Origin of the sequence: Desulfatitalea alkaliphila, from assembly GCF_022968795.1 — a bacterium.
GTDB lineage: Bacteria > Desulfobacterota > Desulfobacteria > Desulfobacterales > Desulfosarcinaceae > Desulfatitalea > Desulfatitalea alkaliphila.
Map to the genome: position 1 here is coordinate 57672 of NZ_JALJRB010000008.1, position 57671 is coordinate 115342.

The window sequence follows — 57671 nt, forward strand, 5'->3', positions numbered from 1 at the left end:
TGAAACACCAGCATGCGCCGATAGAGCGGGGCCCCCATTTCGGCGCTGTAGTAGTCGGTATAGGGGAAGTCCAACCATAAGCCGGCCAGCTCCAGGGCACCGAAACGTTCCTGAAGCGCCTGGGACACTTCCGGCAGCAACCGTTTATCGTTGAGCAACATGCCGATCACCAGCTTGGCAGGCTGGGGCGGTTTGGGACAACTCATAATATCAAACCATGCCGCGCATCGCGGCCGTTGGGTGTTCCTCTGTCGGCGGAACTGCGTTTAAGCGCCGATATCTGCCCATCGGCTTATCACCCCTCGTCCGCCAGCGGCTTGGCCTCTTCGACCAGCATAATGGGAATATCGTCCTCGATGGCATACACCAGTCGGCACGCTTCGCAAATCAGTCCGTCCCGGTTGGGGTTGAGGTGAATATTGCCCTTGCACTGGGGGCACACCAGCAGATCCAGCAATTCCTGATCAATGGCCATGACCGTCTCCTTGGATAGGTTTTTGCCACCGTTCATTCCCATAATCCGTGAAAAAGTGCAATGGACTTCAAAACCGGATTGGGCTAAAAGGACGGTCAAACAGGACAACGGACAAGGAGGTTCGGCAATGCACCTGTACAAACGCATCATGGTCACCGGCGGTTGCGGCTTTCTGGGATCCCACTTGTGCGACCGCCTGGTGGCCGCCGGCCACGACGTGTTGTGCGTGGACAATTGCTTCACCGGCACCAAGCGCAACGTGCGCCACTTGCTGGACCATGCCAACTTCGAATTCGTGCGCCACGACATCACCTTTCCCCTCTACCTGGAGGTGGACGAAATTTACAACATGGCCTGTCCGGCCTCGCCCATCCACTATCAGTTCGACCCGGTGCAAACCACCAAGACCAGCGTCCACGGTGCCATCAACATGTTGGGACTGGCCAAAAGGGTCAAGGCCAAGATCCTGCAAGCCTCCACCAGCGAGGTGTACGGCGATCCGGAAATCCATCCCCAAACCGAAGGCTACTGGGGGCGCGTCAACCCCATCGGCCCCCGCTCCTGCTACGACGAAGGCAAGCGCTGTGCCGAGACCCTCTTCTTCGATTACCATCGACAGAACCGATTGCGGATCAAAGTGGCCCGGATTTTCAACACCTACGGCCCGCGCATGCACCCCAACGACGGGCGGGTGATTTCCAACTTCATCGTCCAAGCCCTCAAGGGAGAGCCGATCACCATTTACGGCGACGGCAGCCAGACCCGCTCCTTTTGTTACGTGGACGATCTGGTGGAGGGCCTGCTGCGCCTGATGGACACCCCGGACACCGTCACCGGCCCCATCAACCTGGGCAACCCGGTGGAGTTCACCATCCTGGAGCTGGCCCAACGGGTGATCGACATGACCGGCGCCAAATCCCGACTGATTCACCAACCCCTGCCCGCGGACGATCCGCGCCAACGCAAACCGGACATCGGACTGGCCCGTGAAACCCTCCAGTGGGAACCCGGCGTGCCCTTGGAACAAGGCCTCCAACAAACCATCGCCTATTTCGAGAAGCTGCTGTCGGAAACACCCCGTTGATACCAATGACGGAAAAGAACAAGGAGTCAAAAGAGCGTTTGATACGGATTCCCGAATTCAGATTGAAACCGCGCCACCGGCGCATCCTGACGATGATCAAGGAAAACAAGGGACGGCTCATCGCCGCCGGTGTGTGCAGCCTGATGATCGCCGCCGCCACGACGGCCATGGGGTATCTGATCAAGCCGGTGATCGACGACATCTTCGTCAACAAGGACACCACCGGCTTGATGCTGTTTCCCCTGCTGGTCATCGCGGTGTTCCTGGTCAAGGGCCTCGGGCGCTACGGCCAGGAATATTTCATGAACTACGTGGGCGAGGATATCATCCGCCGCCTGCGCAACCAGCTCTACGACCGCATCCAGGATCTCTCCCTGGCCTTTTTCCAAAAGGCCCAGACCGGTGTGTTGATGTCCCGCATCACCAACGACGTCAACATCCTCAAGGCCATGGTCTCCACGGCGGTCACCTCCACCCTGCGGGACGCCTCCTCCATTCTGGGTTTGACGGCGGTGATCTTCTATTTGAATTGGCGCATGGCCATTTTGGCCTTCATCGTGCTGCCGGTGGCCTTTTTCCCGGTGTTCGCGCTGGGCCGTCGGGTGCGCCGGGTAAGCACCGGCTGCCAGGAGGCCATGGGCGAATTGAGCGCCTTTTTGCATGAAACCTTGTCCGGCAACAAAATCGTCAAAGCCTTCGGCATGGAGAGCCACGAAAAGGCGCGGTTCTTCGCCAAGACCCGGCAATTGTTCCAACTGGAGATCAAGGGGGTGATCGTGCGGGCCCTGTCGTCGCCCATCATGGAATTTTTCGGCGGCTTGGGCATCGCTTTCGTGATCTGGTACGGCGGCTGGGAGGTGATCCACGAACGCACCACCCCCGGCACTTTCATCAGCTTTCTGACCTGCGTGATGCTGCTCTACGATCCGGTCAAAAAGTTGAGCCAGTTGAACAATGCGGTGCAACAGGGACTGGCCGCCGCGGACCGGGTCTATGACGTGATCGAAACCCCCACCGAAATCCGGGAGCCGACCCATCCGGTCCCCATGGGCCACGCGCCCCACACGGTGGCCTTCGAGCAGGTCTGTTTCAGCTATGACCAGGAGCCGGTGCTCCAGGACATCGACTTGACGGTGCATCACGGTCAAGTGCTGGCCCTGGTGGGCATGAGCGGTGGCGGCAAGACCACCCTGGTCAACCTGCTGCCCCGTTTTTTCGATGTCACGGCGGGCCGGGTGACCATCGACGGCGTGGACATCCGCGACTACCGCCTGGCCGACTTGCGCGGCCGCATCGCCGTGGTCACCCAGGAGCCGATCCTGTTCAACGAGAGCGTGCGCTACAACATCGCCTACGGCAACCCCGGCGCCTCGGACGAAGCCATCGTCGCGGCCGCCGTGGCGGCTTACGCCCACGACTTCATCCAGCGCTTTCCCAACGGCTACGACACCCCCATCGGCGAGTTGGGCGGCCGTTTGTCGGGAGGGGAAAAACAGCGCATCTGCATCGCCCGGGCGCTGCTCAAGGATGCCCCCATCCTGGTGCTGGACGAGGCCACGTCATCCCTGGACACCGAGGCCGAAGCCGTGGTGCAGAAAGCGCTGGACAACCTGATGGCCGGCCGCACCACTTTCGTCATCGCTCATCGGCTCTCGACGGTGGCCAAGGCGGACCGGATCGTGGTGCTGGTGGGCGGTCGCATCGTGGAACAGGGCACCCACGAAACCCTATTGGCCCGGAAGGGGGAATACGCCAAATTGTACCAGATGCAATATGTCGCCAACGAGCCGGAGGCCCAGCCATGAGGACCATCGATGACCGTCCGGAACGGCTTTTCCTGTTGTTCGTCCTGGTGCACACTTTCTGCTGGACGGTGGTGCCCGCACTGGTCAACCCCAACCTGCCCTACGACGTGATCGAGGGCCTGGCCTGGGGACACGAATGGCAATGGGGCTACTACAAGCACCCGCCCATCAAGCCGTGGTTCCTGGAAGCCATGGCGGTGGTCTCGGGGCGGGCCGACTGGGCCATGTACCTGTTGAGCCAGCTGTGCGTGGTGGGGGCCTTCTGGGCGGTCTGGCGCCTGGCCAGGGAGTTTTTCAGCCCGGCCATGGCCCTGGTGGCCGTGCTGCTGCTTGAAGGCGTCTATTACCACAACTTCACCAGCCCCGAATTCAATGTCAACGTGGCCCAGCTGCCCTTCTGGGCGTTGACCATCCTGTTCACCTGGTGGGGGCTGACGCGACGCACGACGCTGCCCTGGGTGCTGGCCGGGGCGTGCATCGGCCTGGGGTTCCTGTCCAAGTATGTCTTCCTGTTTTTGGTGATGGCCATCGTGGTGATGCTGTTTGCCGTGCGCGAATTTCGGCCGGTGCTCAAGTCGCCGGGCCCCTGGATCGGCGCCCTGGTCTCCCTGGCGGTAGCCGCCCCCCACCTGTACTGGTTCGTGGCCAACGATTTCCCCACCATCGCCTACGCCGTGGAGATGGCCGACCCGGGCAAGCCGAGCCTGTTCAACCACATCTTCTACCCGCTGCGTTTGCTGGTGGGCCAGTCGCTGATCCTGATCCCGGTGCTGCTCATGCTCCTGACCCTGCGGCGCAAGGAGGGTGAACTGCCGGAGCCGGTGCAAACCAGCACCGCCGCCGGGCCTTTTCTGCTGTTCACCGCGCTGGGGCCGCCGCTGCTGATGGCCCTGATGTCGGCGCTGTTCGGCTGGAAGATCCGCTCCATGTGGGCCACCCCTCTGTTTCTGACCGCCAGTGTCACCTTGATCTACTTTTTACGGGAGCGGCTCACCACCGTGCGCCTGCGCGGCTTCACCATCGCCTTGGGCCTGTTGTTCAGCCTCTCCCTGCTCGCCTATGCCGGTCACGCCTTCATCGGTCCCGCTTTTACCGAACGGCCCAAGCGGGTGCACTTCCCCGGACTGGCCCTGGCGGATGAGGTGACCCGGCGCTGGCACGACCATTTCGAGAAACCGCCGGAAATCATCATCGGCTCGTACTGGGTGGCCGGCAACGTGGCCTATTACGCACCGCACCGGGCGACGGTCTTCATCGACGCCGATCCCGGCAAAGCCCCATGGGTCACGCCGGAGCAGATGCGCCGCCACGGTGCGGTCATCATCGGTTTCAGCCGCCGCGAGGCGCTCCAGATGGTGCCCTTCGATCCGGAGCGGGTGATCGATACCGGCCCCGTCACGCTGGCGCCCGAGTATTGGAAAGATCTGAAACCATTTGAATTTTGGATGCTCATTCTGCCGCCCTCAGATAAAGCCGGCGCAGATTTAGGGCGCATTGCAGTGGATGGCGCAACCGACAGGGCCGCAATGGCCGAGGATGCCGTGACCAGCGCATTGCAGAGGTGGTGATGGATCGCGTGTGTATTTTGATGCCGTTGTTCAACGATTGGGCCTCGGCGCAGATTTTAATTCCCCGCATTGATAAGGCGGTGACGGCCTGGCAGAGCCGGATCACCCTGGTGATGGTGGACGATGGTTCAAAGGATCCCATGCCCGAAGCGGACCAGCTGATCGGCGACAGCACGCATATCGCCGAAGTGCGGGTCATCCATCTGACCCGCAACCGGGGGCACCAGCGCGCCATCGCCGTGGGCCTGGCCTACGCCCACGGCCGGGGCGACTTTTCGGCGGTCTATGTGATGGACAGCGACGGGGAGGATCCCCCGGAAGAGCTGGAGGACCTGCGGCGCGCCGGTTTGCAGCACCCGGAGGCCATCGTCACCGCGGACCGCGCCAGCCGCTCCGAAGGGCCCCTGTTTCGGCTCGGCTATCGCTGCTACCGGCTGCTGTTTCGGCTGCTGACCGGCGTCGCCATCCGCTTCGGCAATTTCTGCCGCATCCCGGCCGTGCAGCTGGAACGCCTGGTGCACTATGCCGATCTGTGGAACAGCCTGTCGGGCTGCATTAAAAAGTCGCACCTGCCCACCACGGGCATTCCTTCCCATCGGGCGGTGCGCTACATCGGGCCGTCCAAAATGAATTTGATGGCCCTGGTGCTCCACGGTCTGAATGCCGTGGCGGTGTTTCATGAAACGGCCCTGGTGCGGATGTTGCTGATCATCGCCCTGGCGGCGGGGGTTGCCGCCGCGGGCTGGCTGGCGAGTCTTTTCGGGTCGGCCGCGGCCGGCGTCGCCGCCTGGGGGCTGTTGCTGGCCATGGTCCTGCTGACCGGCATGGTCCTGCTGGCCGTTACTTTGGCCCAATTGCAGGGGCGCAGCCGTTTCAAGGAAGGCCCCGCCGCCTTTTGGCAAAGCCAGGTGCGGCAAATCGCGGCGTTGCGCGAACCGCGATCCGAATCATGATCAAGGAAGAAAAGAGGTTTTTTACCCATGCCGACCCGCAATCTCTCCTACCGCCTGATTAAAGGCGTCATCACCCTGCTGGCGCGAGTGCCCCGACCGCTGATGGCCCGCTTGGCAGTGCCGGTGGGCCGGCTCTGGTATTCGCTGGATCGCCGCCACCGCACCATTGCCGCCGACAACATGGCCCGCGCCATGGGCGACACTTTCTCCGAACGACAACGGGAGCGGCTGCTACGCGCCAACTTCATCCAGCTGGCCACCACGGCGCTGGAGATGCCCTCCCTGCTGCATTTGAGCCGCGATAATCTGGATCAATATGCACTTTTCGAGGGTGTCGAACACGTTATCCGTGCAAGGGACCAAGGCAAGGGGGTGCTGCTGCTCACTGGCCATTTCGGTAACTGGGAACTGTTCAACCTGGTGACCGCCCTGAAATTCGGTCCGGGATACGCCCTGGCGCGGCCGCTGGACTACGCCCCCATGGACCGCGTACTCAACGAAATCCGCACCCGCACCGGCAACACCATGGTGGACAAGCAGGACAGCGCCAACCGGGTGCGCCAATTGTTGCGCGACAAGCAGATGGTGGGAATTCTGCTGGACCAGAACGCCTCCTGGTATGAAGGAGTCTACGTGCGCTTTTTCGGACAGCCGGCATGCACCAACAAGGGGATGGCCATGTTTGCCCTGCGATACGGCACTCCGGTAGTGCCGGCCTACAACATCCGCGGCCGGGACGGCCGCTACAATATCATTTTCGAGCCGCCGTTGCCCATGATCAAGACCGGCGACACCCGCCGTGATATCCTGGACAACACGCTCCAGTACAACCGGGCCATCGAAAACTTCATCCGGAAGGCCCCCGACCACTGGTTCTGGGTCCACCGGCGCTGGCGCATTATCGGCGTGCCGGAAAAGGCTAGGGACAAGATAGTCGTCGACGATGGAATTGAATTGGACCTGAGCCAATGACCGAACGAGCCGGCACGCAGAAGACGAAACAACGCCTGACTGTCTTACAGATGCTACCTGAACTCAAGGAGGGTGGCGTAGAGTGCGAAACCGTTGAAATGGCGGCACATCTGGTCCAAAGGGGTCACAACTCCATAGTCGCCACTCAGGGCGGACGCATGGTAGCCACCTTAGAGGCCGAGGGGAGCACCCATATTCTTTACCGTCATTTGGGTGAAAAGAGTCCACGATGTTTAGGACATATCCCAGCACTGCGCAGGCTGTTGCTCGAAAGGCGGGTGAACGTGCTTCACCTGCGTTCGCGCGTGCCTGCCTGGGTGGGCTATCTCACCTGGCTCAGCCTTCCCAAACCCTTGCGTCCCTGCATAGTGACAACCTTCCACGGCTTCTATTCGGTTAACGCCTTCAGCGCAATAATGACCAAGGGACAAAAAACGATTGCCGTATCCGAAACTATAAAAGATCACATCCTCGAGAACTACCAAATTCCTGAAAGACGCGTCGAGGTGATCTACAGCGGATTTGATGACCATCTGTTCAATCCGGATTTGGTAAGTACAGAGCGAATCGAGGCCATCCTGTCCGGATGGCAGTTGCCCCTCCCGGACGTTCCGATCATTTTTTTTCCGGGGCGCATCACGCGTCTTAAAGGACATATTCTTTTTATCCGGAGCCTGGCGATGATCAAAGACCATGGTTGGATAGCGGTATGTGCTGGCGATGTGAATGAAAATCCGAACCTTGCCGCCGAACTCAAGGAGATGATAACAACTTTTGGCCTTGGCGATCGCATTCTCTTTCCGGGCTACTGCACGGACATGCCGGCCGCCCTGATGACAGCGCACCTTGTGGTGGTGCCCTCCATCAAACCGGAATCGTTCGGCCGCACGGCAGTGGAAGCACAGGCCATGGGCAAGCCGGTGATTGCCTCAGCGCATGGCGGCAGCCTGGAAACGGTAGTGGACCGAAGAACCGGACTGCTGGTGAAACCCAACGATGCGAACGAAATGGCGAAAGCTTTAAAATTGCTGCTTTCAGATCCGAAGCTTGCCGTCCGGTTGGGCCAAGCCGGCCAACTGCGTGTGCGAGAGAAATTTGTTGCCAGGCAGATGTTCGATAAAACGCTTCGGCTTTACACCGATCTGAAAGCAGAAACACATCCATATTTACTCAGGGAAACGAGGCACTCATGAAGCGAATAGCTGGAATCCCACCGCTCTGTTTTGCCGTCTTTATCGCTCTGGCGCTGGTGTTCATCCTCCTGCCCCAAATCGATCTTTGGATGTCGGGCCTTTTCTGGGATCCGGAGCACCGTTTTTTCCGATACCATACGCCTGCCGTGCTCTTGGTCTATCACAGCGTCGAAGTGCTCAGCATCGCCCTTGTGATAGGGTTGCTCATCCTGATCGCCATTATTATGAAAAAAGGTCGCGCCGTCTGGGGAGTGACCCGAAAAGAGTGCTTCTATCTACTGGTGGTACTGGCCCTTGGTCCCGGATTGGTTGTGAATGTGATCAGCAAAAATATCTCTGGCCGAGCACGACCCAACTATGTCGAGCCGTTCGGTGGCGAACAGCAATTTACGCCCGCCTTTGTATTGTCCGATCAATGCAGCAGGAATTGCTCGTTTGTGAGCGGTCATGCCTCAATTGGCTTCTATTTCGTAGCATTGGCACTGGTTTTGCGGCAGCACCGCAAAAAGACCTTTGTCGCTGCGATTGCGTATGGTACACTTGTAGGATTTGGTCGAATTGCTCAAGGCGGTCACTATCTGAGTGATGTGGTTTTTGCATTCTTTTTTGTCTACTTCACCGCCCGTGCAACCTATTACATCATGTTCGAACGGTCCGCCGAACGCTCCCCGTAAACACCGTTAAATAGACAAACAAAGCATGGTACCAATTGGCATAAATACTCCAACCGGTCAGACCAATGACCAGAAAGATCGGCGGCCAAAGTACCAGACCATACCTGAAAGTTTCCTCGGATTGACAATAAACGACCTTCGCGATCCGGAAGGACAGCCAGCAGAACAGCACCAGGCCGACAATACCGGTGCAGGAGAGTACCATTAGCGGCAAGTTGTGGGCATGCATCATCTCAGCCGCGAGCCACTTTTTACCGTCCGGGGCTATAAAGGGCGCCACTTTACCTGAAGCCGCCATCTCCCTGGTGGCATCTTGAAATGAAGAGATCCCCACCCCGAAAATGGGATTTTCCTGGAACACGGCCCAGGCAATTTTATAAAAACCAAACCTGTCGTACACGCTATCCAGCGGTTGATTGAGCACATACATGGTCCCAACCCCGCCGACCAAAAGTACTATGGGAATTATGACGAGCAGGGATTTAACCGCCAAGCGCCGATATAAAAGGTAGATTACCCAAAAACTGAGACCGGTCCCGGTTGCCAGGATGGCGGTTCGCACGCGCATATCGACCACAACTACCAATGCAGCCACTCCCAAGGCCAGCAGTACACATTTAATTTTTCCAGAAACAGGTGCAAGGGAGAAGGCCCAGGCGATAAACATGGGGCCAAGGTATGCAAAAAGCCCTGCGATTCGGGAAGCCTCCTTTAATTTGCTGGTATAGCGGGCCAGGGGCTTTCCCATGAGATCCCATCCGAAGGCGTTCGCCGATAGGATATTGGCTATCGCCAGCAGTATGCCGCCGGCCATGCCTATGAGAAAATATCGCACCACAGGCAACCGCCGGGATACATCCAGCATGGCTGCCAAAAAGAGCAGATGGCGAAAAAAAACAATGTCGTGGGCAGCCCCTTTACTTCCCGGCCCATTGACCGCCAGACTGATCAGGATGGATGCAAACATCAACAGCCAAGGAACAACAATTGGGTGCTTGAACAGGATCGGCAAGGGATTTTCCCGCACAAGGAACAACCGAACGATCCAGCTGAGCCCCACGATCGACAGGATCGACTCATAACCGGCATTGCCGATCACAATACCCATGGGCAGAAATCCCCCGGCGACTGCGCAAAGACGATCCAGGCGATCCGCCCATGCTGGGTGTCGGGTTGCTTCCGTCCTGCTTTCTCCAAAAATTTTTCTCATCATGAATCCAAACGCCGGATACCGCTGACCCGGGAAAAAAACAGGTTCGCCCGTTCCAGGGCTTGAGGTGTCGCTGTTTTTCGAATCTTGGAAATCAGATAGTCCGTGAAATAAGTTGTGAAATAGGGGTGTCGATACACTATCCGCGCCGACTTCCATGTCACTGAGACCATCTTCATCATCAGCCGATTCTTGATCGATTTCGGCATCGGCCTGATTTCATCTACGGCATGACGGTAGGCCAAAAAGCCGTCATGGTGCAATTGTACTTCGTTGGCAGAGGCTTTACCCTCTCCTTGAGCAATCCAATAAAGCACTATCCCCGAGTAATCTATCAACATATTTGCTTTTGCGCATAACCGGATGGGCAGGGATTCGTCCTGGATAAAAATACGTTCATCGCACCCGCCCGACGCCGCATAAAGGGATTTGGTAGTCATCAGGCCCATCCGCACAAAGCCCCCCTTTAGAATGTACTCAAGGGGCCGGTCCGACACCGTGTACGGCGGGTCGTCCTGGATGGTTGCACCTAAGAGGTGCTCTCCTCTTCCGTGGCACTTTTTGCATTGTCCGTATATAATATCGGCCCGTTCTTTTTTAAGCAGGGCCAGCATCTTTTCAGCGGCATTGGTAGGAATGATATCGTCTGCATCGAGCAAGTAGAGATAGTCGCCCCGGGCGTGGCGCGCCCCCTGATTCAATCGTACCGACGGCCCCATATTATCCGTATTGCGGATTATCGTCACATTGGCCATCCCCTGAGTCTGTTTTTCGATGACGGTAATGGAGTCATCCGTGGAGCAATCGTCTACAAACAAATACTCCCGGGTGAAATCACCCCTCTGATCTCGAAGTGAGGCGATCGTGTCCGCCAAATAGGCCTGCTTGTTATATACGGTCAATACAAAGCTCAGATCAACTGGCATTATCGATTCCCTGTCGTTCCTGTCACCACCGCCCAAATCCGCGCGGCCTTCTTGTGTTTGCTGGCGCAGGGCACCGCCGATTGCCCAAAAATCACAATCCTGTTTCCGGTGTCGCCTCAAGTGTTCAGATTTTAATCCCTACTGATTCTTGAAATCACAGTATCAGGGTCAAGCCGATTCGGCCACCAATGACGCAGGATCTCCTCCGCGCAACGGTGGGCCTCATCCAGTTGCGGTCCGGTACCCGGGCGCCGGCCCCGGCGCCACATATCGAAGGTCACCACCCCCTGGTGCCGGATCAGGTATTCGATGCCGGTCTGGAACTTGTTTTGCGGCCGTTTCCAGCGCACCGGCAGCACCCCCACGCGGCAGCCGGCGGTGAGGGCTTCATAGACCATGGAGACGCTGTCGGCGGTGACCCAGACGGTCCGGTGGGCATCGTAGGCCGCTTCGATCCACCCCGGCGGCGTCTCACGGGCGTCAAAAAAGGCGGTGCGCTCATCGCCGGCGGCAAAGGCGGCCAATTGGGTCACCATCTCAGCCGGGGTGCGGGGCGATGAAGAGATGGTCCAGCGCAGACCGGTTTCCCCTCCCACCAGGGCCGCCACCTGTTCCATGAGGGCCGCCGAATCCCAGACATGGCTTTTGGGATCCACCCCGCCGATGAGCAACAACCCCCGGCCGGGATCGTGGGCGCGCCGGTTGCAGCCGGTGCCCGGCGGGCCGATGGTCCGCAACACATTGGCGGCGGGCCGCACCTTGTCGTGCATGGGCACCAAGCAAAGATCGATCCAGGGACGGCGCAACGGATCGGGCGCCATACAGGTGATGACCCGACCGCCGTGGCGCCGTTTGTAAGCCAACATGGGCAAATGGGTGCGCGCTCCGGTGCCGATGATCAGGTCCGTGCCATGGCGCTGTTGCGCCGCGGGTCGCAGCAGTCGCAGCAGGGCGGCGCCGTCGGCGGCCAAGGCGCGCAGGCCGTCAGCGGGCGGCTGCGACAGGCGCAGCTCCTTGACCGACACGGGCGTCAAGCGTTCCAGGACCTGGATGATGCCCCGGGTTTGTTTCTCGTGTCCCAAGCGGCCGTCCAAAAAAGCCGCGATGGATAGCGGGTTCATTGAGATCCGCCTTTCTGCGTGCGATCCGCGCGGGCGGCAAGGCGTTGTTGCAGGAAATTGTCGAAGGCGCCGCCGCCGTCCGGGAAGGCCATCCGCACCCCGACCACCACCAGGTCCAGAGGCCATTCGTGCCGCCGGACGAGCCGCGCGTAATCCTTTTCGGTGGTGACCAGCAGCTCCGCCCCCTTTGCCGCCGCCCGGTCAAAGATCAGCGCCAGTTCCGCTTCGGTGTAAGGGTGGTGGTCGGGATAGTCGAGATGCCCCACGACCTTGCAGCCGGCGGATTGCACTCCTTGGCGAAAGTCATCGTTGCGAGCGATACCGGAGAAGGCGAAGGCCCGTCGGCCACGGATCAGCCCCAAGCCATCCGAACCGAGGCCCACCGGGGCCGGGGGCAGCACGCCCCTTCGGCCGCCGACCACCCGGCAGATGAAAGGAGCGTGGCGGGTGGCGAACAGGGGTTTGTCCGCGGGCACGCCCACCGGCCGCTTGACCGACCCGCCCGCCATATCGTCCCGGCAGCGCGTCAACACCAGGGCATGGGCCCGCGCCAGGGCGGAGGGCGGTTCGCGCAGCATGCCCCGGGGCAGCAACCACCCGTTGCCGAAGGGGCGGTCCTGGTCCAGCAGCACCAGATCGATGTCCCGCACCAAGCGCAGATGCTGGAAAGCGTCGTCACAGACGATCACATCGGGCCGGAAACGCTCTATGGCCAGCCGGCCGGCGGCCAGGCGATCCCCGCCCACCAGCACCGGCACCCCCGGCAACCGCAACGCCATCATGACCGGTTCGTCTCCCGCCGCGGCGGCATCGCACAACACTTGCCGACCGTCGCCGACCACGGCGGCGCTGCCGGACAGCGTCCCTTTGTAACCGCGGCTGATGACCGCGACACCATATCCCCAACCGCGCACCCGTTGCGCCACGTGGATGGTCATGGGGCTCTTGCCGGTGCCGCCGGCGGTCAGGTTGCCGACGGCGATGACCGTGCAGGGCAATCGGCCCCGGCTCAGCCGATTGCCTGCGTAAAGCCGGGCGCGGATCGCCATGATGCGGCCGTAACCCAATGCCAAAGGGGTCAGCAATGCCCGCGTTGCGGGCCAGCGACCGTTGTCGCGCCCTTCGATGATGGCCCGCAGCCGTGTTTCGACCGATCGGCGCATGCGCGTCATGACTTCCGTTCCTCCCCTGGCGGTAGTGCCTGTTGGACCATCGCAAGGGTGCGTTGCACCGCTCCTTTATTGCTCTGAAACACCTGCAAGGCGCGATGCCCCATCTCTTTGCGAACCGATGGCTGGGCGATCAAACGATGGCAAGCGGTATACCATTGTTCTCCGTCGGCCACCCGCCATGCACCGCCGGCTGCCATCAACTGCGCGGCGATGGCCGCAAAATCGCTCATGTCCGGTCCGAATAGAATCGGCGTGCCGCAAGCAGCCGGTTCCAGTGGATTGTGCCCGCCTTCGGCCACCAGGCTGCCCCCTACGAAGGCGATGTCGGCCAGGGCGTAAAGCGGCTGCAACAGCCCTAGGGCAGCGACCACCAGGACCGTTGCCGCGCCGGCGGACAAGGTTTGATCGATGCGCGTCACGGTCATTGTGGCCAAACCGCGGCCCCTGGCTTGGCGGACGACGACTTCGGCCCGGTTGGGATCGCGCGGTGCGACAATCAGCAGCGGTGCATGCCCGGCGGCCCGCAAACGTTCCAGCAAGGCGAACCCTGTGGTCTCCTCGCCCTCGTGGGTGCTGCCCAGCAGGATCACCACCTGTGCTGGATCGATGCCCCAGTGAAGACGCAACGCCCTGCCCGTCGCTTCCGGATCCAAGGGAGCGGTACGGTCGAACTTGATGTTGCCGGTCACCTCTATTTGCTCGACGCCCCCCAGCAGGTCGGCGAACCGCCGGGCGTCGCGTTGTGATTGGGCCCCGATGTGGCTGAAACCGGACAGCACGCGGCGGGCAAAACGGCCCAGCAGGCGGTAGCCCCGATATGTTTGCCGGGAAAGCCGGGCGTTGACCAACAGCACCGGCACATGGCGGCGCCGCAAGGCAGAGATGAAATTGGGCCAGATGTCGGTCTCCACCAACAGCACCAGCGCCGGATCGACCCGCCGCACGATGCGCAGCACCGCGAACAGCACGTCGTAGGGACTGTAGAACAGACCGTCCACTTTGTCTGCAAACAGCTTGCGGGCGGTCTGCATGCCCGTGAGCGTGGCGGTTGAGAAGACCAGGGGGTGCCCCGGCAAGGCGCGCCGCAAACCGTCCACCAGGGGTTCGGCCGAAGCCACCTCGCCCACCGACAAGGCGTGGATCCAAATAGGCCGGCGACCCTTGGGTTGCGGTGCGTCGCTGCGCAGGGTCAGCCGGTGCGCCGCCGTGGCCCGCCGTTTGGGCCGGATCAGGGAGAAGAGGAAAACGGGCAGGCCGATCCAGCCGACGGTGACCCACAGCAGATTGTATCCCAAAGGCATGTGCGCCATTTCCGCCCTTCCAATCTATTCCGCGTTGAGGAGCATAAAACCCACCACGCAGGCGGAGATGAAATTGACCCCCCAGGCGGCGATCAGGGGCGGCAGCATGGCCGCATAGCCCAGGGAGATGCAGAAGCTGAAGACAATCCAATAGACAAATATGATGCCGAGCCCGTAAGTCACACTAATGGCCAGCCCGTCCCGAATGTTGCCCCTTGCGGCCAGGGCCGCGCCCATCAGGGTCATGATCAGACAGACGAAGGGAAAGGCGATTTTGGCGTGCATATCCACCTCGTAATGGGTGGCATCATACCCTTCGGCCGTCACCCGCTGCACATAGCGGCGCAGTTGGGCGAAGCTCATCTCTTCGGTGCGTGGCGCACTCCGGGCCAGGTCATCGGGAGTGAAATCGAAGACCACCCACCGTTCGTCGAAGGGTTCGGCGGCGATGGGCGTGCCTTGCGGGCCGGCCACCTGCTCCATGCCGTTTTGCAACCGCCAGCGCCCTTGTTGCGCATCGAAGCGCCCGACGCGGGCATCAATGCGCCGAGCCAACCGGAAGGAGCGATCAAACCAATGGACCGTGATCCCGCGGGCCACCTGCCTGTCGGGTTGGTAATATTTGAGGTGCACAATGGATTGCTCGCCCTTGAGCCAGATGTCCTGCTGCCGGGTGGTGGTGATCTGTTCACCGCGCACCTCCTGCCACCAGATGCGGTTGGCTTGCGACAGGGTCAAGGGCGCCACCCCCTCGGCCATGAGCAAGACCAGCGCCGTGGCGGCCAAGCCGCAACGGGCGATGGGGCCCACCAGACGCAGCAGGCTAACGCCGCCGCTGCGCAGGGCCACCAGTTCGTTGTGCTTGGACATGATGCCGAAGGTGATCAGCACCGCCAGCAGGGTCGCCACCGGCGTGATCTGATAAATCACCAGGGGCAGCTTGTAGACGAAGTACAGCAGGGTCCGCTGCATCGAGAGGCCGGCATCCATGAACTCGTCCACCTTTTCGATGAAATCCACGGCCAGATAGATCCCGATGACGGCGATAAGGATCACGGCGAAGCTTTTACCGATTTCGCGGGTCAGATAGTTGGCAATGATTCTCATTTAACGCTCAACCCCATCCTGTCATCATCATTGCCTGCGCCGAAAAAGCCGCTTCAACCAGGCAGGCGCCGGTGGCAGCGCCAGCGGGGTTTCGTTGACCGCCCGCACCAGCAGAATCCATCCGATGCCGGCACTGACGATATTAGGCACCCACATACCGATGGCCGGTGGATAGACCCCCTCTTCACCCAAAGCCCAGCCCAGGGAAAGCAAGATGTAATACAGCAGAAAGAAGGCCAGGCCCAAACCGATGCCGTAAGCCCGCTTGGAAGAGCGCGCCCGAACGCCCAAGGCCATGCCCAAAAGGGCCAGGGCCGGACAGGCCGCCGGGAGGGAGAATTTCTTGTGCCACTCCAGCAGCGCCTTGTAGTAGCGCCCGTCCTTCTGCTCGGCCCCGGTGATGATATGACGTAGCTCGGCCATGGTCATCTCCTCCACATGCTGCGGTCGTCGGGACACACCGTCCATGCTGCGATCCATGTCCAGGCGGATGTCGTAAGTTTCGAAACGCACTTCATTGACCCGCCCCTCTTCCAGCCCCACCTGGTGAATGGTGCCATCAAACAGCCGCAAATTGGCCACCATGTTCTCCGAATCGACGGATAGCCGGCCGCGGGGCGCCACCACCGTGCTGCTCATATCGGCCGAGCGGCGGTCTTCGATAAAGATGTCGCGCAAGGTGCGGCCGGCCGTGTCCACCTCGTGGATGTAGAGCACCACGTCTTTATAGGTGTCGATGAAACGGCGGGGCGTCAGCCCGATATCCACATGGGCCACGGCCACATCGTAAAGTAACTGCTTGGCGGCCTTGCGCCCCATGGGCAGACCGTGAACGGCCATACCGGCGTTGATCACGGCGCCGATCAACCCGAACACCAACACCGGCGGCAAGAGCCGGTAGATGTTCACACCACCGGCCTTCAGGGCCACGATTTCCATGTCGCCGGACATGCGCAGAAAGGTGAGCAGCACCGCGATCATCACCGCCATGGGCAGAATGAATTGTAAAAAAAAGGGCAGGGAATAAAGCAGCATCAGGCCCAAGGATGTGAGGCCGATGCGGTAGTTGACCACGTAGTTGGTCATCTGGGGCAGCTGGGTCATGATGAACACGAAGGAAAAAAACGCGATGCTGACACCGAAAGGCGCCAACATTTCCTTGAATATGTAGCGTTGAACGATCTTGTTCATCCCATCCGCCCGCGCATCTCGCGCCAGTGATCAGCGGTTTACGAAAGGGCCATCCTATGGGCCTTGCCGGTCAAAGTCAACTTGGAACCCGCCGCGTCGCACCCAAACCGTATACGCCCGAAAACGACACCTTGCGATCCATATCTGCGTTCCGGGTCATTTGCACGCCTCGAGGTCGCCGCAAGGGCACGGCATGCCGTGCCCCTACGGGGGTGCGCCGAGCTGTCCGGGTACGGCGTGTCGTGACCCGACGGGGTGATCGGTGCTACCCGGGTACCGTGCGTCGTGACCCGGCGGGGTGATCGGTGCTGCCCGGGCACGGCATGCCGTGCCCCCAAGGGTTGGTGGCAGGACCCATCTGCTCGATCGCCCCCAACCCCCTATAATCGATAGCATTCCTCAACTTAAAACTTAAAACTTAAAACTTAAAACTGGCCCGCCAGGGCCTATCCCTTGACACAACCGTCGCATTTAGGTTACCAATTCCCGCTGTTTCAGGCAGTTGCCAAGTTTCGCGTTTACGGAACAACGGGTGCGATGTTCTGCGGAGAGCATCAAGAAACCCGTTTTCTACATATAGAGGCGCCGTGATGACAACCGAAAAATCGACCGATTTGATTGCTCAGCGAAAACAGAAGATCGAGACCTTGCGCGCCGAAGGGGTGAACCCCTTCCCCAGCGGATTCCAGGTGGACCACACGGTGGCCCACATTCGCCAGCGCATCGAGACCCAAGGCGGGGAAGCGCTGGAGGGCACCCGGTTCACCGTTGCCGGACGCATGATGGCGGTCAATCGCTTCGGCAAGTCCGCCTTTGTCCGCTTTCGCGACCGCTCCGGCCAGATGCAGGCGTATGTGCGCAAGGACAAGGTGGGCGATGCCGCATATGACGTGTTCAAGCGCCTGGACATCGGCGACATCGTCGCCTTGACCGGCGGCGTGTTTCAGACCAAAACCGGGGAGTGGACGCTGCTGGCCGAGCAGTTGGTGTTGCTCTGCAAGAGCACACGGCCCCTGCCGGAAAAATTCCACGGCCTGAAGGATCCCGAAAAACGGTACCGCCGGCGCTATGTGGACCTGATGATGAACAGCGACGTGCGCGGGTTGTTCATCGCCCGCAGCCGCACCATCCAGGCCATTCGCCACTTTTTCCTGCAGCGGGACTATCTGGAGGTGGAAACCCCCATGATGCAACCGGTGGCCGGCGGCGCCGAGGCCACCCCTTTTGTCACCCACCATAATGCCCTGGATATGGATCTCTATTTGCGCATCGCGCCGGAGCTTTACCTGAAACGGCTGGTGGTGGGCGGTTTCGAGCGGGTGTTCGAAATCAACCGCAATTTCCGCAACGAAGGGGTGTCCACCCAACACAACCCTGAGTTCACCATGTTGGAGTTCTATCAGGCCTATGCCACCTACCGGGATCTGATGGATTTGACCGAGACCCTTTTCGCCGAAACGGCCCGGGCGGTGTTGGGCACCAGCGAAATCGTCTACCAGGGCCATACCATCCAACTGGCCGGACCCTGGCGCCGGCTGGGATTGGCCGAGTCCCTGGAAACCATGGGCGGATTGCCGCCCGCGCTGCTCACCGATCGGCAGGGGTTGTTGGATTTCGCGGCGGCCAAGAATGTGCCGCTGACCAAAACCGGTTCCATCGGCAAAATCATCACCAAGCTGTTCGACGCCTTGGTGGAGCCGCAGTTGATTCAACCCACCTTCATCACCGGCTATCCCGTTGAGGTTTCGCCACTCTCCCGGCGCAGCGAAAGTGATCCGGCCGTGACCGAACGTTTCGAACTGTTCATCGCCGGATTTGAAATCGCCAACGGTTTTTCGGAACTCAACGACCCCGAGGACCAACGGGGCCGCTTCCTGCAACAGGTCCGCGAACGTCAGGAGGGGGATGCGGAAGCCCATGCCATGGATGAGGACTATATCGAAGCATTGGAATATGGTCTGCCGCCGACGGCCGGCGAAGGCATCGGCATCGACCGTTTGGCCATGTTGCTGACCGACGCCCCATCTATCCGGGAAGTGATTCTCTTTCCCCACATGAAGCCCAAAAGCGCATAACGGTTTGGCGACGCCGCCTGTCCCGACCATTGCGCGTGGGCCGTGGCGGCACGCCGTGCGGGAGTTCGATGAGATTCGAATTGTTCATAAGCCGACGCTACTTCAAATCCCGGCCCCGGCGCACCATCTTGTCGCTGATCACCATCCTTTCCATGGCCGGGGTGACCATCGGGGTTACGGCCTTGATCGTGGTCATCGGCGTGATGTCGGGCTTTGAAACGGATCTGAAGAGCCGCATCATGGGCATCGAACCCCATTTGGTGATCGATCGCCACCATCAGCCCATCGCCGACGCTGACCGCATCGTGGCACAAGCACGGCGCACGGCCGGTGTGCGCGGCGCATGGCCGGTCCAGGAACTGCAAGTCATGCTGCGGTCCGAAGCGCGCATGGCCGGTGCCATGCTCAAGGGCGTCGAACCGTCGGCGGCCGGGGCCGGACTTGACCTTCCGCCCCTGCACACCCTGGCCGCGGCATCTTCCCACCGCCCCCCTTCTCCGGCGCCATTGATCATGGGCCGGGACCTGGCGCGCGCCATGGGGCTGATCCGGGGCGACACCCTGTACGTGATTTCGCCCCGCGGCAATCTGGCACCGACGGGATTTATTCCTTACATGAAACAGTTTCAGGTAATCGATTTCTTTCATACCGGCATGTATGAATATGACGGTGGTCTGGTGTTCACGCGGCTCGAGGACGCCCAGGCCCTTTCCCGCGACCGTACGACGATCAATGCGGTGGAGGTGCGCGTGGACCGGGTTTTTCAATCGGCCGGCATCGGCGAACAAATTGTCGCCGCCCTGGGTGAAGGCTTCCGCGCCCGGGACTGGATGCAACTCAATCAGAACCTGTTCGCGGCCCTCAAGTTGGAAAAGGCGGCCATGTTCATCACCCTGACCCTGATCACCCTGGTGGCCACCTTCAGCATCACCAGCTCGCTGGTGATGCTGGTCATGGAAAAAATAAAGGATATCGCCATCCTAAAGGCCATCGGAGCCACCAACACCGCAATCCGACGCATCTTCGTCGCCCAGGGCTTGTTCATCGGCCTGATCGGCACCGGATCGGGAGTCGTGCTGGGCACCGGTTTGTGCTATTTGCAGAAGACACGGGAACTGATCCGCTTGCCGGGCGATGTCTACTACATCACCGCGTTGCCGGTGAATCTGAGCGCCATGGATGTGGCCGTGGTGGCCCTTTCCGCCATGGTGATCTGTTTTCTGGCCACCCTGTACCCGGCCCGCCAGGCCGCACGCTTCAATCCACTGGAAGCCATTCGCTATGGTTGATCGACCCCACACCGCAACAACGTCGCCGGAGACGACGCACCACGCACCGGACGTGCTGCTGCAAGCCCGCAATCTGCACAAACGTTTTCGCAGCAGCGATGCGGCCATCGTGGTGCTCGACGGACTCGACCTGACCTTGCGGCCCGGTGAAACCTTGGCTGTCGTGGGGGCATCGGGCATCGGCAAGTCCACCTTGCTGCACATCCTGGGCACCCTGGATCAACCGGACAGCGGCGAACTGATGTTTCAGGGAGAGGACGTGTTGCAATTCGGCGAGCAGCGTCTGGCCCGTTTTCGCAACCGCAGTCTGGGCTTCGTGTTCCAATTCCACCATTTGCTGCCGGAATTCTCGGCCCTGGAAAACACCTTCATGCCGGCCCTGATCCAAGGTCTGGAAAAAGGCAAGGCCGTTGCGCTGGCCATCGCCATTTTGGATCGGGTGGGCCTTTCGGCGCGGATACACCACAAGGCGGCGGATCTTTCCGGTGGCGAACAGCAGCGGGTGGCCCTGGCACGGGCCCTGGTGCTCAAACCACCTTTGCTGCTGGCGGACGAACCCACGGGCAACCTGGACCAACACAACAGCGACCAAGTGCACCGGCTGCTGCTGGAACTCAATCAGGAACTGGGCATGGCCTTGGTGGTGGTAACCCACAATACAGCCCTGGCCGCCTGCATGGAACGGCAGGCCACCATCGTTGACGGCCGCCTCGAATACCTGCCCCTGGACCGACTCAAACGGAATGGATGACGTTATGTTGCATTGGTCAAGCAAATCGGCCTCACAAGGTCGCCTCGCACGGTTCAACCTGCTCGTCTGGACGGCCCTGGCCCTGCTCTGCATCGTGGCGACCACCGGATCGGCGGCACCGGTGCAACGCGTGGTGGTGTTGCCCTTCGAGGTCAATGCCCTGGAAGGCTTGGATCAACTGCGCCACCAGATCCCCGAAATATTCGTCCAGCGTCTGCGCGAGGAAGGGGCTGAAACGCTCACCATTCCTGAACAGGAACGGGAGGCTGTTTTGGAACGACTGGGCGCGGAAGGTTCGGATGGGGCCCGGCGCTTGGCGGATCAATACGGCGCGCAGCATGCCGTATGGGGCAGCTTCACCCTCATCGACCGTTCTTTCAGTCTCGACACCCAAATGCTGGCGGCAATACCGGATGCCCAACCGCGGCGCTTCTTCACCCAGGGCCGCGAACTGGAAAACCTGATCCCTGTTGCCACCGAGCAGGCGGAACAGATCGCCCTGGTCCTGTTTGAGCGTCAACGGGTGGCCGATATCACCATCCGGGGCAACCAGCGCATCGAAGCCGACGCCATTTTGCGGGTGATGGAAACCCGGGTCGGCGGTGTCTACAAGCCGGAGGCCCTGACCCGGGATTTGCGCGCCGTTTACAACATGGGTTTCTTCGACGACATCCGGGTGGAATCCACCGCCACCCCGGAAGGGCGCACCGTGGTTTTCCATGTCAAGGAGAAACCCACCATCCGTCGCATCAATGTTCGCGGCAATTCCTATATCAAAGAGGAGGATATCCGGGACAACCTGACCATCAGCACCGGGGCGATCCTGAATATTTTTCAGATTTACAGCAACATCGAACAGATTGAAACGGTATACAAGAACAAGAACTATCACCAGGTCAAGGTGGACTATGCGATTCGGGACTTGGACCACAACCAGGCCGACCTGGATTTCGTGATCGAGGAAGGGCCCAAGATTTATGTGACCGATATCGTTTTCGAGGGCAACCGGGATTTCAGCGACAAGGCATTGAAAAAGGTGGTCAAGGTATCGGAAAAGGGTTTTTTCTATTGGCTCACCTCCTCCGGCGACCTGGACCGGGCGCAACTGGACCAGGATGTGGGGCGTTTGAACGCTTTTTACAGCAATCAGGGATATATCAATGTACGCATCGGGGAACCACGGGTCGAAATCGAACCCGACGGGATTCGCATCACGTTTCAGGTCAACGAGGGGGAACAATTCAAAGTCGGCCGCGTGACACTGACCGGCGAGTTGATCAAGCCCGCCGAGGAGTTGTCGGCCCTGTTGCGCTCCCCCGAGGAGGCCTTCTTCAACCGGGATCTGGTGCGCAACGACGTGCTGTTGCTTACCGACATATACGCCGATGAAGGTTACGCCTATGCGGACATCATGCCGCGCATCGACCAGGATGCCGAAAACCGGGTCGTGGACATCACCTTCGATATCCGCAAACGGGAGCAGATCTACATCGAGCGGATCGTCATCGAAGGCAACACCCGCACCCGCGACAAAGTCATCCGGCGCGAACTGCACCTGACCGAGCAGGGCCTTTTCCGGGGCAGCGCATTGAAACGGAGCATGCGCAACCTCTATCGACTGGACTATTTCGAGGACATCAAGGTGGACACCCTGCGGGGCAGCGCCGACGACAAGATGGTGCTGGCCCTGGATGTCACCGAAAAACCCACCGGCACCTTCAGCTTCGGTGCGGGTTACAGTTCGGAAGAGAGCGTTTTTTTCACCGGCTCCATCAACCAGCGCAACCTGTTCGGGCGCGGCCAAACCCTCGAGTTCGGTGGTCAAATCGGCGCCCGCACCAGCCTCTTTTCGTTCAGCTTCACCGAGCCTTACCTGTTCGATACCAAATTCAGCGGCAGCCTCAGCGCCTACAATCAGCTCAGGGACTATGACAGTTACGAACGGCGCAGCTACGGCGGCGGGCTCTCCTTCGGTTATCCGGTGGCCGACTTCACCCGCTTTTACTGGGGCTACAACATCGATCAAAGCACGGTCAAAATATTGAGTGGCTTCGAAACCCGGGTGCCCGACACCATCAAGGAACTGGACGGCACCAACCTGACCAGCAGCGTCAACGTGCGCCTGGCCTACGATTCGCGCGACCACACCTTCACGCCCACCGAGGGTTCGCGCCACAGCATCTACCTGGAGTATGCCGGTCTGGGGGGCAACATCGGTTATAATAAGGTGATTCTCCAAACCACCTGGTATCAGCGCATTTACCGCTCCCTGATCGGTTCGGTCAACGCCCGCTACGGCCTGGTGAAAAAAAACGACGACAACAAACTGCTGCCCGATTACGAAAAATTTTATCTGGGCGGCATCAACTCCATGCGCGGCTTCGGTTGGCGCGGCATCCATCTGACCGAAGTGAACCAGGACGGCAACACGGTGAAGGTGGGCGGCGAACAGATGATCCAGTTCAATGCGGAATTGATGTTCCCCATGTTGGCCCAGGCCGGCGTTTTCGGAGTCGTGTTTTACGACACCGGCAACATTTTCGACGGCAACATCAATTTCGGCAACTTGCGCCAGAGTGCGGGCGCCGGCATCCGCTGGCTTTCGCCCATCGCCCCCATCCGGGTGGAATACGGCTACATCCTCGACCGCAAAGAGGGCGAATCCGCCGGCCAGGTGGAGTTCACTTTAGGGGGCTCGTTCTGACGTCGGCGGCCGCGGCTTGCTTAAACAACTTGCAATGTGCGCTGTTTTGAGACAAAAACGGTGCAAACAATCCAATGGGAGGTGACATGCAAGTGCGTAACACAACGATGATCGCAACATTAACCCTGCTCTTGATGGTTGTCGGCATTCCTTACGCTTTCGGTGCGGATGCCCCTAAAATCGGTACGGTCAATTTCCAAAAGATTTTCGAAAACTCCGCGGGCGGCATAGCGGTCAAGGACCAGGTCAATGCCGAAGGCCAACGCATGGAGCAGGATCTGCAACGGCGGGCCGACGAGATCAAAGCCATGGAGGAGCGTCTTTCCAAAGATACCGGCGTGATGAGCAAAGAGGCGCGGGACGAACAACGATGGGAAATGGAACGCAAGGCCGACGAGCTGAACACCCTCAAGCGCAATTACGAGCGGCGCATCCAGGACCTGCAGATGCGCTTGGTCAACGAGGTGCGCCAGGCCGTCCTGAACGTGGTGCAAGCCCATGCGCGCAAAGAGAACTTTACTTTGATCGTCGAGGACATCGGCGTGGTCTATGCCGCACCCCATCTGGACATCACCGACACCATCCTCAATCAGTACAACGAATCCTACGCCAAACAGGGCAGCGGCAGCCAGGGCCCCGGAAGGTGATCCCATGACCATCCCCCTGCATCAAATCGCGCAGTTGGTGGCCGGACGCCTCAGCGGCCAAGCCGACTGCCGGATTCACAGCGCGGCCCCCATCGACAGCGCCATGGAGGGCCAGATCACCTTTGCCGAAAAAGGCCCCGGCCTCAAGCGGTTGGCGGCGACGCGCGCTTCGGCGGTCCTGGTGCCCGAAGGCACCACCGACCCGGAGCGCAATCTGATCGAAACGGCCAATCCGCGCCTGGCCTTCGCCAAGGTGGTGGCCTTGTTGCATCCCGTCCGACAACCGGCCCCGGGCATCCATTCCGCCGCCGTAATAGGCAAGGATTGCCGATTGGGCCGGGATGTGGCCGTCGGCGCCGGGGTGGTGCTGGGCGACCGGGTGACCCTGGGCGACAATGTGGTGCTCCATCCGCTGGTGGTGGTGGGCGACGATGCGGTTATCGGCGACGACACCATCGTCTATCCCCACGTGTCCATTCTTGAAAGATGCGTGGTGGGCCGCCGCGTGATCATCCACGCCGGCACGGTCATCGGCAGCGACGGCTACGGTTTCGTGCAGGATGGCGGCAGGCATCACAAAATCAACCAGATCGGCATCGTGCGCATCGACGACGATGTGGAGATCGGCGCCAACAACACCATTGATCGGGCCGCCTTCGGCGAAACCTGGATCCAAACCGGTGTCAAGACCGACAACCTGATCCAGATCGGTCACAATGTGGTGGTGGGTGCCCACACGCTGATCGTGGCACAGGTGGGCATCTCCGGCAGCACCACCGTCGGCCGGCACGTCATTCTGGCCGGCCAGGCCGGCCTCAGCGGCCATTTGACCATCGGCGACGGGGCCATTGTGGGACCTCAAACCGGTGTGGGCAAATCGGTGCCCGACAACGAGGTGGTTTCGGGCGGCATTTCGGCCATGCCCCATCGCACCTGGTTGCGGGTGCAGCCGGTGCTGCCCCAGTTGCCGGAATTGAACAAACGGGTCAAAACCCTGGAAAAACGGTTGGCCGCGCTGGAAGGCCGTATGGCAACGGACCGGTAAGTCGCCCCCGTGTCGCGGACGAGCGGCCGCGCTTGCATTGGATGACCCTGCAAGTCTCACCCGCTTGCCGCAGTGGGAATGCCCTCGCATCCCAACCGCAAAAAGGAGTGCCCATATGGATTTTCCGCTGGATATCCAAACCATCATGAAACACCTTCCCCATCGTTATCCCTTTTTGCTCATCGACCGCGTCGTGGCGATGACGCCGGACACCAAAATCAGCGCCTTGAAAAACGTGACCATCAACGAACCCTTTTTCCAAGGCCACTTTCCCACCGCCCCGATCATGCCGGGGGTGTTGATCGTGGAAGCCATGGCCCAGGCTGGTGGGGTGCTGGCGGTGGCTTCCATGCAGGAAGCCAAGGAAGGGACACTGATGTTTTTCATGGGACTGGACCAGGTGCGCTTCCGCAAGCCGGTGGTGCCCGGTGACCAGTTGCTGCTGGATGTGGAAATCACCAAAAAACGCGCTAAAGTCATCAAGCTGGCCGGCACGGCCAAGGTGGACGGAAAATTGGTCGCCGAGGCCCAGTTGATGGCCACCTTCGAGGGCTGAACAAGGATATGCAACCCATGATACACCCAACCGCGATTGTCAGCGACAAGGCCAATATCGCCGACGGCGTTACCATCGGAGCCTACAGCATCATCGGCGACCACGTCACTATTGCTGCCGGCACCCGCATCAATGCCCATGTAATGATCGACCCTTATGTGGAAATCGGCGCCGATTGCAACATCTATCAATACGCCGCCATCGGCGCGCCACCCCAATCCTTGAAGTTCAGGGGTGAAACCAGCTGGGTGAAAATCGGCGACGGCTGCACCATCCGCGAGTTCGTGACCATCCACCGGGGCACCGAATTCGGCGGCGGGTTGACGCAAATCGGCGACCACTGCTTTCTGATGGCCTACACCCACATCGCCCACGACTGCCTCGTCGGCCGCCAAGTGGTGATGGCCAACAACGCCACCCTGGCCGGTCACATCACCATCGGCGACCACGCCACCATTGGTGGGCTGGTGGCCATTCACCAGTTCGTGCGGGTGGGCGAATACGCCTTCGTGGGCGGCAAATCGGCGGTGGTCAAGGACATCCCGCCCTATGTGATCGCCGCCGGCGACCGTGCCGTACTGCACGGGTTGAACCAGGTGGGGCTCAAGCGGCACGGCTTTTCCAGCGCCAGCGTGTCCCAACTGAAAAAAACCTACCGACTCATCTTCCGTTTTGGCCTGACGCTCAACGAAGCCATCGAACGGGTCAAGGCGGAGGTGGAGCCCGTCCCGGAAGTGGAACGCTTCATCGCCTTTATCAAGGCTTCGCAACGGGGCATCACCCGGTGATACAAGCCCAACCGGAAACATCGGCGGACCGCACCATCGGTTTGATCGCCGGCAACGGTCAATTCCCCCTCTTGTTCGCCCGAACCGCGCGCGCCAAGGGCTGGCAGGTCCACGCGGTGGCCTATCGCGAGGAGACCGATCCGCGCCTGGCCGATCATGTGGAATCGCTGGAGTGGCTCTATTTGGGCCAGCTCAAACGCATGCTCAAATTTTTCCACCAGCGGCGGGTTTCGCAGGCGGTGATGCTCGGCGGGATCACCAAGACCCGGTTTCTGTCCAAATTTCGCCCGGACATGAAAACCATCGCCCTGCTGGCCGGCATGCGGCACACCCATGACGACGCGGTGTTGCGCGCTTTTGCCGAATTTCTGGAAAAGGAAGGAATCGCCATTCGCCCCTCCACCTTCCTGTTGCCCGATCTGTTGGCGCCGCCCGGCATATGGACGATCCGCAAACCGTCGTCAACGGAGATGAACGACATCCGGGTGGGTTGGAAAATGGCCAAAGCCATCGGCGCCCTGGATATCGGCCAGTGCGTTCTGGTGGCCGGCGGCACGGCGGTCGCCGTGGAGGCGGTGGACGGGACGGATGCCACGATCCTGCGCGGCGGCGCGTTGAGCAAAGGGCAGGCAGTGGTGGTCAAGGTGTGCAAACCGATCCAGGACACCCGTTTCGACGTGCCGGCGATCGGTTTGGAAACCATCGAAACCATGCAACGTGCCAATGTCAAGGCATTGGCCATCGAGGCCGGCAAGGCGGTGGTCTTCGATCGGGAGGCCATGATCCGCCAAGCCGACCGCTACGGAATGACGATTACCGCCATGACGGATGATACCCTATGAGTGCACAAACAAAACAAGACAGCAAAGATACCGCCGCCCTGCGGGTCGGTGTGGTGGGCGTGGGCTATCTGGGCAAGTTCCACGCCGAAAAATATGCACGCATGCCCGATGTGACACTGGTGGGCGTCGTGGACGCCGACCGCCGGCAGGCCGATGCGGTGGCGCAGCAGTTGGGCACCCGGGCCCTTTACGACCACAAAGAGCTGTTGGGTCAGGTGGATGCCGTCAGCATCGTGGTGCCCACCCATCACCATTTTGCCATCAGCCGGGATTTTCTGAACCACGATGTGGATGTGCTGATCGAAAAGCCCATGACCGAGAAGCTGTCCGAAGCCGATGAATTGATCCGCCTCGCCGAACGGCACGGTTGCCTGATCCAGGTGGGGCATTTGGAACGGTTCAACCCGGCCGTCGTGGCCTTGGACGGGGTCGTCCAACAACCGATGTTCATCGAGTCCCACCGCCTCAGCCAGTTCAAGGAGCGGGGCCTGGATGTGAGCGTGGTGCTGGACCTGATGATCCACGACATCGATATCATCCTCAATTTCGTGCAATCACCGGTCAAGTCCATCCATGCCGCCGGCATCTCGGTGATCTCGGGCCAGGTGGACATCGCCAATGCGCGCCTCGAATTTCAGTGCGGTTGCGTGGCCAATGTCACCGCCAGCCGCATCTCGATGAAAAACGAGCGCAAGATCCGCCTGTTTCAGCGGGACGCTTACATTTCCGTGGATTTTGCCAACAACGAAATCACCATGGTGCGGCCCGACGGCAACGGCACCGTTGCCGACGGCGTCATTCCGGGAATGCGCATCGACCAGCGATGCTTCACCAAGGCCGATGCCCTGGATGACGAATTGAAATCCTTCGTCAAGGCGGTGCGGCTGCGGCAGCCTCCGGAGGTGACCGGTGTCATGGGACGGGACGCCCTGAAGATCGCCTTGAGCATCATGGATCAGATTCAACGCACCAGCCAGCGGCTGGTCAAATAGCCGCTCGAGCCGGATGCCGAATCGAACCATCGCCATTGTCGCCGGAGAAGCATCGGCGGATCTGCATGCCGCCCACCTGATCCGCGCCCTGCGCGCGTTGCTGCCGGAGTGCCGGGTTTGGGGCATGGGCGGCCGCGAGATGCGCGCGGCGGGAGCGGAGATCATCGTGGATGCGGACCGCTTGTCGGTGGTGGGCATCACCGAGGTGGTGGCCAAGGTACCGCTGCTGCTCAAGGCCATGTCCCGGCTCAAACAGCAATTGTCCGCGACCCCACCGGACCTTTTGGTGCTGCTCGATTTCCCCGATTTCAATCTGCACCTGGCCAAATTCGCCAAGCAGGCGGGCATTCGGGTGCTCTATTACATCAGCCCTCAAATCTGGGCTTGGCGCTCGGGACGGGTCAAGAAAATCAAGGCGCGGGTGGACCACATGGCGGTGATCCTGCCCTTCGAGGAGACCTTCTACCGCGAACACGGCGTGCCCGCCACCTTCGTAGGCCATCCGCTGATGGACGGCATGCCGCCGGGCGACGCGGCACCGTCTGCCCGCCCGCCCCTTCCGGCATCCCCTCTTGTGCTGGGCCTGCTGCCGGGATCGCGGGATCGCGAGGTGTGCGGGCTGCTGCCGTTGATGCTGCAAGCCGGACAGATGCTGGTGGAAAAGCACGGTCCCATTGTGTTCCAGGTCTCCTGCGCGCCATCCATCGATCCGGCCATGATCACCGATATTGTGGCGCGGTATCCCTCGTTGGACGCAAAGGTCACCGACGCACCGGTCTCCGCGCTGATGCCCCGGTGCCATCTGGCCGTGGTCGCCTCGGGCACCGTCACCTTGGAAGGCGCACTGTACACCACGCCCATGGTGATTACCTATGTGGTGTCGCCGCTGAGCTACCGGTTGGGCCGCGCGTTGATCCATGTGGACCATATCGGCTTGGTGAACCTGATCGCCGGACGCCGCATCGTGCCCGAACTGGTGCAGCACGAAGTCACACCCGGCGCCCTGACCGATGCGGTGCACGCCATAGTGGCCGATCCGCAGATCCATGATCGAATGTGCCGCGAACTGGCGGAAGTGCGGAAACGGTTGGGGCAATCGGGCGCCTCCGGCAAAGTGGCCCGCTTGGCATGCGCCCTGATGGGAGAAGGGGATGCTCTTTAAGAAGGAAGATCCGGGCAAGGAACTGAAATGGCGCTTGATCGGCCGCGGGGGCAAGTTGCTCGTGGATGGGCTGTTCGCCGCGTCCCGCATCGAAGTGCGCCGTTGCCCCGCAGTGACCGAACTGTTGGCCTCACGCCGGTTCATTCTGGCCTTCTGGCATGATCGTATCTTGTTGGTCAGCTACGCCCTGAAAAACTGGCAGGGTGCCATCATGGTCAGCGATTCGGCCGATGGGGAAATCATCGCGCAGATCCTGCAGCGCCAGGGACACTTGACGGTGCGCGGCTCCACCGGCAAGGGGGGCATGCGGGCCATGGGTCGGATGATCCGTACCATGCAGGCCGAAGGGCGTCCCGGGTGCGTCGTGCCCGACGGTCCCCAGGGTCCGCGCCACAAGGTGCAGCCCGGGGTGATCTACCTGGCCCGCAAGACCGGCTACCCCATCGTGCCGGTGACCTACAGCGCCAAACAGCGCTGGGTGTTCAACAGCTGGGATCGGTTCATCCTCCCCCGCCCCGCCACCCGTTGTCTGCTGCTATTCGGCCGGCCGGTGCATGTGCCGCCCGACCAAGGGGAGGCCCAAATCACGCGCAGCAGCCATGAACTGGAAAAGGAGCTGCTGCGCATCACCCTGGCGGCCGACCACCATTTCGGCCATCGCCCGTATGGATCGGGCGTTTGATCTTCACCCGAATCGCAACGCAATCTGTTTTGCCCTGATGCCCACACACCATGGGGCATTGTTGCCGAGAGTAAACAATGTTGCAATCCATTGAACATTTCGACCACTGGCTTTTCTATCTGATCAACCGCGACGGGAAGAACGTGGTCTTCGACCACCTGATGCCGTTCATCAGTAACGAAGCCAATTTTTTCATTCCCATCGCCATCGCCTGGCTCTATCTGGTCATCAGGAATGACGCCACGCACCGGACCGTGGCGATCGCCGTCATCGCCTTGATCGGCGTGTCGGAGCTGCTGTGCAGCGATGTGTTCAAACCGCTTTTCGGCCGCTATCGGCCCTTTGAAAGCATCTCCGACTTCTATCTTTTCCGCGGCGCCGGGGATGTATGGCGCTGGACCGGCACCCTCGAGGAACGTGGCGGCAACTCGCTGGCCATGCCGTCCGCCCACGCCACCAACATCTTCGCCGCGGCGGTGTTTTTGAGCTACTATTTTCGCCGCTTTTGGCCCCTGTTCCTGGTCATCGCCGTGGCCGTGGCCTATTCCCGGGTCTACACCGGCAACCACTTTCCCATGGATGTGATCGTCGGCGCCGCCCTGGGCACGGCCTGCGCCGCGGGATTCATCCGGCTCACCAACCGGGTGTTGGCAAAATGGCACGCTTTCAGCGCGTCAAAACGCACCGCACCCTCGAAGGATACAACGGAAGGCAGCAGTGAAAACGAACATTGATCTCTCCATCATCATTCCGGCCTACAATGAACAGGACCGCATCGTTCCAGCCCTGACCCACACCATGGCATTTCTGAAACGCTGGTCGGGCGCCGCCGAAGTGATCGTGGTCAGCGACGGCAGCAAGGACCGGACGGTGGATACGGCCCGTGGATTCGAAGGCCAGGGCGCTGCCGCTTTACGCGTGCTGCACTACGAACCCAACCGGGGCAAAGGGTATGCCGTGCGTTACGGCATGCAACAGGGACGGGGGGCGGTGGTGATGTTCATGGACGCCGATTATGCGGTGCCCATCGAATATTGCGAAACCGGCTTGGGGCTGATCGCCGCCGGCAACGATATCGCCATCGCCTCGCGGGCGGTGGCGGGCGCCAAAATCACGCAACAGCAGAACCTGCCGCGCAGAATTTCAGCCAAAGTCTACACCTGGGTGCAAAACCGCTATCTGGGCATCGATTACCCCGACACCCAGTGCGGTTTCAAACTGTTCACCCAGACGGCGGCCCGAACCCTTTTCGCCCGCCAGCGGCTGGACAGTGTCATCTTCGACCCGGAAATTCTCTTTTTGGCACGCCGCAAGGGCTACAAGGTGGCGCAGTTTCCCGTGCACTGGACCCATATGCCCGATTCGCGCATCCAATACGACAGCCTGCGCAAGTCCCTCTTCGTGTTCAAAGAGCTGTGGCGCATACGGCGCCTGCATCCGTGATGACCGAATGCCGAACGAATTTCGGAAACCGAACATCGATGATACAAAGAGCGGCGGGGCATCGACACCCGCCGCTCTTTTGCTTGCGACATGGGGCCTCGAACAGCCCCGGCGCTCAGACCTTTATTGGCGCCTCCAAAGGAGGATACCCGACAGCAGGGCAATCAAACCGGCAACCCTGGTGGCACCGTGCAACCCCACTCCTGAATAATGATCGCCCTCTTGAACCGAAGCGATGAAACATCCGCCACCGCCGCCGGCCGCCGCCGCGGAATCGCCGCCGGTACCGTCGATGGCCCGGGTGCTGTAGCCCAAACCGCTCGGATCGATGATAACGCCGTTGGCCACCCCATCCATGTCGCCCGTGCCCCCATCCTCGAGTTCCAACACCACCGAACGGCGATCCGCACTGAAGGTGGCGTAGGGATAGACCGTCCACCCCTGGTCGGGATCGAATTTATACCAACGGGCATCGGCAGGCGCCGCTTGGGAGAAATGGACCTTGACCAGGGCCGTGTCGCCCACCTCGTCCAGGTGGATGCGGAAACTGACAACGCCGGTCAAGTGTTCGGGGCAATTGTCCGTCAAGGGCAACTCCCCTTCCGTCAAGGACCGCATGCCGGAAAGCGTGCCGTTGTCGCCCAGGATTTGCACGGCCACCTGCGGGTTGAACGGATCCGGGGTGTCCACACCTTGCAGACGGGCGGTGTGGATCTCATCGAGCACCGCCGGATCGTCGATCACCGTCCATTGTTCGATGACCTGGTCATAGGGGATGCCTTCGTCGGTGACGCCGGCGGTTGCCGAGTCGATGGTGGTGAAAGCGGACCACTCGGACCAGGCGGAGATTGCGCCGCGGCTGTCGATGAAGCGGGCGCGCCAGTAGTAGATGCTGTCCGGATCGAGCACGCTTTCCGGCACCTGCAACCAGCTCAAGGAGCGGCTCAGGGATCTTTGAAACACAACGTACATGGAAAATTCGGCGTGGTCCGGATCGTCCATGAGGCTGATTTGATACTCCGTAGCCACATGGGCATCGTTGTCGGCGTCCAAGTAAGCACCGACCGCCAACACCGGCGTAAGCTCGGTCAACCCATCGCCGTCAACGGTCACCGGCACTAAAGTCGGTTGATCGGGGGGAAGGTTTACAGTCGAAGATGCAGGGGGATGGTCGTCGTCAGCGTCGTTGTCGTCGTCCTCACCTGAACCGTCCGCTGCATCATCGCCTGTATTCTCCGCCGGTGGCGGATCATCCGCTTGTCCTCCCTCTTCGGAAGGATTTTCGGTCATCTCGTCACCATTGTCGTTGGTCGCATCATCTCCACCTTCATTCCCGGGTGGAGTCGCAGGTGGATGGTTGTCTGCGTCATTACCGCCTTCACCACCCGTTTCTTCCTCAGCATCATCTTCGGCGTCGCTGGTCGGCGGTGGATCCACTGAATCCTTCTCTTCAGAGGGGTCGTCGGACTGCTCGTCACCATTGTCGTTGGTAGCATCATCTCCACCTTCATTCCCGGGTGAAGTCGCAGGTGGATGGTTGTCTGCGTCATTACCGCCTTCATCAATGGGCGCTGCGGGCACCGTGTAGGTGACCTCGTTGGAGTTGCCGCTCTCCAGATCCGTTTGATAGGCGCGCACCACAAAACGATAGGTCGCGCCTTCGGCCAACCCCGTCACTGTATAGGATGTGGTGTCACCGTCCCACACCGGAGAACTGAAATCATAGGTCCCATCGCCCTCGCACCGGAACAGCCGGTAGCCATCGGGCGCGGGATCGTTGGCGTCCCACTGCAATGTGACCTGGGCAGCCCAAGTCGCCGTGATGGGAAGCAGCAGCAGGCCGATGCCGACCACCGTCAGAAGCAATAAAAATGAACCACTCGATTTGTTTTGCATGACATCCCCCGATCGATTCGTCACCGCGCGTACGGCGCGTCCATCGTGAGATGTCGCCTCCGCCCGGCAACCCTGCCGCCGTATCCGATACCTTTCGGACTTAGGCCAGTGGCTTTGCGCCTCACCCTTTCGGGTGGTTTGCCTTTTTCGAGCTGGAAATCAAAGAACGAGATCTTTTCCGACAAGCTGAATTGCATCAAGAATGCCAATCCGCAGTGAGGAATGTCACAGGCCGATCGGGCCGCCGCCATGCGCCCTTCCGGCGGCGGCCGGCAAACGGGTCCCGCGACAGCGGCATCCGTGTCTACCAGGCGTATCTTTTTTCAGACATCCGCCTGTATACGTCATCAGACAAAGGAGTTTGAAAAAATGGTTTGCGGTAGGTTCAGGGCTATTTCCCTATCGCCTCTGATTTTCATTGGCGAGGATTATGGGATGCGGTTATGCACAAAACCCAAGAAAAATGAGAAGCGGGCGAAAGCAGCATCGGGATCGAAATCGATTCAAATAATAGGATGCGCTGACGAAGGAAGCGCATCGCTTCAATTCCAATGACACCGCACCAAATCAACAAGAGCGGATAAGAAAACGGCAGGCCCAAGTTTTACGAGCCCTAATCGGAGGTCACCGCGCGCACATCCCCCTGGCGGGGCAGCCAGCGCAACCCCCCTTTAAAGCCGTAGCAACGATAAATATAAAATGTTTGCAGCGGGGGGTCGTTCGAATTATCGAGGCCCTGATCAGTGGGATGGATCGGAAAAGCTTCCGGGGGCGCCACTTCCACAAACACCTCCAGTAGTTGTTTGCGACCCCGGCCGTGAGGAATTACGCCCACCGCGTCTTTGCCCAAAAGATCCGCGTCCTGCCACCAATAATCGTAGACATTGGGTCTGTCCCATCGGTTGATGGCGACCGTATAGGGTTGCCCAGGCACATAGAAGGCCAGTTCGCTGGCGATTTGGTAACGCAATCCAAAAAGAAAAGTGTCGTCCGGATCGGGCATTTCGGCCTGCACCTGCGCCACCCGCTGCCCCAACCGGTCCCAGCCCACGGTTTCCTGGGCGGCGCGATCTAGGTGGGGGGGGACCGGCAGAATCGACCACAGGACGTGGGCCAGCACCAAGCCCGTCAACACATAGGCGCTGCCGACGGACCACCACCAGAGCTTGCGCGGCGGCGCATTTTCGTCGACTCGATCGGAGGAATCTTGCCGGATCCGCGGCAAGCACCAGAGTGCTGTGGCCAGCAATAATGCGGTGACGTACCCGGCACCGGGCCAATTGCCGTACACCCGCGTATGCAGGCTGAGCAGGCCGAATGCGGCGAAAACCGGAAAGGAAGTAAAAAAGAGATAGGGATAGATCCACTCCCCTCGCGGATAGCGTCCCCGGATCACCACCCACCAACCGGCCAGTATCAGCAGAAATACAAGGGGGGTCAAAAGGGCGGCCTGGCTGCCGAGGTAGTCCCCGAAGTATTTGAGATGGATGGCGAACCGTTCGCCGGCCCCGCCGATATAGGCCACATGGCGCGCCGAATTCCAGTCATGGGCCACATTCCACGCAATGACCGGCGAAAAGAGCAGCAGCCCCAAAACAGCGGCCGCATAAGGTTTGAGCTGCGCCATCCGGTTGCGGTGAACGGGCGACAACAGCGCATAGGCCATCACACACGGCAGAAAGAGCACCATTGTGTATTTGCTCAACAAACCGAAACCGAACCAGAACCCGCCCAAAAGCCAATCACGCCACCGATTCTCTTCCAGACCACGGGCGGCGTAATACACGGACCCTGCCCAACCGGCGGCCTGCAAACCGTCGGCGGTGGCCAACAGCGCGCCCACGTTGAAAAGCAGCACCGCTTGACTGAGCAGGGCGGCATGCCAGGCGATGCGGGCGCCGAACCAGTGCCGGGCCATGCGCACCAGGAAAACGCTGGCCACCGCCATGGCCAGGATGGACGGCAGACGGACGCCCAACTCGGTATGCCCGAAAACCAGTGTGGAAAGGAAGATGGTCCAGCCGATCATGGGCGCCTGGTCGTGGTAGCTCCAATCCAGGTGGCGCGCCCACTGCCAGTAATTGGTTTCGTCGGGCACCAGCAAAAATCCCTGGGCATAAAAGATGCGCAGCAACGTCGCCAGGCCGATGAGCAGCCAGGTCAATGCCATATAGCGGGCCGCCATCGACCCCCATTTTCGCTTATCCATGAATCTTCCAGTTGTGCGTGCGTTTCGCCGGAGATGCCGACGCTGTTGCACCGTTGGTTTTCAATGCAGGGGGCGTGCGATGCAATTCGAACGACACCGTTGTGCCGCCCCACTCCGCCGTGCGAACATCGAGGTGGCTGCCATAGCTTTCCAGAATGCGATGCACAATGGACAGGCCCAACCCCGTACCTTCCGACTTGGTGGTGAAAAATGGATCGAAGATGGACTGCAGCACCTCGGCGGGAATACCGCAGCCGTTGTCCGTTATCGCAACCCTCACCGCATTGGGCCGGCCGGTCGTGGTGCGGATCCGGATCGAACCACCGTCGGGAATGGCCTCGGCCGCATTGAGCAGCAGGTTCCATAGCACCTGGCGGAAATGGGTGGGGTCCATGGACACCCACACGTCGCCCACCAGATCGGTTTGAATCTCGCACCGCAGCGCATGATGGGCATCCTTTTCAAACAGGCGGATGACCTCTTCGACAGCCTCTTTCAAGTGCATCACCTCCACCTTACCCGCCGGCGGCCGTGCGAAGAAAAGAAAATCGTTGACCAGGCTGCTCAGCCGGTCGGTTTCCCGCAAAACGATCTCCATCAGCCGCCGATGATCGGCATCGTAACGCAGCTCCTCTTTGAGCAGTTGAATCGAACCCACCAGGGAGGCCAAGGGGTTTTTGATTTCATGGGCCAAGCCGGCGGCCATTTCACCCATGTAGGCCATCTTTTCAACCTGTTTGACATGAGACTCCATGATCCGCAGCTTTTTCTGGGCTTTGCGGTTCTGTTCGGTCAACAAGCCGCACAAGACGGCCACGGCCAGGCAAGCGGCGGTGGTGATGCCGATTTTATAAGTGATCTCGAACCCTGTGGGCTGAAAGGCCAGTGCACCGGGAACCAGTGTGAAATGTTCGGCGGCAAAGGTGGAAAATTGAAACAACACCAGCAGCGCGAACAGCACGCTGCTCCAAATGGCGATGATGAGCCCGCCGCGCATGAACAGGATCATGCTGGCGTAGATGATCACCACCAAATAGAGAAAAGAGAAGATGCTGAAATAGCCGCCGGTGATGAATACGATGATGGAAACGATCAAGCCGTCCATGCCGATCTGGACATAGGCGAACAGCCCGTGGCGGCGGATGCGATGGAACACGGCGGCATACAGCAGAGACAGGAAAAAGATCGCCGCGATGATCAAATAGAGGACGGTGACCAGCGCGTTGAAAACCGGTCCCTGCTGGCGATATTGTAAATAGAGGGTGGCCATCAGCAACAAGGAGGTGATGACCACGCGGGCGAACATCAACCAGCGCAACTTGGGGTTGATGGCGCCTGATGATGGGTTGCGGTTTTCCATCTCGGCTGCGGATGCGTCTCCGTGAGGGGTTAGGGGTCGTCGTTCCGGTTCAACGGCTGCCCGTGCATCCTGCAGGGCATCCCGAAAGTAGTCACGGGCCCCCGTGCAAACGGGCGGCCCGTGGAATAAATGGCAAACGGATTAATTAATGGCGCCGGCCATCTGGAAGATCGGCAGGTACATGGAGACGATGAGGCCGCCGACCACAACGCCCAGAAAGATGATCATGGCCGGTTCGATCATGGCCGTCAGGTTCTCGACCGCCTGATCCACCTCTTCATCATAAAAATCGGCGATCTTCTCCAGCATGGCATCCAGGGCGCCGGTGGATTCGCCCACGGCGATCATCTGGCACACCATGGGCGGGAACACACCGCTGGCTTGCAATGGATCGGCCATGGTGCGTCCCTCGGCGATGCCCGAGCGCACGGAATAGATGGCCTTCTCAACGATCCGATTGCCGGACGTCTTGGCCACTATGTCAAGGGCTTCCAGGATGGCCACGCCACTGGCCAGCATGGTGCCCATGGTCCGTGTGAACTTGGCCACCGCCACTTTGCGCAACAACATGCCGAAGACCGGCAATTTCAGAACCATGGCATCCACCGTCAACCGCCCCTTGTCGGTCTTGTAATATTTGCGGAAAGCAAAAAAGAAGATGATCAAGGCGCCGATGATCAGGTGCAGATTGTCCTTGACGAATTCACTCATGGCGATGACGATCAGTGTCGGTCCCGGCAGCGTACTGCCGAAATCGGCGAACATCTCTTGGAAGACGGGAATGACGAAAACGAGAATTATGGCCACCACGACCACTGCCACGAAAATGGTGATGGCCGGATAGACCATGGCGCCCTTGACTTTTCGCTTGAGCCGGGCCGCTTTTTCCATGTACCCGGCCAAACGCTTCAAAATGACGTCCAGGATGCCGCCCGCCTCACCGGCAGCCACCATGTTGATGAACAGGTTGTCGAAATGCTTGGGGTACTTCTTCAGCGCATCGGCCAGGGTGGAACCGCTCTCGACCTGGTCCTTGATGGACTTGAGCATCTTTTTGAAGGTGGCGTTCTCCTGCTGGGACTGCAGGATATCCATGCATTGAATGATGGGCAAACCGGCGTCGATCATGGTGGAGAACTGGCGGGCGAACACCATGATATCTTTTTCTTTGACTTTGGGCTGGAGAAAAGAGACGTTTTCGAGCAGATCCTTGGGTTTTTTCTTGATCTTGGTGGGAGCTATGCGGAGACGATTCAACTGGGCCCGCACCGCCTCTTCGCTGATCGACTCCATTTGCCCTTTTTGGATCTGATTGTTGCGATTTTTACCTTCCCACAGATAAACCGGCATACCCTTCTCCCGAGATTTTGGTATCAGTCCAAACGCACAACAAACCTACCTACGGCAGGCCGGCGGCGTAACATCTGTTCATCATGCCTTCTGCTCCCGGTCGCTGCCGGACCTGTCAAGTCCCGTCGTCGTTCTCCACCTTATCGCTCAAATCCCGATATTGTTGGATATTTTGGTAACACAAAGTCATTCAAACGACAAGGAATTTATTTTATTGCAATAAATGGCCTTCAGCGATTCAGGTATAACCCGAAATATCCGGAATCAAGAGTGCAATTCGTGTGCCAGAATATAAATAGTTTTAAGTTTAAAGTTTAAACTCTTTCAGAATCGCCGAGCCATTCTTCGACACCTTGCCAAACAGCGGTCTATATGCGAAATTAAGTCTGCCGGAAACTACTTAAAAACATGAGGAATCGATGCCCGCCACACCTTCGCCGTCCCCGGATGCCGGATTGACCATCATCACCACCCATGTCAATGCGGATTTCGATGCCATGGCGTCCATGCTCGCGGCCCAAAAGCTATACCCGGGTGCGATGGTGGTGTTTCCCGGCTCTCAGGAGAAGAACCTGCGCAACTTTTTCATCCAATCCATGGTATACATGTACAACCTTGCGGAAATCAAGGATATCGACTTGCAGCAGGTCAAACGTCTCGTGCTGGTGGACACGCGTAAGGCGGAACGCATCGGCGTCCTTGCGGGGGTGTTGCACAACCCCGAACTGGAAATACACGTCTACGATCACCACCCGATCAAGGAGGGGGATATCACCGGCGTGGTGGATGTGCACCGCGTCACCGGCGCCACCGCCACCCTGATGACCGAGATCCTGCGCCAACGCAAAATGCCCCTCAACGCTGAAGAGGCCACCATCATCTGCCTGGGCATTTATGAAGACACCGGCGCCTTCACCTTCTCCTCGACCACCGCCGAAGACCTACGAGCCGCGGCATATCTGGTCTCCCAAGGCGCCAATATCAATGTGATCGCCAATCTGATCGCCCGGGAAATCAGCCCGACCCAGATCGGCTACCTCAACGATTTGATCCAGGCCGCCACCCGATACATGATCAATGGCATCGAAATCGTTGTGAGCACCGTCACCTATGACCATTACCTGCCCGATTTCGCCTTTTTAGTGCACAAGATGGTCAAGATGGAGGAGCTGAACGCCATTTTCGCCATCGCCCAGATGGAAAGCAAGGTTTACATCGTCGCCCGCAGCCGCACCGAAAGCGTGGATGTGGGCGAGATTCTCACGGCTCTGGGCGGCGGCGGCCATCCATCGGCGGCGGCCGCCACCATCCGCGGGCAGACCTTGGCCCAGGTGGAGCAGGCCCTGTTCCGGGAGCTGCACCGTCAAATTGTCGGCATGCGTCAAGCGCGGCACTTGATGTCTTCACCTCCCATCACGGCCGATGCCGCCGTGACCTGCGTCGAGGCCAACAACCTGCTCACCCGCTACAACATCAACGCCTTGTTGGTAACCATTCAAAAGCAGCGGCGCTCAGAGCTGGTGGGCTACATCACGCGGCAGGTGATCGAGAAGATCATCTATCACCACCTGGGCGACGTGCCCATCGGCGACTACATGAGCACCGAATGGGTAACGGTCGATCCGGATGCGGACTTGAGCGAGGTCCAGGAGAAAATCATCGGCCACAAGCAACGCATCTTGCCGGTCATGCGCGGTAAGGAGATCCTCGGCGTGATCTCCCGCACCGATCTGCTGACCATGCTGGTGCAATCCCAGACCCGGGACAAGGACGCCGGCGACGCCTTCCGCCGTTCGGCGTCGCGGCGCACGCGCAACATCACCCACTTCATGCAGGAACGGCTCTCCACCCGGGTGTTGGACATTCTGCGCGACATGGGCCGGGTGGCGGAATCCTTGGGCTACGGCGCATATGTGGTGGGCGGCTTCGTCAGGGACCTGTTTCTCTATCGCCCCAACGAAGATATCGATATCGTCATCGAAGGTGACGGCATCGCCTTCGCCAAAGCCTATGCCTTGGAGTTCGGCACGCGCATCCACACCCACAAGGCCTTCGGCACCGCCGTGGTCATCTATCCGGATGGTTTCAAGATCGATGTGGCGACCGCCCGGTTGGAGTACTACCGTTCTCCGGCGGCATTGCCCGATGTGGAGATGAGTTCGATCAAACTGGACCTCTTCCGACGCGACTTCACGATCAACACGCTGGCCATTCAATTGATACCGGACAAGTTCGGCCGCTTGCTCGACTTTTTTTCCGCCCAGAAGGATATCAAGGACAAGGCCATCCGTGTCCTGCACAACTTGAGTTTCGTCGAGGATCCCACCCGGGTGTTCAGGGCCTTGCGCTTTGAACAGCGTTTCGGATTCACCATCGGCAAGCTGACTGCTGCATTGATCGACAATGCCGTCAAGATGGACTTTTTCAAGCGGCTCAGCGGGCGACGTGTGTTCACTGAAATCCGCCTGATTCTCGAAGAGGATAATCCCGTGCCGGCCATCGTGCGCATGGGCGATTTCGACTTGCTCAAGGTGATCCACCCCACCATCGTCATCAACAAGGCGCTGATTGCGCTGTTGGAGGAGGTCAGGGGAGTGATCGCCTGGCACGATCTGCTTTTCGTGGAAACCCCTTGCATGCGATGGACCGTCTATTTGATGGGCCTGATTCATGCCAATGACATGGCCACCTGCCATGAAATCTGCCGCCGATTGGAATTGGCCACCCGCTATGAAGCCCTTTTCTGTCAGGAAAGGGCTGCCGCCGATCACTGCTTGCAGCAGATGGAGCATCGCTTGCCGGCCAGCGCCGGCGCGCTTTACCATCGTCTGCACCCATTCCGCGCGGAACTGATCCTCTACATGATGGCCGCCACCCGGGTCAAGGCGGTGAAAAAGGCGATCTCAAAATATTACACGGAACTGCGCAAGATCGAGCCCCTGATCGGCGGCAATGAGCTGATCGCCTTGGGCCTGACCCCCGGCCCGCTGTTCCGCCAAATCCTGGATGCCATCCTGGACGCCAAACTCAATGGCGCCCTGGCAACGCGTGAAGATGAGATCCAATTCGCCCGCCGTTGGGCGGCGGATGCCGCCGCAACCGCCAGTCAGAATACCGACGACAAACAAATGTCTTGATTCCCCGACCGCAAATCGGTAAATTTTCAGATTCCAGTGATGAAGGGAGATGGTTCACTATGGTTGACAAGAAACGGATCCTAAGCGGTATGCGCCCCACCGGAGCGCTGCATTTGGGTAATTATTTGGGTGCCTTGGCCAACTGGGTAGAGATGCAGGAGACCTATGACTGTTTTTTCTTTGTGGCGGATTGGCATGCGCTGACCAGCGACTACGAAAACCCCGCCGACATGGGGCAATATGTGCGCGAAATCCTGCTCGACTGGCTCAGCGCCGGCCTTGACCCGGAAAAATGCACCCTGTTCGTTCAATCTAAAATCCCCGAGCATGCCGAGCTGTTCTTGATTCTTTCCATGATCACGCCGGTGCCCTGGCTGGAACGCAACCCCACCTACAAGGACCAGATCGTGCAACTGCAAAACAAGGATCTGTCCACCTTCGGCTTTTTGGGCTACCCGGTGCTGCAGGCGGCCGATATCATCATGTACAAAGCCCAAGGGGTGCCGGTGGGCGTCGATCAGGTCCCCCACGTGGAGATCACCCGCGAAATCGCCCGGCGTTTCAACCATCTTTACGGCCCGGTGTTCCCGGAACCGGACGCGATCCTGACCCGCACGCCCAAAATACTGGGGTTGGATCGCCGCAAGATGAGCAAAAGCTACGGCAACGCCATCTATCTGTCCGACAGCCCCGAAGCGATCCGGACTAAAGTGATGCAGATGGTGACCGATCCCCAGCGCATGCGCCGCAGTGATCCGGGCAACCCGGACGTTTGCAACGTCTTCGAGTTTCACAAGCTGTACACCGACCCGGCCGCCACGGCCACCATCCACAAACAGTGCCGCGGCGCCGAAATCGGCTGCGTGGAGTGCAAAAAGATCATGGCCGAAAACCTGATCAAGGGTCTGGCCCCCATCCACGAGCGGCGCCGCTACTATCTGGAGCGTCCCGACCTGGTGGACCAAATCGTGGCCGAGGGCAACACCAAGGCGCGCCGGGTGGCGCAGCAGACCATGCAGGAAGTGCGCGCCGCCATCAAGATCGACTACTGAACCCAACCCACCAGCCGGGCCGGATCGCACCCCGCCATGAATGAAATCAACGCCGAATACAAAGTCAAACTGGACAACGTTTTTGAAGGGCCCATGGATTTACTGGTGCACCTGATCAAAAAAAACGAGGTGGATATTTACGACATCCCGGTGGGATTGATCACTGAGCAGTATTTGGCTTATCTGGATTGGATGAAACTGTTGAACATCGACATCGTGGGGGATTTCCTGGTGATGGCCTCCACCCTGGCGCAAATCAAATCCCGCATGCTGCTGCCGTTTCACGGCGACGAAGATGAGGAAGAGGATCCACGCCTGGAAATCGCCCGCCCCCTTGCCGAGTACCTGCAGATCAAATCGGCCGCCGAAGAACTGGCCAACCGCAACATGTTGGGCGACAAGATGTTCACCCGGCCCGCTGTCAACAAGGCCGCTTTCGAAGGCGACCAAGAGCTGATCCAGGTTGGTTTGTTCGAGCTGATCGACGCTTTCCAACGCATTCTGGAAAAGGCCTCCAAGGATCATGTCGTGGACCTTTCCGCCGACAAGGTCTCGGTCAAGGACCGCATGAACGTCATCATCGCCATCCTCGAAGAGAAAGGCTCGGTCGCCTTCGTGGAGCTGTTTCCGGCGCAACCCCGGAAAACGGATATCATCGCCACTTTTCTGGCACTGCTGGAATTGATGCGACTGAACCTGGTGCGGGCCGTTCAGGCCCCCGCCGGCAACACCATTCGCCTTTTCTACCAATAGGGCGCACCCATGCAAGAGGAGTTGAAGCACATCGTCGAAAGTCTGTTGTTCGTGGCCGATGAGCCGCTGACGGTGGACAAGCTGCGCACCCTCATCGACACCGCCGACGGCAAACAGATTCGCGCCGCGCTCCAGGCCCTGGTCGAAGAATACGAGCAAAGGGGCGGCGGCTTCATGCTGCGGGAGGTGGCCGGCGGCTGGCAGATGCGTTCGCGACCTGAATACCACGAATGGATCAAGCGCCTGCTGCAACCGGCCCCCCAGCGCCTCAGCCGCGCCGCTTTGGAGACCCTGGCCCTGATCGCTTACAAACAGCCGATCATCCGGGCCGATATCGAACACGTCCGAGGTGTTGATTGCGGCGGCGTGCTGCGCCAATTGATGGAACGCAAGCTGATTCGCGTCCTGGGGCGCAAGGAGATCGCCGGCAGACCCTTGATCTACGCCACCACCAAGCTGTTTTTGGAGATGTTCGATCTGAAGGATTTGAGTGAGTTGCCCAGCCCCATGGAAATCAGCGAATTCTCCGGCAGGCTGGACCAAAGCCAACAGGACAAAATCGGCCCATCGACGCCGTATCAGGCCGACGAGGACGCCATCGACACCGCAACCGCCACGGCACCGGATACAGACGCAGATGCGGATGTCGCAGCCGACCCCGATGTCCATGCCGATGCCGATATCGATGCCGTCGCTGATGCCGACATTGCTGCCGAACCCCAAGCGGTAACCGATGGCCACCGGACGGTCGACGAAGATGCGCCGCGGGAGACGGATGCGGACGGCGGATCGGAGGAAGATATCGATAGCCCTTCACCAAAAAACACTTGACTTGCGGCGGGTGCAACCACTATATACGGCCTGACTGCAGCGGCCGGTGCCGACAAGCCCGACACCGCAGCACAACGCATGGGCGGTTAACTCAGCGGGAGAGTGCCACCTTCACACGGTGGAAGTCACTGGTTCAAATCCAGTACCGCCTACCAGATTGCAACAGGGCCGATAAGCGACCGCGCTTGTTGGCTCTTTCTTTTTCGGGAGATAAGAGGCCATGCATCCGACCACCCTTGTCATCGGCGGTTGCCGCAGCGGCAAAAGCCGCCACGCATTAGAGATGGCGCACGCCGCCCCAGCCCGTCGCAAACTCTTCGTGGCCACCTGCGAGCCCGCCGACGGCGAAATGGACGAAAGGGTGCGGCGCCATCAACAAGAACGCGGCCCCTCCTGGCACACCGTGGAGGCCCCCCTGGAATTAGCTGCCGCTATCCTTCAAGCGGCAACAGCCCATGACGTGGCGGTGGTGGACTGCCTGACCTTGTGGCTCAGCAATCTACTGCTGGCCCACCCGAAAGATCCCGCGGCCATCGACAGCCGGGTCGAAGCGCTTTGCGATGTGCTGGCCGCGCCCCCCTGCCCGCTGCTGCTGGTCACCAATGAAGTGGGCAGCGGCATTGTTCCTGAAAATGCATTGGCCCGCCGCTATCGGGACCTGGTGGGACAAACCAACCAACGGGTCGCAGCCGCCTGCCGCCAAGTGGTATGGATGGTGGCGGGCATTGCGGTACCCATTAAAACAGCACCACTGGGGTGAGCCTGCCATGTGGCGCAACCTGCAATCGGCCATTCAATTTCTGACCATCCTCCCCTGCGGCGCCGGCGACCGCTTCGATCCACGGGGCACCATGGCGCTCTTCCCGATAGGTGGTTTGTTGATCGGCGCCCTGCTGGTGGTGGTGGATCTGGTCGCCCGCATGTTCCTGGCACCGCCCGCCGTGGCCGTTGTGGATGTGGTCGCCCTGGTACTGATCACCGGCGCCCTGCACCTGGACGGTTTGGCCGATACAGCCGACGGTCTTTACGGCCGGCGCCCGGCGGAAAAGGCCCTGGCCATTATGAAAGACAGCCGCATCGGCAGCATCGGCATGGTGGCGGTGGTCTGTTGCCTGGCCGTCAAGTGGGCCGGATTGTCCGGCAGCACGCACCCACCGATTGCATGGCTGCTGCTGATCCCCGCCTTTGCCAGATCCACCGTTTTGTTCGGCATCCGCCGGCTGCCCTACGGCCGTCCCGACGGCGGTACGGGGCACGCTTTTTTCCAGCAGCGGTTGCGGTTGGGGGACCACTGGGCGGTGGCACTGCCCCTGGCCCTGGCTCTGGTATTGCTGGGTTGGAGCGCGTTGTGGCTCGTTGCGGGCTGGATCGCGCTGACGGCGGTAACGTTGCTCTACTATCGCTATAAAATCAACTGCATCACCGGCGACATGCTGGGGGCCATGATCGAATTTTCCGAAGCAGGACTCTTTCTGATGATGGCCGCCGTCGCCTGAACAGAGGTGATCGATGACCTACCCGCGTTTGCCCCTGGCATACAAGGATCGTTTCAGCTTCCGCCTCAGCGCCCCATCCTTCATCTATCCGGCGGACTATGCCACCAATGCCCGGCGCCTCGCGCCTTTTATCGATGAGATCGAGCTGCTGCTGTTCGAAAGCGACCCCAACGCCCTTCCAAGCGCGGCCGAAATCGAGCAGCTGGCGGCCATCGGCAACGAAACGGGTGTGACCTACAACGTCCACCTGCCCATCGATGCGGATATGACCGTGACCGACGCCGTCACCCGCCGCACAGCAGGTGACCGTCTGGCCACGGTGATCGAGCGGGTGCGGCCCCTGAGGCCCACCACCCACACCGTCCACTTGAACCGGCATCCCCTGGACAATCGACGGCCCCAAGACCCCCTGGCCGTCTGGCAAGCGGATGTGACGGCCCTGATGAAGGGCTTGATGGAGCGCACCGGACTTGCGCCGCGTGCGCTGTCGGTTGAGACGCTGGACTATCCGCCGGAGTGGTTCGCCCCTGTTTGCGAGGCGTTGGATCTGGCGGTGTGCATTGATTTGGGACATCTGCTGCGCTATGGCTTCGACCCGCAAACGGTGTGGCGGCGGTTCGACGGCCGCATCACCATTGTTCACCTGCACGGCGTACACGACGGCCGAGACCATCTCGGGCTGGATGCCTTGCCCGCACCACAACTGATGGAACTGGCGCGCTTGCTGCGCCGATTCGAAGGCACCGTCTCCCTGGAGGTGTTCGCTTTTGAGCGATTGAAGGTTTCCCTGGAGCTGTTGACCGAAACGATGGACAGGATCAACGCCGCCGGATGCGTTCGACGATGAAATCCACGTTGGACTCGATGCTGCCGGTTTTCTGGTTGACCTGAACCACCCCGGCATCGGTGCTGAGAACGACGCTTTCCACTGAATCCAGTGTGGAGGCCAGCCTGTCATTCGTTGCCTGCATCCGAACCAATTGTCCGCTGACGCGCACCAGCAACACGGTTAGAATGAGCAGCCAGACAGTCAAAAGGATCGTTTTCCACTCCTTTTTCACCAATTGCATCCTGTTCGCTCCCGAGTTTTTGTTTGTAGGGGTCCTTGGCTTGTTTGGGCACGGCTTGATAATGCGTCCTGCGCCTGAAGGCCACCCATATCGAGTTGATGACCTTTTGACAAGCTTTTTTCAACGACCGGGTTGATATCCCCCTGAATATATGGTACTTAACCGGCAAACTTGTAAATGCGACACCCAATGGCTTCACGATGCACCATCACTGCACAGATCATCTGCATGCGACGCGGGGTTTCACATCATCATGGGAAGGGTCTTGTGAGGCCAATCATCTTCCAATGGACGATCAGCGGGGGACGCCATGGATATCAATCAGACGCAAGAGAACCGACCTGAACGCAGATCCGAAAACCGCTCCATCGACCAACGCTACTACAGTGTCCAATTCACCACCAAAGGCCTGGACAACCAATACCAGTTCAAGTTGTGGAACATTTCCCTCAAAGGTCTATGCATTCTCGTCAAAGAAGGATCGGCGGTACTGGAGCACCTTTCCGTGGGGGACACCATCGAAATGACCTATTTCCCCTCGGATGCAGCGGGGCCGGGCGAACGGTTGCAAACCGAAATCATCCACATTACCCAAAATGCCAACGGCCGCTTTCGCGGCCACTGTCTGGTAGGCCTTTCCGTTGTGTAACCCGCTTCCTCAACGACCTGTGCAACAGCCCTGATCACGAATAGACCCAGCCAAAAGGCAGGGGCGGATATTTGACCACCCCCGGCTTGGGCAGAATGTGTTCCTGCCCCACTGCGAGCCAGTTGTAATCCGGATTGATCTCTCTGAGTTTGCCGTCGTCCGGGGGACGTGCATGGTTGGTATACGCATAGCTGACCCTGAACAGACAGATCGCTTTGCGACCCTCTCTGGCCACCACATAATGTTTTCTGAAAGTGGCCGCGGAAATACTGTTGGCGGTTGTCACCTGCTGCACCTCGGTTTCCGACAAAGGCACCAGGACCGATTTGGCCACGCCCCTTTCGGAAATGCGAAGCAAGGCGCGGGACTCGCTGCTGCCCACGTAGACCGTTGAAATGCAAGGAATCCGCTTGAGATATTGAGCCGCGACGATGGCGGCGGTGCGGCGCCCCCCCACCATTACCGGAACACCGTAGTATTCGAAAAATTTACGCTGCACGACCTCCGCATACTGATCGCCCTTTTCATAAAGGTCCTTGGAGATGTAACGCAGGCTCTGGGCCATATCCTCGGCCGCCTCGGCAATCGGCCAGTCGATGCGCACATGAAAATGGGAGAGCATGTACCGGTTTTTCAAATGGCTGCCCGGATCCCGCTGGATCAACAAAGCATAATCGACCGGCAGGAGCACTTTGAGAAAATTGTAGAAATGGGCCGAATCGATATACTTCTGATTGCGATCGAAGTTGTCGGGCATCGGCAGGGTTTTGTTGTGCAGCAGGTTGCTCTTGGTGGTCTTGTTCAGATCGAAGAAACGGATGTACTTCTTGTACCGGGCCGGGATGGTGTCCTCGACAAAGATCACCAGGAAAGCATTCTGGGATTCGTGCTCGATGCTGGGAATACGGGCGCGGGGCTTGAGTTCCCGCTTTTCCACAAAAGGATAGGGCTTGCCTTCCTTGAGGAAACCGGCATAGGACATCATCAGGCCATGGTCGAGCATAAACTGGTCAAGATCGTCGCGCAGCAATTCGTAGTAAGATCGACGCAGCCGATTGAGCTGGCTCAACTCCTCCCGTACACTCCAGTATGCCAAAGGTCGCTCCCGCTGTTGTTATGATTGTGTCCGACGGATCGTGAAGAGAATGATAATATGTATGATTTTTAACATCATTCAGCGGTGGCGTCAATTGGGTCGGCATTCACGCAGCGACTCTGATGGCACACGCAGCACCGTTCAAAGACCACATCCTTCATATCGAAATCCAAATCGAAATCGGGATCGGTATCGAAATCGAACCGCAAGGATGACGCCGCGGTCTCATGATCCAACGGTGGGGATAAAGCAGTGTGAAGGGTTCGCGCAAAACCGGTCTTCACATCGGGTGTCCGGATGTTACGCGCAGCGCACCGACCGGGAAGCAAAACGCCCGTCGGTCGGTGCGCTTCAATGGGCCTACTTGTCGTTCAAAGCGGCTACGCCCGGCAAGACTTTCCCTTCCAGGAATTCAAGGGATGCACCGCCCCCGGTGGAGATGTGGCTGATCCGGTCGGCCACGCCGGCTTTCTCGGCCGCCGCCGCCGAGTCGCCGCCGCCGATGACGGTAGTGGCGCCCTTGTCCGTCATTTGTGCCAGGAGCCGGGCGATCTCGAAGGTGCCTTCGGCTGTGGCGGGAATTTCGAATACGCCCATGGGGCCGTTCCAGACCACCGTTCGGGCGCCTTCCAAGGCCTGCTGGAAGGCGGTGAGGGTGGCGGGTCCGATATCCAGCCCGGCCGCGTCCGAAGGCATTTCGTGCACGGAAACGGTTTGCAGGTTATCGGCCTTGCCGGCACCGATGTCGAAAGCGGCGCTCACACGGCAATCCTCCGGCAAAACCATCTTGCCCCCGGCTTCGTCGATCAGCCCTCGGGCCATCTCGACACGATCCTTTTCCAGCAGACTCTTGCCCACTTGCCGTCCCATGGCGTGCAAAAAGGTGAAGGCCATGCCGCCGCCGATCAACAAACGGTCCACCTTGGGCAGCAGGTTTTGAATCACGTCGATCTTGCCGGAAATTTTAGCTCCGCCGAGAATGGCGACAAAGGGATGGGACGGTGCCCGGACCACCTTTTCGAGATAGTCGAGCTCCTTGGTCATCAAAAAGCCCGCTACACACGGCTTCAGAAACCGGGTCACCCCCTCGGTGGAAGCATGGGCGCGATGGGCCGTGCCGAAGGCATCGTTGACATAAACGTCGCCCCATTGGGCCAATTGTTCGGCAAAGGAAGGATCGTTTTGCTCCTCGCCTTTGTGAAACCGCAGGTTCTCCAACAACAGCACCTGCCCCGGTGCCAGTTCCTCGACGGCCCGGCGCGCCGCCTGCCCCACACAATCCGCGGCGAAAGCCACCGGTTGCCCCAGGTGCGCGCCGAGATTGTCGGCGCAAGGCGCCAGGGAGCATTCGGTCTTCGCCTCCCCCTTGGGCCGTCCCAGATGGGACATCAGCACCAGCCGGGCGCCCTTGCCCAGAATATAGCGAATGGAAGGCAGCGCGGCGCGAATGCGGTTGTCGTTGGCCACCTGCCCTTGTTTGAGGGGCACGTTAAAATCGACCCGCATCAAAACCCTTAGGCCGTCCAACGCCACATCTTCGATGGTCTTCTTCGCCATGGGGCACCTCCTTCAAGATGTCTCTTCTTTTTGGCGTTGCTGGTCGATGATTTTCTTCCGGGACCAGCGTTGAAAAAACCCGATGATTCCGCCACGGTAGGCACGATCGACCATTTCCGCACGCACCCGCCACCCCCGCCGGCCTTCCATGGCCGAACGCAAACAGGCCGTCTTATGCAGGCACCGCATGCATTCCTCGGGCGTCGCACGCAGTCCGTCCGCCGCCAAGGGGAAAACGGTTTCGATGTCACCATAACATGCGGGTTTTTCATCTCGGGGGCTCTCGGCCATGGGGCTCCTCTGTTCGGCGTGACGGCATGCACCGCTGCCGTCAATCCTCATCCAGTTCGTTCTTCAGGTCGCGGGTCATCAACTGGTAAACCGCCTCTTTGGGGGCCAATTGCTCATACAGAATGCGATATACCGCGTGGGAGATAGGCATCTCAACGCCCAGGCGCAGGGAGAGATTGTACACCGATCGGGCGGTCTTGACCCCCTCGGCCACCATGCGCATCTCCTGCAACAGGTCGGCGAGCTGCATGCCCTGACCGATCTTCTTGCCGATGGTGTGATTGCGGCTGACGTCGCCGGTGCAGGTCAACACCAGGTCCCCCACCCCCGCCGATCCCGTGAAGGTCCGCGGGTTGGCCCCCATGGCCCGCCCCAGCCGCCGGATCTCGGTCAACCCCCGGGTGATCAACGCAGCGCGGGTGTTGAGACCCAGGCCGAGGCCGTCCACCATGCCGGCGGCGATGGCGATGACGTTTTTCACCGCCCCGCCCAGTTCCACCCCTACCAGGTCATCGTTGGTATAGACGCGAAAGGCCGGGGTGGCGAAAACAGCCTGCACCTTTTGGGCGCAGTCGGGCTCCCGCGCCGCCACGCTGACGACGGTGGGCATACCCAGGGCCACCTCCCGCGCGAAACTGGGCCCGGACAACACCGCCAAACGATCTTCATCAAGGTTCGGCAAACAGTCGCGGATCACGCCGGACATGGTCAACAAAGTGCTGTTCTCGATGCCCTTGCTGGCCGATACGATGATGGTGCCGTTTTGCAGATGGGGCGCCATCTCACTGGTGACCGTTCGCATCACGTGAGAGGGGACCACTACAAGCACAAGGTCTTTGCCGGCCACCGCCTTCTGCAATTCATTGGTGGGCATGAGGCGCTGCGACAAGACCACGCCCGGCAAGAACAAGTCGTTTTCCCGAGTCTCGCGAATGCGCTGCGCCAAATCCGGTTCGTAAATCCACCAGTCGACGGTGTATCCCTTGTCGGCCAGCAGGTGGGCCAGGGCCGTTCCCCAACTCCCGCCGCCCACCACGCCGATGCGCATATCCAAAAACGGCTGAACCATGGCTATTCCTCCAGGGAGTCCTCTCCGTTGCCGTTTTCATCCTCTTTTTCGGCCAGGCTGGCGGCGCTGACCACCCGCTCGCCGGTCTCCAGTCCGATCAAGCGAACGCCCTGGGTGTTGCGACTTATGACGGAAATGGTGCTCACCGGCATACGGATGATCTTGCCCCGATCCGACACCAACATCACGTCGTCGTCGTCCTGGACCCCCATGATGCTCACCACGGCGCCGTTGCGCTCGTTGGTCTTGATGGTGATCACCCCCATGCCGCCCCTTTTGTGCACGGGATACTCGTCGATGGAGGTGCGTTTGCCGTAACCGTTTTCGGTGATTGCCAGCAGGGTTTGCCCGAAACGGACAACCTCCATGCCCACGATGCGATCCCCGGGCCCCAGACGCATGCCGCGCACGCCACGGGCAATACGGCTGCTGGAACGGATGTCCGATTCGTGGAAACGAATGGATTTACCCATGGCCGATCCCAGGAATACATTACCGGTGCCGTCCGTGATGCGCACGGCGATCAGCTCATCGCTCGGGGCCAGGCCCAAGGCGATGATGCCCCCGGCCCGCGGCCGGGAGAAGGCCATCATGTCGGTCTTTTTCACGATCCCGGCTTTGGTGGCCATGAGCACATAGTGTCCAGGCGCGAAATCCGGCACGGCCAACACCGTGGTCATTCGCTCCCCCTCTTCGAAATTGAGCAGGTTGACGATGGCCTTGCCGCGACTGGTGAGTCCGGCTTGGGGGATGTCGTACACCTTGCACCAATACACCTTACCCCGGTTGGTGAAGAAGAGAAAGTTGTGGTGGGTGGAAGCGACAAACAGATGTGCGACGAAATCGGCCTCTTTCATCCGTATACCGGTTCGGCCTTTTCCGCCCCGGCGCTGGGATTGATAAAGGGTGATGGGATTGCGTTTGATGTAACCCGAATTGGAGATGGTCACCACCATGTCCTCCTCGGCGATCATATCCTCCATGGTCAACTCGCGGGTGGTGGCCACGATCTCCGAGCGCCGGGCATCGCCGAACTCCTCTTTGAGTTCCAACAGCTCCGTTTGAATCAACGCCAGCACCTTCTGCTCGCTGCCCAGGATCTCCTTGAACCGCTCAATGTCCTTGAGAATGGCCTGGTACTCTTCGACGATTTTATCCCGCTCCAGCCCTGTGAGCCGTTGCAAACGCATGTCGAGTATGGCCTGCGCCTGAATCACCGACAGCTGGAAGACCGCCATGAGACGCTCCTTGGCTTCCGGCGGCGTTTTGGACTGCCGGATCATCTGCACCACGGCATCCAGATTGTCCAGGGCGATCTTAAGCCCTTCCAGAACATGGGCCCGCTCTTCGGCCTTGTTCAGGTCGTATCGGGTGCGCCGGACAATCACCTCTTTGCGGTGATCCACGAAGTGTCCCAGCATCTGCTTGAGGGTCAACACTTGGGGCCGCTGCCGGACAACCGCCAGGAAGATGATACCGAAGCTATTCTCCATCTGGGTGTGCTTGAACAGCTGATTGATCACGACACCGGCCACGCTGCCTTTTTTCAACCCCATGGCGATGCGCATGCCCTGCCGATCCGACTCGTCGCGCACGTAACTGATGCCCTCGATGTGCTTCTCCTTCATCAGCTCCGCGATCTTCTCTATCAACCTGGCCTTGTTGACCTGGTAGGGAATCTCATTGACCACGATGGTTTCCCTGCCGGCGCGATCCTGTTCGACGTCGACCCGCGCACGGATGCGGATGATGCCACGACCGGTGCGATAGGCCTCCTTGATGCCGGAGGTACCGTAAATGATCCCGCCGGTGGGGAAGTCGGGCCCGGGCAGGTATTGCATCAATCCCTCGCAGGAGATCTCCGGGTCATCGATCAAGGCGCAGACGGCATCCACCACTTCGTTGAGGTTGTGGGGGGGCACATTGGTGGCCATGCCCACCGCAATACCGGCCGATCCGTTGACCATCAAGGCGGGTACTTTGGCCGGCAGCACCGCGGGCTCGGTGAGGGATTCATCATAGTTGGCGATGAAATCGACGGTCTCCTTGTCCAAATCATCCAGCATCCGCTGCGCCACACGGGTCATGCGCACCTCGGTGTAACGCATGGCCGCGGCCGGATCGCCGTCGACGGAGCCGAAGTTGCCCTGACCGTCCACCAAGGTGTAGCGCATGGCAAAATGCTGGGCCATGCGCACGATGGTGTCGTACACCGCCGAATCGCCGTGGGGATGGTACTTACCGATGACATCACCGACGATGCGCGCCGACTTCTTATAGGGCTTGTTGTAATCGTTCTTCAATTCGCGCATAGCGAACAACACCCGACGGTGCACCGGTTTGAGTCCGTCACGCACATCGGGCAGGGCCCGCCCGATGATAACGCTCATGGCGTAGTCGAGATAGGATTTTTTCATCTCCTTCTCGATGCTCACCATGGGCTGGTTCTCATTTGGTATCATTGCTCCGCTTTCCATCCGATCTCCATCCACAATAGACTATTGTTTGCCGGGCTCGACCAGACGCTGGTAGTTTGCCCGGTAGATTTCCGCCATGGTTAGAAATGCCGTGACCACCAGCGGTCCGTAAATGATCCCCAGAATGCCGAACAACCTGAGGCCGCCGATGATCGAGAAAAAGACCAACAGGGTGTGCATCTGCACGCGATGCCCCACCAGTTTGGGCTTGAGGAAATAATCGACCCCCGCCGACAGGATCACATAGACGACAAAGCAAACGATCCCCAGAAGCATCTGTCCTTTGATGAACAGGTAGATCGCTGCCGGAACAAACACCATGCCGATCCCCACGATGGGAATGACGGCCAACAAGGCCATGATGACACCCCATAAAAAGGCGCTCGGAAAACCGATGGCCCAGAAGAGGAGACCACCCCCGATCCCCTGAATCAACCCTGAAAACCCGTTGACGATCAAAACGGCCCATGACATCTGCTTGAACTTATCGATGAGCATGCGATCGTGTTCAGTCGGCAGTGGTGAAAGCTCGCTGATGTAATTGATCAACCGTTCGCCGTCCATCAACAAAAAGAACACCACCAATAGCATCAGAAAAAAGTAGAACACGAAGTTGAGGATGTTGGAGGCGATGGCACGGGCCTGTTCGTACAGAAACAGCCCGACGATGCGTGCTGTTTCGTTGAGGACGCTTTTGATCTCCTCTCCCGTGAGGGTGTAATTAAAGGTGCCCAGAAAGGTGTTGATCCTATCCAGTATGCGCGTGTCACGCATCAACGCGTTGATCTGTTCGTTGATGGCAGCCCCCCGGGCCATTTCATAGAGCCCGAAGGCCTGTTGGGCCAGGCTGCCGACAAAAAAAACAATGGGCACCAACAGCAGCACCAGAATCAGGCCGCAGATCACCATCGCCGCCACAACGGCCGGCAACTGCAGCCGCTGTTGCAGATACCGGTGGAAAGGATAGGCGATGCCGCTGACCACCGCACCCAACACCAGCACCGACAGAAACGGAAACAGGAGCCATCCGAGCAGCAGAAAGGATCCGATGAAGCAGACCAGAAAAAACCATAATATGGCGTTTTGGGTACTCACATCGAGCCACTTTTCCGTTGCTGGTCATCTGGACCGGAGGCCACCAAAGGTGAACCGCCAACGCCGAAAGGACCGCCCCTTGGCCGGCCGCACCCTCGCAAGGCCGCCGCCGGCGAAGGATCGCCGGGTCGAAATGATTTGTAAGCCATCTTGTGGCGTATGCGAAATTCCATACCGCCGAAGGAGGGATGTCCGGCGGATTCAGACAGCGGCACTCAACGGCTGATCAAGGCACCGGCGGTGATAAAAAGGAGAATCTCGTAAATCCACATGGCGGTCATACTGCCGAACGCCCCGTAAACAATGCCGCCGCCTACTATGGCCGGCACACCGAAAAAGATCAAGATCGCCAATCGTCTGCTGATATCCATCGATAGAACCCCGTTTTTATTGATCGAGCGATAAAGCGCACCCTTGTTACCAGGCGCTCCCAACCCATTGCACAGCGGGCTCTTTTGTATCAATAACTGTCTTAAATGTAAAGCCAAAAAGGGAAAACGGGCAAACACGCCGAGATGGATACCGCCGGATCGCCATGGCGGTATCCGGCGCTGATGACCGACGGTATCCGATCATGCGGGTGGTCGCCCGTTCAACAGAACATAAGGGTTGCAGCAGGGACGGGATATCCGTCACCGCGTTTACCGCTCCACCACCATGGCCATGCCCATGCCGCCGCCGATGCACATGGTGATCAAGCCGGTGGCGTAGCCCTTGCGCTGCATCTGGTACATACCGCTGACCATCTGCCGCCCTCCGGTGGCCCCGATGGGATGGCCCAGGGAGATACCGGAGCCCAGTTCGTTGGGCTTTTCATAGGCAATGTCCAGCTCCTTCATACAGCCGATGGCCTGGGATGCAAAGGCCTCGTTGAGCTCGATCATTTCGATATCCTGCAACGTCATGCCGGCAAGATCCAACGCCTTGCGCACGGCCGGTACCGGACCCAGCCCCATATACGCCGGATCGAGACCGCCGGAGGCGAAAGAACGGATGGAAACGATGGGCGTCAACCCCAGGGCTTTGGCCTTATCTTCGCTCATCAGCACCACGGCCGCCGCACCGTCGTTGATCCCCGAGGCGTTGCCGGCCGTCACCGTGCCGTCCTTTTTGAAGGCCGGCCGCAGCTTGGCCATCTTGGCCATGTCGGTTTCCATGGGCCGTTCGTCGGTGTCCACCACCGTATCGCCCTTGCGCCCCTTGATGGTCACCGGTACGATTTCCTGGGCGAACAGGCCGGATTTGATGGCCGCCATGGCCCGTTGGTGGCTCAAAACACCCAACTCGTCCTGCTCCTGGCGGCTGATGTTGTAAAGGGCCGCGATGTTTTCGGCGGTCATGCCCATATGATAACCGTAAAAGATTTCATACAGGCCGTCGAACACCATCAGGTCCTGAATTTCGCCCACGCCGGTCAACTCCATGCGGTGCCCCCAGCGTGCCTTGGGCAATGCCATGGGTGCCCGGCTCATGTTTTCCTGGCCGCCGGCCACCACTACGTCGGCCTGGCCGGTCATGATGGACTGCGCCCCCAGGGCGATGGCCTTCAACCCCGAACCGCACACTTTGTTGACCGTCATGGCGGGGGTCTCCTTGGACAATCCCGCCGAGATCATGGCTTGACGGGCCGGGTTCTGACCCAGGCCGGCCTGCAGCACTTGGCCCATGATCACTTCATCCACCGCCACCGGCTGTGCATTATCATCCCAATGGCCTGCGGCCGTCTCCAGGGGAATCACCCCCTGGTCCTTCAACTTATCGGCCGCGGCGGCCAGCATCCGCTCATCGGCCACCGGTCTGAGACCGGCCTTCTGCAGGGCGCCACGCATCACCAAGGCCCCCAACGTCACCGCCGAAACATCCTTCAACCCACCGCCGAAGGTACCCACCGCCGTCCGCACACCACTGACAATCACGACTTTGCGCATATGCCACTCCTTCCTTGACTTGAAATCACGGAACGCACCACCACATCCACCAACCGATCATTGAAGAATGAGGCCATGCGCCCGAATGAAAAGATTGCTTCACCCCGATCTGTGCTTTAATATCTTTTCATGATGAAAAAAAAAATGCATATACCACAGCCGTTCATTGGTGTCCATTGCACATTTTGAATCGTACTGTGATGAATAAACACTATTCAGCTGATGTTTGGCCGAGCGCAACCCACGCTTTAAATGGTTTTCATCAGGCAATGGTGGTTTGCGTTACCGATCACTTATATAGGAAAACCCTTGAGGCGAACACGGCAGGCATCAGCGACTTTGAAACCATTGGCGTAGGGGCACGGCATGCCGTGCCCCCGAGGTTTCTCCCATGTGCCTGATCCTGATCGCATACCAATGTCACCCACGCTATCCACTGGTGCTTTTGGCCAACCGGGACGAGTTTCACCAGCGGCCGACGGCACCACTCGATTGGTGGCCGGAACATCCCCGGCTGCTGGCCGGACGCGACTTGGCCCAAGGAGGCACCTGGATGGGCGTCACCCGAACCGGCCGCCTGGCGGCCATCACCAACTACCGGGATCCCGCCGCCGTGCGCCCGGAAGC

At 59.6% G+C, this 57671-nt stretch carries 52 protein-coding genes, 1 tRNA gene and 1 riboswitch (2 of these 54 cut by a window edge); of the genes, 31 read left to right on the plus strand and 22 right to left on the minus strand.

From position 1 onward, the window contains the following. Both MRX98_RS09125 and MRX98_RS09130 read right to left on the minus strand, forming a co-directional pair. A protein-coding gene (locus MRX98_RS09125; protein WP_246906020.1) for a DUF4416 family protein crosses the window boundary here: on the minus strand, nucleotides 1-206 show its start. It extends 358 nt beyond the left edge of the window; 206 of the gene's 564 nt are visible here — the first part of the coding sequence; it begins with the start codon at nucleotides 204-206; its stop codon lies beyond the left edge, outside the window. Between the two features lie 89 nt (nucleotides 207-295). After that, nucleotides 296-475 (minus strand): Trm112 family protein, encoded by a 180-nt coding sequence (locus tag MRX98_RS09130; protein WP_246906023.1) that lies wholly within the window; start codon nucleotides 473-475, stop codon nucleotides 296-298. Between the two features lie 127 nt (nucleotides 476-602). Here MRX98_RS09130 and MRX98_RS09135 point away from each other — a divergent pair, with 127 nt between their 5' ends. From MRX98_RS09135 to MRX98_RS09165, 7 genes are read left to right on the plus strand one after another with little or no spacing between them, the layout of a single operon-like run. After that, the gene (locus MRX98_RS09135; RefSeq protein ID WP_246906026.1) at nucleotides 603-1559 is read left to right on the plus strand and encodes a UDP-glucuronic acid decarboxylase family protein; all 957 of its coding nucleotides are present in this window, start codon (nucleotides 603-605) and stop codon (nucleotides 1557-1559) included. A gap of 38 nt (nucleotides 1560-1597) precedes the next feature. Next, on the plus strand, nucleotides 1598-3364 hold the full coding sequence (locus MRX98_RS09140) for an ABC transporter ATP-binding protein (RefSeq protein WP_343217746.1): 1767 nt from the start codon (nucleotides 1598-1600) through the stop codon (nucleotides 3362-3364). Further along, nucleotides 3361-4932 (plus strand): glycosyltransferase family 39 protein, encoded by a 1572-nt coding sequence (locus MRX98_RS09145; protein ID WP_246906029.1) that lies wholly within the window; start codon nucleotides 3361-3363, stop codon nucleotides 4930-4932. Before MRX98_RS09140 ends, MRX98_RS09145 begins: the two co-directional genes overlap by 4 nt. Further along, nucleotides 4932-5885: a glycosyltransferase gene (locus MRX98_RS09150; RefSeq protein ID WP_246906032.1), complete on the plus strand. Its 954-nt coding sequence runs from the start codon at nucleotides 4932-4934 to the stop codon at nucleotides 5883-5885. The genes MRX98_RS09145 and MRX98_RS09150 overlap by 1 nt, the downstream gene beginning before the upstream one ends. A 27-nt stretch (nucleotides 5886-5912) precedes the next feature. After that, on the plus strand, nucleotides 5913-6857 hold the full coding sequence (locus MRX98_RS09155; protein ID WP_246906034.1) for a lysophospholipid acyltransferase family protein: 945 nt from the start codon (nucleotides 5913-5915) through the stop codon (nucleotides 6855-6857). Continuing rightward, the gene (locus MRX98_RS09160; protein ID WP_246906037.1) at nucleotides 6854-8050 is read left to right on the plus strand and encodes a glycosyltransferase family 4 protein; all 1197 of its coding nucleotides are present in this window, start codon (nucleotides 6854-6856) and stop codon (nucleotides 8048-8050) included. Before MRX98_RS09155 ends, MRX98_RS09160 begins: the two co-directional genes overlap by 4 nt. Then, the gene (locus tag MRX98_RS09165) at nucleotides 8047-8724 is read left to right on the plus strand and encodes a phosphatase PAP2 family protein (protein ID WP_246906040.1); all 678 of its coding nucleotides are present in this window, start codon (nucleotides 8047-8049) and stop codon (nucleotides 8722-8724) included. The genes MRX98_RS09160 and MRX98_RS09165 overlap by 4 nt, the downstream gene beginning before the upstream one ends. Here MRX98_RS09165 and MRX98_RS09170 read toward each other — a convergent pair. From MRX98_RS09170 to lptF, 7 genes are all read right to left on the minus strand, one after another. Beyond that, complete coding sequence (locus tag MRX98_RS09170) at nucleotides 8690-9832, minus strand: O-antigen ligase family protein (protein WP_246906043.1); 1143 nt, start codon at nucleotides 9830-9832, stop codon at nucleotides 8690-8692. The two genes, MRX98_RS09165 and MRX98_RS09170, sit on opposite strands and share 35 nt — an antisense overlap. A gap of 101 nt (nucleotides 9833-9933) precedes the next feature. Further along, nucleotides 9934-10860: a glycosyltransferase family 2 protein gene (locus MRX98_RS09175; RefSeq protein WP_246906046.1), complete on the minus strand. Its 927-nt coding sequence runs from the start codon at nucleotides 10858-10860 to the stop codon at nucleotides 9934-9936. A 131-nt stretch (nucleotides 10861-10991) separates the two neighbouring features. After that, nucleotides 10992-11981: an ELM1/GtrOC1 family putative glycosyltransferase gene (locus tag MRX98_RS09180; RefSeq protein ID WP_246906062.1), complete on the minus strand. Its 990-nt coding sequence runs from the start codon at nucleotides 11979-11981 to the stop codon at nucleotides 10992-10994. Beyond that, nucleotides 11978-13153: a tetraacyldisaccharide 4'-kinase gene (gene lpxK, locus MRX98_RS09185; protein WP_246906065.1), complete on the minus strand. Its 1176-nt coding sequence runs from the start codon at nucleotides 13151-13153 to the stop codon at nucleotides 11978-11980. The genes MRX98_RS09180 and lpxK overlap by 4 nt, the downstream gene beginning before the upstream one ends. After that, nucleotides 13150-14463, minus strand: a complete 1314-nt coding sequence (locus MRX98_RS09190; protein ID WP_246906068.1) for a 3-deoxy-D-manno-octulosonic acid transferase — start codon at nucleotides 14461-14463, stop codon at nucleotides 13150-13152. The genes lpxK and MRX98_RS09190 overlap by 4 nt, the downstream gene beginning before the upstream one ends. Nucleotides 14464-14478: 15 nt before the next feature. Beyond that, on the minus strand, nucleotides 14479-15561 hold the full coding sequence (gene lptG, locus MRX98_RS09195; RefSeq protein ID WP_246906071.1) for an LPS export ABC transporter permease LptG: 1083 nt from the start codon (nucleotides 15559-15561) through the stop codon (nucleotides 14479-14481). 27 nt (nucleotides 15562-15588) lie between these two features. Continuing rightward, entirely contained in the window at nucleotides 15589-16752 is a 1164-nt protein-coding gene (gene lptF, locus MRX98_RS09200) for an LPS export ABC transporter permease LptF (protein WP_246906074.1), read from the minus strand. Nucleotides 16753-17342: 590 nt separating this feature from the next. Here lptF and lysS point away from each other — a divergent pair. From lysS to MRX98_RS09270, 14 genes are all read left to right on the plus strand, one after another. Further along, on the plus strand, nucleotides 17343-18827 hold the full coding sequence (gene lysS, locus MRX98_RS09205) for a lysine--tRNA ligase (protein ID WP_246906077.1): 1485 nt from the start codon (nucleotides 17343-17345) through the stop codon (nucleotides 18825-18827). Nucleotides 18828-18895: 68 nt separating this feature from the next. Next, a complete protein-coding gene (locus tag MRX98_RS09210) occupies nucleotides 18896-20116 on the plus strand; it encodes an ABC transporter permease (RefSeq protein ID WP_246906079.1) in 1221 nt (406 codons plus the stop codon). After that, nucleotides 20109-20867 carry an ABC transporter ATP-binding protein gene (locus MRX98_RS09215; RefSeq protein WP_246906081.1) on the plus strand — a complete coding sequence of 253 codons (759 nt, stop codon included), beginning with the start codon at nucleotides 20109-20111 and terminating at the stop codon, nucleotides 20865-20867. Before MRX98_RS09210 ends, MRX98_RS09215 begins: the two co-directional genes overlap by 8 nt. Nucleotides 20868-20871: 4 nt before the next feature. Next, nucleotides 20872-23571, plus strand: coding sequence for an outer membrane protein assembly factor BamA (gene bamA, locus MRX98_RS09220; protein ID WP_246906084.1), 2700 nt, complete (start codon nucleotides 20872-20874; stop codon nucleotides 23569-23571). An 86-nt stretch (nucleotides 23572-23657) separates the two neighbouring features. Further along, complete coding sequence (locus MRX98_RS09225) at nucleotides 23658-24218, plus strand: OmpH/Skp family outer membrane protein (protein WP_246906087.1); 561 nt, start codon at nucleotides 23658-23660, stop codon at nucleotides 24216-24218. Nucleotides 24219-24222: 4 nt separating this feature from the next. Then, on the plus strand, nucleotides 24223-25263 hold the full coding sequence (lpxD, locus tag MRX98_RS09230) for a UDP-3-O-(3-hydroxymyristoyl)glucosamine N-acyltransferase (RefSeq protein WP_246906090.1): 1041 nt from the start codon (nucleotides 24223-24225) through the stop codon (nucleotides 25261-25263). A 115-nt stretch (nucleotides 25264-25378) separates the two neighbouring features. Continuing rightward, complete coding sequence (gene fabZ / locus MRX98_RS09235) at nucleotides 25379-25819, plus strand: 3-hydroxyacyl-ACP dehydratase FabZ (protein WP_246906093.1); 441 nt, start codon at nucleotides 25379-25381, stop codon at nucleotides 25817-25819. A gap of 17 nt (nucleotides 25820-25836) precedes the next feature. Then, on the plus strand, nucleotides 25837-26607 hold the full coding sequence (lpxA, locus tag MRX98_RS09240) for an acyl-ACP--UDP-N-acetylglucosamine O-acyltransferase (RefSeq protein WP_246906109.1): 771 nt from the start codon (nucleotides 25837-25839) through the stop codon (nucleotides 26605-26607). Continuing rightward, nucleotides 26604-27449, plus strand: coding sequence for an LpxI family protein (locus MRX98_RS09245; protein ID WP_246906112.1), 846 nt, complete (start codon nucleotides 26604-26606; stop codon nucleotides 27447-27449). Before lpxA ends, MRX98_RS09245 begins: the two co-directional genes overlap by 4 nt. Then, entirely contained in the window at nucleotides 27446-28441 is a 996-nt protein-coding gene (locus tag MRX98_RS09250; RefSeq protein ID WP_246906115.1) for a Gfo/Idh/MocA family protein, read from the plus strand. The genes MRX98_RS09245 and MRX98_RS09250 overlap by 4 nt, the downstream gene beginning before the upstream one ends. Before the next feature lie 13 nt (nucleotides 28442-28454). After that, nucleotides 28455-29603: a lipid-A-disaccharide synthase gene (gene lpxB, locus MRX98_RS09255; RefSeq protein ID WP_246906118.1), complete on the plus strand. Its 1149-nt coding sequence runs from the start codon at nucleotides 28455-28457 to the stop codon at nucleotides 29601-29603. Then, entirely contained in the window at nucleotides 29593-30285 is a 693-nt protein-coding gene (locus MRX98_RS09260; RefSeq protein WP_246906121.1) for a lysophospholipid acyltransferase family protein, read from the plus strand. Before lpxB ends, MRX98_RS09260 begins: the two co-directional genes overlap by 11 nt. Nucleotides 30286-30362: 77 nt before the next feature. Then, nucleotides 30363-31019 carry a phosphatase PAP2 family protein gene (locus MRX98_RS09265; protein WP_246906124.1) on the plus strand — a complete coding sequence of 219 codons (657 nt, stop codon included), beginning with the start codon at nucleotides 30363-30365 and terminating at the stop codon, nucleotides 31017-31019. Then, entirely contained in the window at nucleotides 31003-31728 is a 726-nt protein-coding gene (locus MRX98_RS09270) for a dolichyl-phosphate beta-glucosyltransferase (protein WP_246906127.1), read from the plus strand. The genes MRX98_RS09265 and MRX98_RS09270 overlap by 17 nt, the downstream gene beginning before the upstream one ends. A 123-nt stretch (nucleotides 31729-31851) precedes the next feature. Here the strand turns inward: MRX98_RS09270 and MRX98_RS09275 are convergent, their stop codons facing one another. From MRX98_RS09275 to MRX98_RS09290, 4 genes are all read right to left on the minus strand, one after another. Next, entirely contained in the window at nucleotides 31852-33624 is a 1773-nt protein-coding gene (locus tag MRX98_RS09275) for a choice-of-anchor U domain-containing protein (RefSeq protein ID WP_246906130.1), read from the minus strand. Nucleotides 33625-33686: 62 nt separating this feature from the next. Further along, a riboswitch (cyclic di-GMP riboswitch) is annotated at nucleotides 33687-33777 on the minus strand. A gap of 460 nt (nucleotides 33778-34237) precedes the next feature. Further along, nucleotides 34238-35833, minus strand: coding sequence for a glycosyltransferase family 39 protein (locus tag MRX98_RS09280; RefSeq protein ID WP_246906133.1), 1596 nt, complete (start codon nucleotides 35831-35833; stop codon nucleotides 34238-34240). Further along, on the minus strand, nucleotides 35826-37193 hold the full coding sequence (locus MRX98_RS09285; protein WP_246906136.1) for a two-component system sensor histidine kinase NtrB: 1368 nt from the start codon (nucleotides 37191-37193) through the stop codon (nucleotides 35826-35828). Before MRX98_RS09285 ends, MRX98_RS09280 begins: the two co-directional genes overlap by 8 nt. 141 nt (nucleotides 37194-37334) lie before the next feature. After that, the gene (locus tag MRX98_RS09290; RefSeq protein WP_246906139.1) at nucleotides 37335-38543 is read right to left on the minus strand and encodes a type II secretion system F family protein; all 1209 of its coding nucleotides are present in this window, start codon (nucleotides 38541-38543) and stop codon (nucleotides 37335-37337) included. A gap of 419 nt (nucleotides 38544-38962) precedes the next feature. Between MRX98_RS09290 and MRX98_RS09295 the strand changes: the two genes are divergently transcribed. From MRX98_RS09295 to cbiR, 8 genes are all read left to right on the plus strand, one after another. Continuing rightward, nucleotides 38963-41680 carry a CBS domain-containing protein gene (locus MRX98_RS09295; protein ID WP_246906152.1) on the plus strand — a complete coding sequence of 906 codons (2718 nt, stop codon included), beginning with the start codon at nucleotides 38963-38965 and terminating at the stop codon, nucleotides 41678-41680. Nucleotides 41681-41739: 59 nt separating this feature from the next. Then, the gene (trpS, locus tag MRX98_RS09300; protein ID WP_246906172.1) at nucleotides 41740-42732 is read left to right on the plus strand and encodes a tryptophan--tRNA ligase; all 993 of its coding nucleotides are present in this window, start codon (nucleotides 41740-41742) and stop codon (nucleotides 42730-42732) included. 36 nt (nucleotides 42733-42768) lie between these two features. Then, a complete protein-coding gene (locus tag MRX98_RS09305) occupies nucleotides 42769-43485 on the plus strand; it encodes a segregation and condensation protein A (RefSeq protein WP_246906175.1) in 717 nt (238 codons plus the stop codon). Nucleotides 43486-43494: 9 nt separating this feature from the next. Beyond that, the gene (gene scpB, locus MRX98_RS09310; protein ID WP_246906177.1) at nucleotides 43495-44316 is read left to right on the plus strand and encodes an SMC-Scp complex subunit ScpB; all 822 of its coding nucleotides are present in this window, start codon (nucleotides 43495-43497) and stop codon (nucleotides 44314-44316) included. Nucleotides 44317-44396: 80 nt separating this feature from the next. Then, nucleotides 44397-44471: transfer RNA gene (locus MRX98_RS09315), tRNA-Val, on the plus strand. 65 nt (nucleotides 44472-44536) lie between these two features. Continuing rightward, a complete protein-coding gene (cobU, locus tag MRX98_RS09320; RefSeq protein ID WP_246906180.1) occupies nucleotides 44537-45076 on the plus strand; it encodes a bifunctional adenosylcobinamide kinase/adenosylcobinamide-phosphate guanylyltransferase in 540 nt (179 codons plus the stop codon). Nucleotides 45077-45083: 7 nt separating this feature from the next. After that, nucleotides 45084-45812, plus strand: coding sequence for an adenosylcobinamide-GDP ribazoletransferase (cobS, locus tag MRX98_RS09325; RefSeq protein ID WP_246906182.1), 729 nt, complete (start codon nucleotides 45084-45086; stop codon nucleotides 45810-45812). A gap of 13 nt (nucleotides 45813-45825) precedes the next feature. Then, the gene (gene cbiR, locus MRX98_RS09330) at nucleotides 45826-46659 is read left to right on the plus strand and encodes a cobamide remodeling phosphodiesterase CbiR (protein ID WP_246906185.1); all 834 of its coding nucleotides are present in this window, start codon (nucleotides 45826-45828) and stop codon (nucleotides 46657-46659) included. Here the strand turns inward: cbiR and MRX98_RS09335 are convergent. Then, nucleotides 46631-46882: a hypothetical protein gene (locus MRX98_RS09335; protein ID WP_246906188.1), complete on the minus strand. Its 252-nt coding sequence runs from the start codon at nucleotides 46880-46882 to the stop codon at nucleotides 46631-46633. The genes cbiR and MRX98_RS09335 overlap by 29 nt on opposite strands. Nucleotides 46883-47192: 310 nt before the next feature. On the opposite strand from MRX98_RS09335, the gene MRX98_RS09340 reads away from it, so the two are divergent. Further along, complete coding sequence (locus tag MRX98_RS09340) at nucleotides 47193-47531, plus strand: PilZ domain-containing protein (RefSeq protein ID WP_246906197.1); 339 nt, start codon at nucleotides 47193-47195, stop codon at nucleotides 47529-47531. Nucleotides 47532-47565: 34 nt separating this feature from the next. Here MRX98_RS09340 and MRX98_RS09345 read toward each other — a convergent pair whose 3' ends face one another. The 8 genes from MRX98_RS09345 to MRX98_RS09380 form a co-directional block, all read right to left on the minus strand. Beyond that, nucleotides 47566-48627: a hypothetical protein gene (locus MRX98_RS09345; protein ID WP_246906200.1), complete on the minus strand. Its 1062-nt coding sequence runs from the start codon at nucleotides 48625-48627 to the stop codon at nucleotides 47566-47568. Between the two features lie 360 nt (nucleotides 48628-48987). Then, on the minus strand, nucleotides 48988-50184 hold the full coding sequence (locus tag MRX98_RS09350; RefSeq protein ID WP_246906202.1) for a phosphoglycerate kinase: 1197 nt from the start codon (nucleotides 50182-50184) through the stop codon (nucleotides 48988-48990). 12 nt (nucleotides 50185-50196) lie between these two features. Further along, entirely contained in the window at nucleotides 50197-50475 is a 279-nt protein-coding gene (locus MRX98_RS09355; protein ID WP_246906205.1) for a hypothetical protein, read from the minus strand. A 40-nt stretch (nucleotides 50476-50515) separates the two neighbouring features. Beyond that, nucleotides 50516-51544 (minus strand): NAD(P)H-dependent glycerol-3-phosphate dehydrogenase, encoded by a 1029-nt coding sequence (locus tag MRX98_RS09360; protein WP_246906209.1) that lies wholly within the window; start codon nucleotides 51542-51544, stop codon nucleotides 50516-50518. Between the two features lie 2 nt (nucleotides 51545-51546). Continuing rightward, the gene (gene gyrA, locus MRX98_RS09365) at nucleotides 51547-54006 is read right to left on the minus strand and encodes a DNA gyrase subunit A (protein WP_246906212.1); all 2460 of its coding nucleotides are present in this window, start codon (nucleotides 54004-54006) and stop codon (nucleotides 51547-51549) included. Nucleotides 54007-54042: 36 nt separating this feature from the next. Further along, entirely contained in the window at nucleotides 54043-55116 is a 1074-nt protein-coding gene (locus MRX98_RS09370) for an AI-2E family transporter (protein ID WP_246906215.1), read from the minus strand. Nucleotides 55117-55331: 215 nt separating this feature from the next. Further along, on the minus strand, nucleotides 55332-55487 hold the full coding sequence (locus MRX98_RS09375) for a hypothetical protein (RefSeq protein ID WP_246906217.1): 156 nt from the start codon (nucleotides 55485-55487) through the stop codon (nucleotides 55332-55334). Between the two features lie 270 nt (nucleotides 55488-55757). Continuing rightward, nucleotides 55758-57044, minus strand: a complete 1287-nt coding sequence (locus tag MRX98_RS09380) for a thiolase family protein (RefSeq protein WP_246906220.1) — start codon at nucleotides 57042-57044, stop codon at nucleotides 55758-55760. A gap of 391 nt (nucleotides 57045-57435) precedes the next feature. On the opposite strand from MRX98_RS09380, the gene MRX98_RS09385 reads away from it, so the two are divergent. Then, a protein-coding gene (locus MRX98_RS09385) for an NRDE family protein (RefSeq protein WP_246906221.1) crosses the window boundary here: on the plus strand, nucleotides 57436-57671 show its 5' end (the start). The gene runs 556 nt beyond the window's last position; 236 of the gene's 792 nt are visible here — the first part of the coding sequence; its start codon is at nucleotides 57436-57438; its stop codon lies off the right edge, out of view.

Bases quoted from the DNA above. Each gene is read 5' to 3' on its own strand.
- MRX98_RS09130 (WP_246906023.1), bottom strand. From the start codon at position 475: ATGGCCATTGATCAGGAATTGCTGGATCTGCTGGTGTGCCCCCAGTGC.
- MRX98_RS09135 (WP_246906026.1), top strand. From the start codon at position 603: ATGCACCTGTACAAACGCATCATGGTCACCGGCGGTTGCGGCTTTCTG.
- MRX98_RS09145 (WP_246906029.1), top strand. From the start codon at position 3,361: ATGAGGACCATCGATGACCGTCCGGAACGGCTTTTCCTGTTGTTCGTC.
- MRX98_RS09150 (WP_246906032.1), top strand. From the start codon at position 4,932: ATGGATCGCGTGTGTATTTTGATGCCGTTGTTCAACGATTGGGCCTCG.
- MRX98_RS09155 (WP_246906034.1), top strand. From the start codon at position 5,913: ATGCCGACCCGCAATCTCTCCTACCGCCTGATTAAAGGCGTCATCACC.
- MRX98_RS09160 (WP_246906037.1), top strand. From the start codon at position 6,854: ATGACCGAACGAGCCGGCACGCAGAAGACGAAACAACGCCTGACTGTC.
- MRX98_RS09165 (WP_246906040.1), top strand. From the start codon at position 8,047: ATGAAGCGAATAGCTGGAATCCCACCGCTCTGTTTTGCCGTCTTTATC.
- MRX98_RS09170 (WP_246906043.1), bottom strand. From the start codon at position 9,832: ATGGGTATTGTGATCGGCAATGCCGGTTATGAGTCGATCCTGTCGATC.
- MRX98_RS09175 (WP_246906046.1), bottom strand. From the start codon at position 10,860: ATGCCAGTTGATCTGAGCTTTGTATTGACCGTATATAACAAGCAGGCC.
- MRX98_RS09180 (WP_246906062.1), bottom strand. From the start codon at position 11,981: ATGAACCCGCTATCCATCGCGGCTTTTTTGGACGGCCGCTTGGGACAC.
- lpxK (WP_246906065.1), bottom strand. From the start codon at position 13,153: ATGACGCGCATGCGCCGATCGGTCGAAACACGGCTGCGGGCCATCATC.
- MRX98_RS09190 (WP_246906068.1), bottom strand. From the start codon at position 14,463: ATGGCGCACATGCCTTTGGGATACAATCTGCTGTGGGTCACCGTCGGC.
- lptG (WP_246906071.1), bottom strand. From the start codon at position 15,561: ATGAGAATCATTGCCAACTATCTGACCCGCGAAATCGGTAAAAGCTTC.
- lptF (WP_246906074.1), bottom strand. From the start codon at position 16,752: ATGAACAAGATCGTTCAACGCTACATATTCAAGGAAATGTTGGCGCCT.
- lysS (WP_246906077.1), top strand. From the start codon at position 17,343: ATGACAACCGAAAAATCGACCGATTTGATTGCTCAGCGAAAACAGAAG.
- MRX98_RS09210 (WP_246906079.1), top strand. From the start codon at position 18,896: ATGAGATTCGAATTGTTCATAAGCCGACGCTACTTCAAATCCCGGCCC.
- MRX98_RS09215 (WP_246906081.1), top strand. From the start codon at position 20,109: ATGGTTGATCGACCCCACACCGCAACAACGTCGCCGGAGACGACGCAC.
- bamA (WP_246906084.1), top strand. From the start codon at position 20,872: ATGTTGCATTGGTCAAGCAAATCGGCCTCACAAGGTCGCCTCGCACGG.
- MRX98_RS09225 (WP_246906087.1), top strand. From the start codon at position 23,658: ATGCAAGTGCGTAACACAACGATGATCGCAACATTAACCCTGCTCTTG.
- lpxD (WP_246906090.1), top strand. From the start codon at position 24,223: ATGACCATCCCCCTGCATCAAATCGCGCAGTTGGTGGCCGGACGCCTC.
- fabZ (WP_246906093.1), top strand. From the start codon at position 25,379: ATGGATTTTCCGCTGGATATCCAAACCATCATGAAACACCTTCCCCAT.
- lpxA (WP_246906109.1), top strand. From the start codon at position 25,837: ATGATACACCCAACCGCGATTGTCAGCGACAAGGCCAATATCGCCGAC.
- MRX98_RS09250 (WP_246906115.1), top strand. From the start codon at position 27,446: ATGAGTGCACAAACAAAACAAGACAGCAAAGATACCGCCGCCCTGCGG.
- lpxB (WP_246906118.1), top strand. From the start codon at position 28,455: ATGCCGAATCGAACCATCGCCATTGTCGCCGGAGAAGCATCGGCGGAT.
- MRX98_RS09260 (WP_246906121.1), top strand. From the start codon at position 29,593: ATGCTCTTTAAGAAGGAAGATCCGGGCAAGGAACTGAAATGGCGCTTG.
- MRX98_RS09265 (WP_246906124.1), top strand. From the start codon at position 30,363: ATGTTGCAATCCATTGAACATTTCGACCACTGGCTTTTCTATCTGATC.
- MRX98_RS09275 (WP_246906130.1), bottom strand. From the start codon at position 33,624: ATGCAAAACAAATCGAGTGGTTCATTTTTATTGCTTCTGACGGTGGTC.
- MRX98_RS09280 (WP_246906133.1), bottom strand. From the start codon at position 35,833: ATGGATAAGCGAAAATGGGGGTCGATGGCGGCCCGCTATATGGCATTG.
- MRX98_RS09285 (WP_246906136.1), bottom strand. From the start codon at position 37,193: ATGGAAAACCGCAACCCATCATCAGGCGCCATCAACCCCAAGTTGCGC.
- MRX98_RS09290 (WP_246906139.1), bottom strand. From the start codon at position 38,543: ATGCCGGTTTATCTGTGGGAAGGTAAAAATCGCAACAATCAGATCCAA.
- MRX98_RS09295 (WP_246906152.1), top strand. From the start codon at position 38,963: ATGCCCGCCACACCTTCGCCGTCCCCGGATGCCGGATTGACCATCATC.
- trpS (WP_246906172.1), top strand. From the start codon at position 41,740: ATGGTTGACAAGAAACGGATCCTAAGCGGTATGCGCCCCACCGGAGCG.
- MRX98_RS09305 (WP_246906175.1), top strand. From the start codon at position 42,769: ATGAATGAAATCAACGCCGAATACAAAGTCAAACTGGACAACGTTTTT.
- scpB (WP_246906177.1), top strand. From the start codon at position 43,495: ATGCAAGAGGAGTTGAAGCACATCGTCGAAAGTCTGTTGTTCGTGGCC.
- cobU (WP_246906180.1), top strand. From the start codon at position 44,537: ATGCATCCGACCACCCTTGTCATCGGCGGTTGCCGCAGCGGCAAAAGC.
- cobS (WP_246906182.1), top strand. From the start codon at position 45,084: ATGTGGCGCAACCTGCAATCGGCCATTCAATTTCTGACCATCCTCCCC.
- cbiR (WP_246906185.1), top strand. From the start codon at position 45,826: ATGACCTACCCGCGTTTGCCCCTGGCATACAAGGATCGTTTCAGCTTC.
- MRX98_RS09335 (WP_246906188.1), bottom strand. From the start codon at position 46,882: ATGCAATTGGTGAAAAAGGAGTGGAAAACGATCCTTTTGACTGTCTGG.
- MRX98_RS09340 (WP_246906197.1), top strand. From the start codon at position 47,193: ATGGATATCAATCAGACGCAAGAGAACCGACCTGAACGCAGATCCGAA.
- MRX98_RS09350 (WP_246906202.1), bottom strand. From the start codon at position 50,184: ATGGCGAAGAAGACCATCGAAGATGTGGCGTTGGACGGCCTAAGGGTT.
- MRX98_RS09355 (WP_246906205.1), bottom strand. From the start codon at position 50,475: ATGGCCGAGAGCCCCCGAGATGAAAAACCCGCATGTTATGGTGACATC.
- MRX98_RS09360 (WP_246906209.1), bottom strand. From the start codon at position 51,544: ATGGTTCAGCCGTTTTTGGATATGCGCATCGGCGTGGTGGGCGGCGGG.
- gyrA (WP_246906212.1), bottom strand. From the start codon at position 54,006: ATGATACCAAATGAGAACCAGCCCATGGTGAGCATCGAGAAGGAGATG.
- MRX98_RS09375 (WP_246906217.1), bottom strand. From the start codon at position 55,487: ATGGATATCAGCAGACGATTGGCGATCTTGATCTTTTTCGGTGTGCCG.
- MRX98_RS09380 (WP_246906220.1), bottom strand. From the start codon at position 57,044: ATGCGCAAAGTCGTGATTGTCAGTGGTGTGCGGACGGCGGTGGGTACC.